Origin of the sequence: Leptothoe kymatousa TAU-MAC 1615 (genome assembly GCF_018739865.1) — a bacterium.
Lineage (GTDB): Bacteria > Cyanobacteriota > Cyanobacteriia > Phormidesmidales > Phormidesmidaceae > Leptothoe > Leptothoe kymatousa.
In genome coordinates this window covers 115,343-172,425 of record NZ_JADOER010000011.1, presented here as the reverse complement: position 1 = coordinate 172,425, position 57,083 = coordinate 115,343, and the positions used below count along the sequence as shown (strand labels likewise).

Below are 57,083 nucleotides of genomic sequence, written 5' to 3'. Positions count from 1 at the left end.
CAAATTTATCGGCGTATCGACGGACTTCGTCATGGACGATGGGCCGGGGACCCACGAGGCTCATTTCCCCTCGTAGTACGTTCCAGAGCTGGGGCAGTTCGTCTAAGCTGGTGCGCCGTAACCATCGCCCCAGCCGCGTGATGCGGGGGTCGTATTTCAGCTTGCGGTCTTGGTTCCAGTGGCTGCGGAGTTCCGGCTGACTTTGGAGATACTCTTTGAGCACCCGATCGGCGTCGGGGACCATGGTGCGAAATTTCCAAGCCTTAAAGGGGCGACCCCGGCGACCAATGCGGACCTGTGCATAAAAAACCGGGCCTGATGAATCCAGGCGAATGGCCAATGCGATGAGGGCGATTAGCGGTAAACAGACGATGCCAACCAACAGCGTTAAACATTGATCCAACAGATTTTTGGCGAGCTTAGGGCCAGGCAGGAGCAGCTGTTGTTGGGATTCTAGGCCCAAGACTCCCCCCAGGTCCCGGGCGGCTACCCAGAGGCTGGCCATGCCAAACAGGTCGGGAATGATGAGCAGGTGAGGGAAGGCCCGCCCATAGCGCTGGGCTACGTAGAGTAGGCGGTCTCGATTTACCCCCGGCATGGCCATGATGGCGTAGGGAATCTGGTCTCGGTTGGCGAGGATGGGGGCTTGGGCTAAATTGCCGATGACGGGGACGCCTTCGAGGCTGCCGTGTTTGCCGATGTCATCATCCAGGACGGCGACTGGCTTGAGCCCCAGGGCCGGTTGGCGTTGCAAGGTGCGAATGACTAATGCCCCGGTTTCTCCAGCCCCGAGCACGAGCACTGGATATCCCCACCATGAGCGTTTGGCCACTAGGGCTCGGAGGGCGTAGCGCCCCAGCAGAGGCAAGACTGTCGAGAGTCCCCAGGCCATTAAAAAAGCGGCACGGGAATAGAGTTCTAAATCTCGAAAGAGGAAAATGGCTGACCCTAGGGTGAGATACAGCAACGTTGTTGTGAGGGTCAGTCGTCGTAATTCTTCGACGGGGCCGATGCCATGGCCTGGATATAGACCGGCGAGGCCATATCCGAGTAAAAACAAACTTAGTAGGGGCCACAGGTCCCAATAAAGGGACGGTGCATATTGGCCGTTGAACCACAGACGAACATAGACGCTGGCGATACCGGCAAGGCTAAGACACAGGGCATCACTCATGACCAACGCGCTCACCATATAGCCGGGATGAGCGTTGACTTTTAGGGATGCGATCGCAGGTTTAGTCGGCTGAGAAAGCGTCATGATTAAATCTTGCCGAGGGCGATAACCTAACTACTCTACGGGATTACCTTGCAGAAAGCCTGTATACGTTTGTTCAATACAGGCACGAAATTGCTCATGAAAACGCTCGATCGAAAATTTTTCTGCCTGGCGTCTCGATTGTTCTGGGTTTAATTCATACATACCCATTTCAAATGCATTTACGGCCTGTTCCAGACTCTTAACTGTCTGTTCCGAAAAAAGAACACCTGTTTTACCGTGGACGACCGTTTCCGCCACCCCGCCTCGACCAAAGGCAATGACAGGGGCTCCAGCCGCTTGCGCTTCCACGGGCGTAATCCCAAAATCTTCCTCTGCCGGAAAAATAAATCCCTTGCAGCGTTGCATATAGTCGGTCACCACTGCGTTGGGCTGCTGGCCCAAAAGTTTCACATTGGCACCCGCCATGGCCTCAATGCGCGACCAGTCCGAGCCATCCCCAATCACCACCAACGGCAGACCTAAGCGATTAAACGCCGCCACGGTCAGATCCACCCGTTTGTACGGCACAAACCGAGACACGGTTAAATAAAACTCTTCCCGTGGTTGTTGCCAGTCAAATCGGGACACATCCACCGGGGGATAAAGCACGGTGGCGGGGCGGCGATAGGCGCGCCAGATCCGCCGGGCAATAAACTCAGAATTGGCCAGAAACCGATCCACCCGGTTGGCGCTGGCCGTGTCCCACAGGCGCAGGTAGTGCAAAATCACGCGGGTGATAGCGCCTTTGACTCCGCGTTCCAACCCCGCTTGCTGTAGATATTGGTGTTGCAAGTCCCAGGCATAGCGAATGGGGGTGTGCACATAGCTAATGTGCAGTTGATGGGGCGCTGTCAGCACACCCTTCGCCACGGCGTGGTTGCTGGAAATCACCACATCATAGGCAGACAAATCAAATTGCTCCACCGCCAAGGGCATCAGCGGCAGGTATTGACGGAAAATTCGTTGAGCAAAGGGTAATTGTTGGATAAAGGATGTGTTTACCGTGCGATGTCCAATAAACTGACGCTGTTCCGGGGATAGAAAATCCACCAGGCTAAACAAATCGGCCTCTGGATAGAGCTGCAGAATCTGCTCTACAACTTTCTCGGAACCCGCATGGCTAGCTAACCATTCATGGACAACGGCAACACGCATATCAAAATGACGACACAAATCGTCCTAAGATTCTAGAGCAGAGGCTTCCCCCCACCGACCATCTATTTAAGACCGTTAGGGTTATTGAACTACCGTGAGCCAGATCAACATTCCTATTCTCGATCTGAAGTCCCAGTACCAGGGGATTAAGGATGAAATACAAGCGGCTGTCAATCAGGTTTTGGAATCTGGCCAGTTTATTCTAGGCCCTGTGGTTCAGGCCTTTGAAACGGATGTGGCCAATTATTTGGGTGTCAAACATGCCATTGGGGTGAACTCTGGCACCGATGCCTTGGTGATTGGTCTGCGGGCCATGGGCATTTTGCCTGGGGATGAGGTGATCACGACGCCCTTTAGCTTTTTTGCCACGGCAGAATCCATCAGCCTGGTGGGGGCGAAGCCGGTGTTTGTGGATATTCGGCCCGATACGTTTAATATTGACCCCAATCTAATTGAGGCGGCGATTACGCCTAAAACGAAGGCGATTATGCCGGTGCATCTCTATGGCAACCCGGCGGCCATGGCTCAGATTCTTGCGATCGCAGCCAAGCATAAGCTTAAAGTCATTGAAGACTGCGCCCAGGCTTTTGGCGCCACCTACCATGGCGACTGTGTAGGCTGCTCCTGCGATCAGGCTGCCAAGGAATCGCTCACAGGCCGCTACGTTGGTTCCATGGGCCATGTGGGGGCGTTTTCATTTTTCCCGACTAAAAATCTTGGAGCCTATGGCGATGGGGGGCTGATCACCACCAACGATGACGAAATTGCCGATATGGCCCGCATGTTGCGGGTCCATGGAGCTAAGGAACGCTACAAAAATCTAATGCTGGGCTACAACTCTCGCCTGGATGCCATGCAGGCCGCAATTCTACAAGTGAAGCTGCGCCACATTGATGATTGGAATAGTAAGCGACGCTGGGTGGCTGAAAACTACAGTCGTCTACTGGCGGATGTGGAGGGGGTGATTGCGCCCGTGTCGTCCGCAGGCCACGTGTTTCATCAATATACGGTGCGGCTAGTGGGTTGCGATCGCGATCGCGTGAAACAGACATTGATGGATGCGGGCATTGGGGCCATGGTCTATTACCCCATTCCCCAGGACAAGCTACCCATTTATTTGGGGGAATATCCGGCTAATCCGGTGAGCGACCAATTAGGCCAAGAGGTTTTGAGTTTACCGATGTGGCCCGAACTCAGTCTCACTCAGATTCAACAGGTCGCGAGCTGTTTACAGAAGGTTCTGCAATAGAGCTTTTTCGGATGGATCACCATCTCACAGATTACGAACAGACAGGCAATAATGCCGATTTCGAAGAGATGGGCACTCTCTCTTGTAAATTAATACCAAAAGTTTGAGATATATCATTCGAGGGCTTTTTCTAGCATGGCCAATGGTTTGATAAATTAGTGCGGTATTGCAATTAACCAACATGAGTCTATGGCAGCTGTATTCAAATCGCTGAAAGCACGTATGCAGATGCTACGCAGTCTATTGTGGAAGCAACTCTTGCGGTTAAAGCCATTGCTTCCCTTGAGGGAAACCCAATGGGCAAAGCTTGAGTTGCTAAAAACTCTAGTCCAGAGAGATATGGAAGCACGCTATAAAGGGTCCATATTAGGTAATTTGTGGCCGCTATTAAACCAGTTAGCTCAGCTTTTGATATACACCTATGTCTTCTCAATTGTTCTGCGTGTCAAGCTTAGCTTGAAAGGAATGCCTGCTGATAATTCATTTGTATTTGGTTTGTGGTTATTTGCAGGGCTATTGCCATGGCTTGCCTTTAGTGGCGGTTTGATGCAGTCATCAGGCGCGGTTGTCAGTCAACCAAATTTAGTCAAGAAGGTTGTTTTTCCGCTGAGCTTATTACCACTTGTTCCGGTATTTTCTACTTTTCTCGAAAGTACTTTTGGATTAATGGCCTTGATAACATTTGTGGTGTTTGTAAGTAATGCACTACATCCAACATTGCTGTTATTGCCTTTAGTCTGGATTCCTCAACTTCTAATAACAGCAGGTCTAGGGTATTTGATGGCTAGCCTGACGGTTTTTATCCGTGATATTCCACAAACCTTAGGAGTGATTTTGAACCTTTGGTTTTATGCGACTCCTTTGATTTATCCACCAGAAATGATTCCAGAACCATTTCAGCAGTGGGTACTTTGGCTGAATCCATTAGCTGCTATTAGTGAAATGTATCGAGATATTATCTTGCTTGGAGAGATAACTCATTGGGGAGAGTGGGGTGTTGCAACTTGTCTCTCATTATTGATTTTTGGTCTGGGTTTTTGGTGTTACCAAAAGCTTCGCCCAGCATTTGCAGATGTCATTTAATGTCGATAACTTCATTTCTTAAGTTGATGGGTGGTTTGTGGCTCTGGGGACATAGCTGTATCTGTTGTATATAAATTTTAGGATGTCGGTTATACGCAACAATTATTTTTGGGTTTTTTATGGCTGACGATATTGCAATTTCTCTTACAGATGTCTCAAAAGTCTTTAAAAGGTATCGCCGTCCGGTGGATCGATTAAAAGAGCTATTGTTGCCAGGAAAGCAAAGGTCAGAAGATTTTTGGGCTCTTCAGGATATTAATCTTGAAATCCCTAAGGGCGAAACGATTGGCATCATTGGTCGAAATGGTTCTGGCAAGAGTACACTCTTACAAATTATTGCTGGAACACTACAACCGACCAAAGGACAGTTGAAAGTTCAAGGGAGGGTTTCAGCTCTACTAGAATTGGGTAGTGGCTTTAACCCAGAGTTTACTGGCATAGAAAATGTGTTCTTTTCCGGTCAAATAATGGGACTTTCGGAAGAGGAAATTCAGGGCAAATTAGATAGTATTGCTAGCTTTGCTGATATTGGAGATTTTATCCAGCAACCAGTGAAGACGTATTCTAGCGGTATGTATGTACGTTTAGCATTTGCATTAGCGGTAACAATTCAACCTGAAATATTAATAGTAGATGAGGCACTCTCAGTTGGTGATACTGCATTCCAGCTAAAGTCTTTTGAGCGCCTCAAACAACTTATTAGCCATGGAGCTACGGTCGTATTGGTATCACATGATATTGGTGCCATTCAGTCGGTTTGCCGGACTGCTTTGATGTTAGATAATGGAAAAATCGTACAAGTTGGTGATACAAGTACAGTAACTGAATATTACTTTCTACAGATTCGATCTGCCCAAGAACAGCAATCTTATGGAAAGAATGCTATCAAGAGCAAGCCATCTAATAGCTCACATAGTCAAATTGCGTTTGGAACAGATGAAGGTCGTATTGTGAGCACCCAGTTTGTGAATAAGGGGACTGGTGATAGTCAAGTTGCAACTGTAGGAGACAAAGTTACGCTAGAAGTCAACGTTTCTTACTTAACTTTATTAAGTAACCCAGCTGTCAGCCTATATATACAAAGTAAGCAGTCTTTAACGATTAGTGGGCAATCTGTTTTTTTGAATATACCAAACGATAAAAATATTCAAGAGAAGCAGTGTCGATATATTGTTTTTTCATTCAACGCTAATCTTGCACCAGGCGATTACTTTTTGACAATTGCGTTGGAAAACAGGCAGTCTCATTCAGTGTTTTACCCAGTTGATAAACAGCCAAGAGCCCTAGCTCTAAAAGTTTTACCTGGAAAAGTTAGAAGGTTTCTAGGATTAACTGATATGGCAATATCAGCACTAGAAAAGACAGATTCATTCAGTTTGTAGTGGTTCCATGTCTAATATTCTGGAATATCAAAAATGGAAGAGTGCATGCTTACTCCTTTAAATATGTTGTGACTTTTAGCGAAAATAGATGTGCATGAGGGAAACTCTGCGCCAGGAACAAGCCCCCAGAAAGGTACATGATAAAAACCTAAACTTAGAAGGTATTTATAACCTTCCATGTAATCGCTTCTATTTGAATTGTCAAAAATAATGAAACCATCTTTTTTTAGATATTCAGGCGCATAATATGCACATAATCTTCTTGCCATTCCGTCTATAATTATGCAATCGAAAAGAATCTGATGTCTGCTTATTTCCTCTACATATTCGATGAATTCTCTATCGTTTAAACCTCGTCTTGTAATTTTCTCTTCGTCATAGTCAAATGACTCTCTAGGATTTTGACTGAAATATATTTCGTGAATATTAGAATAAGCGGGCTTCTGAATTTGTGCTCTCCCTTTCTTTATCACTGTATGAGGGGATGCTAAGCGAGATGAAATCTTGTCAATCCATTGAGAATTGTGATCTACAGAGATAATACGTTGGACGTATTGTGAAGCCCATAACGTAGAGTTGCCGCAGCCATATTCAAATACAACATGCGTTTTGTTCAGGATATGGCTGATAAACTCTATGCTAGGATAAGTCCACCAAGGAAGAGGTTCAGCATTAGCCATGACTGGCTCCAGGAGGTCTAATGATTTTGTCCATCCTATGGGATCTAATGTTAGTCCTTTTAATCTATCCAAATTCATATTTTTGGTCAGCTCCCATTAACGTCTATTTCTCTATATTAAATTCATCAATGTGTGTTCGTTAATACTCAATAAGAGCATATCCATACTGTTCACATTGTTCATTTATTAAGCAAGCTAGACTTTTGGATAGTTCTTGCCAATGATAATTTCTGATCGTGGGTTTAGAGTATATTTTGCCTTGATAAGGCTTATTTTGATTGACTGATTTCTCAGGTAAATCTTTTGGAATAATACTTAGATCTATAATTGCGCTCTCCTGTAAGAACGAAAATAGTTTGCTTTCGGCATTTTCTATTTTTACAATCAAACTTGGTTTGTTTTTTTCGATAAGTTTATTCCAATAGATATAGCTTAAGACTGCGCGTTGGAAATTTGATGGTGCTTGATTGAGATCTATATTGAATTCCTGAAAAATATGTTTTCGTCGAAACTCATAAGATTTTGGTGCAAATGTATTGTCTCGCATAATACTAGGAACGGCAGTTCTGGGATCTCGGACGTGTTGAATAATCCATTGGAAAAACTTGTCATTATTTGAGCGTGAATATTCATCTTGGAAATATGGATATGAAGAGTCAGAAGCTGCAAACATCCAGGATGATATGCCATCTTTCCCCATACTTTCATGTCCGATATCTAGATCAAATGCGTTGAGGAGTTTACTCATGTAACCAGAGCCGCATCTAGGATGTCCGATGATCAGAAGCTTTCTGTATAAAATATGAGCGCGATGTTCTTGCAGTGCTTTTTTTGTTATTGAAATTAGCTCTAGTTCTTGAGGCTGCTCTTTTTCAAGATAAGAGATTCTCTTCTGTTTAGGATGTATTAATGAATCTAATTCTCCTGTACTCCATGAGAGTTCATAGCTGATTGGGGGATAAACTGTATAACTTGAAAGTATCGTTGGGGGGATAGACTGATGTTGGTATATATCCACCGTAGTTGCAATTATATGAAAGTTTTTTAGCAAAATTTTTGCTGCAGCTCCATTAATCGCATGGCATGGGTTAGACATTTGACAACTATTCTTTTTCAGGATTAAGTTGCCATTAAACTGATGGTCTTCACTTAATGCCCAGCCCAGACGTAATAGAACTGGATTGGCACCTTTAATATTTGTTTTGTCTATAAATTTATCTGAAATAAATTGGCGTGCTACTTGAGGAAAGTAATTGGTAAACTTAACGTCGTCCTCAGTAATTAAGACACATTGAAATCTGTTTTTAACTATATATTTCCACAAGCGAATATAACTGATGAAAGTAGCAACTTGTGGTCTGATTAATACATTATTACAATTGTCGTCTCCACATGTGTACATTCCACACCTGAAGCATGGGGGATATTCTTGTACAAGAGCCTTTGAGTAGAATTCATCAACAATGGGATCTGTACTACTAGTCGCATCAAAGAAAATATAGTTTTCAATTCCTCTTTCTTTGAAGTGCTTTTTTATATACGCTCTTCTGTCTAGACTCTTATTTAAGCTTATGCAAATCAGAACATCAAAATTTTTTATAAAACGCTTGATGAAATACTTATCGGTAGAACGTTTTATCCAACTTCGCATAATGTTGACTAATTTATGTAGGCCTAAGGTGATTTCTACAACTCATTCTAAGGGCTATTTAAGATTTTATTTTTTGCAAGACATACTTCTGAAAATATTGAAGTAAATTATGTTTTATGATTTTGATCTGCTAATTTTTGAGAGTATACTTAAGTTTAAGCTCATTTTTTCATGTATGTATGGATATGACTCTTGATAGCACTATATTTTTAGTTGTAAAAGTCTCTTCAAAATATTTTATAGCTTTATATTCACTTTGCTATAGGCCTCTTAGATTTTATGTGTAATCTATAATTACTAGTTCAGCTGTTTTAATAAAAGGCTTACTTTTATTTTCTATATATTAATAGAAATGGAAGATTGTATGGAGAAAATTCCTGTTTATTATGCTTTTGCTCGTTCTGGTGGAACCCTCTTAAACAGATGTTTAGGGGGAATTAGTGGGAATATAGTATTGTCTGAAATTAATCCGTATCTTTCTGTGCTAGATATTGATCGTCAAGCCATAGATTGGTTTGATTTAGTTTCTAAAGCAGACTATGAGTCTTTTTTGGGAAAGAACTATGTTGAAAAAATTCTATATTTAAATCACTGCGCGCAAGCTACACATAGGCGGTTAATTATTAGAGATTGGGTTTCAGTTAATTTTCTATCAAATGTTGCGATTGGTGCTTTTCCCAGTAAAGTATTGGAGCAAGATCTGTACTTGAAGCAGGGGGGGGTAAATCCTATTGGGATAGTATTTTCGAGACGTGCAGAAACTGTTTTAGCGTCTATTAAACGGACGTTTCAACAGTTTTCCGAGATTTCAACAGATGATTTTGCTTCAGCTTATCTTTCTTATGCTGCGGCTGTTTCTAAGTTCCCAATATTTCATTACGAAGATTTTTGTGAAAATCCTAGTAGCGTTTTACAACGGATATGCTCGAAACTAGATGCATTTTATGACCCTATCTTTGTTGATAAATTTCATACTTATCATCAATGTACGGGTGATAATAACCCAGGACAAGAGCCTAGCAAATATCATTTGGGTATGATTGCAGTCTCTGGTCAAGTGGAGAGTGAGTTGATCGAATATAGTAAGAACGAAAAAATTCAAGAAGCTAACTTACTGTTGGGATATGAGTAACTGCTGTGAAAAAGAAGATGGCACGAGTGAGCATCTATTGTGGAAGATAGTTCATAGTCGTGACCAAAGCGTTGAGGCACTAAATCATCTAAATGGTGAACTGACAGCCGAGTTATCTCAAAAAAATAGCCAATTAAGCGAGTTATTTGAGACTCTATATACCTCCCAACAAGAATTGCAGAGTACTCAGCAACAGTTACATATATCTCATCAAGACTTATCTCAATGTCAACAAATACTTCATCAGTGCCAGCTAATGCTTGAGACGACCCAGTGCGAATTACAGTATTCTCAGAAGGAATTGAAAGACTGCCAGGATACACTATTGAAAATTAAAGAAAGTGTTTTTGGGAAGCTATATACTTTCTTCTATGTGACATTTATAGGTGATAAATAGGTAGTTCAATCTATCCATCATACTGCAGCTTGCCAGGTCAGCATCTTAACTTTTCAGTGTTATAGTCCGCTTACTATTCTCTGCCCACATCAATTCATATGTACTGTAAAGAGTAGTGATTAGGCTCTATCTATAGTGCTCTGGGTCTATAAAAAATGCGAGAATTTAATGTAAAAGTCCTGTGAGCTTTTTATTTAGAATGCCTGTAAGTAGGTCAGCTATTCTGATTTCAAGACTCTTTTTTCTCCTGTCGAAGAAGACTTGTACATTAAGGTTCTTATTCTTGAGAAGACCTAAATCTAATCATTTAAAAACTTGCTTGTTTTCATCCAACGTAATTTATCCTCAGCTTGTTTAATCTGAATTTCTACACTTTTTGAAGTGTCTATTACAAAGTTTGGTTGTTCGCTTTTTATAATTACTTGTTTCAGGGTAATTAATTTATTTCGTAATCTCCAACGGCGGCTTGTTTCAAGCAAATTAATTTCTTCAATAACGTCTTCAAGACGCTGCTTAGTCTTTACGTCTAAGCTAGTAGAGCTTGTGGTAGTCGTCTTGCCTTCAGCCTTTATATCTGTGTTGAGAGAATTATTGGGTGAATATAAAAAATTAGCAACTCCTTCTGTCCCTTCAATCTGTTGTTGCATGCTGCGCAATTCATTCCATAGCCAAGACCTTTCGAAGAAGTTATCATTCTTGTTCTTAATGGCTCGTAAGATGGACGAGGAACTCATATCTGCCATTTGCTGCCAAGAAAACTTGGATGCTTGTATAAGTCCTTGGGATCCTGAAAATTCTCTAACTTCATCGAGTTGAATTTTCTCTAACGCACTAAGCATATTATCTATGTCTAGATTTTCTAGATAGATTGCTGCATCCCCTGCTACCTCAGGGATAGAAGAAGTTTTGCTAGTAATTACAGGACAGCCACAAGCCATGGCTTCAGCAATAGGCATCCCAAATCCTTCATATTTTGATGGGTATACAAGCGCTGCAGCGCTTGTATACGCACTTGCTAACTCAGAGTCACTTATTCTGAGTACACTAACATCTAATCCATTAACGATGCTGGCTAGTTCAGGCTCCAGCGCGTCTTTACCTCCGATACATACGATCATGTAATCAGATTTATTTTCTAGAAGCGCAAATGCCTTAAAGAACAGATCGACATTCTTATATCCATTAAACCCAAGCCTTTCCCCAACAGTGCAGAAAAAAGGTTTGTTGATATTGTATTTTTCTTTAAAATCTCTTACTTGTTTTTCATTTGCAGGTTTGAAGGTTTCTGATACGCCACAGTGGGCTACTGTTATTGGTTTATTTGAAAGAGACGGATAAAACGTCTGAAAATCACGAGCTGTATTTTCAGAAATAGCTAAATACTCGGATGCATGCATAAGAGCATTGACTTTTTCTTGCCAGTCCTTAATATCAGCGTTCATGACTTCGGGAATCATGTCATAAATCAACATGACGCTCGGCGTTGTAGTCGGAGTGGTGTAGAAGGTTGATAGAAACATAGCCGCATTTTCTTCGGCACAAACTGTTTGCAACATTAAGCTGTCGCGTCCAGGTGCTGAAGGTACGTATGCTGGAACTGCACGATAACGAATGCCTGGAACTTTGGGTGCAGTATTATTTCGATCCAGAACTAAAATATGTTGACCAAAGTCAGATTGACTCCATTCTTGTAAAAGCATGTGCCATACACGTCCAATTCCTGAATTTAAGAGTTGGAAGAAGACTCCATCAATAACGACTACAGGGGCGTGAGGAGTTGCTGTTAGTTTGATCTGTGAAGAGCTGTTTTGTGACTCATTAAAACTAGCGAAGTACCCTAATCTTTCAGACTGAGGATCAGGAATAAATATAGGCTGAATCCCTAAGGAACTTGCCTTTTCGGCAATTGTATTGTCATTGACCCAGTCAAAGTAATCTCTTAAGAAGACTGGAAATCTAGTTTGTGTAATGAGGCTTTTCCATAATGAGCCAGCATTGTTGTAGCCGTAATACTTTTCCTTAAAGGCCAGCTGATGTGATAAAACATACGCGAAATGCTGAAAAACTAGTCCTTTAGCTTCTGTCTGCTTATGAGAGAATGGAAACTCTCTCGCAATATTCTTCTTTGCCGTACCATCTTCTGTCTCCTCAACCAAAATTGGGGGTTCATGAGCAGCCCACCTCATACCTGGTTTGTATCGCCAAGTTCTGAGCCATTCTTGGTTTGGATTTTGGGAGTAGCAATTGCGGCTACTGACAACTAAATCGGGGCCGACAAAGTATTGACACCAATAAAATGCTGCCATTTTGTGGGGATATTCGATAAATAAATTACGCCCCTGTGTAATCTGTCTTGGCGTCCATAGCTCATCAACATCAATTTGCCATAGCAAACATTCTTCATTAATGTTTTGCAGTGGTGCATTCACCATTTCTTGTTTTCCATCCCAGAAAGCACCACCTTCTTTCCGATAGAGACTGATATTGTTTGGAAACTGTTGAATAATACTGTCTAAGTACTCGGTTGTCCCATCAGAACTTAATCCGTTTTTATGTATGCTACTGTCTATTGATCCGCCACCGTCTAAACTCCATGCTGTGTCGTGAGTTAAGTCTGCAACACCTTCTACAATGTGCCAATGCCAATTGAATGTTAGCTGCTTGAAAACATTTTCAAGATGGTAAGAGATAAATGGTTGTCCATTTAAAACAATAGTTAAAAAATGCACTGAAATATTATTATTTATATTTGGTGCATCACCAATTCTTTTGAAGATAGAAAATCCGTTGCGAGTCGATCTATCTTCTATAACTAATTCATAGTTTTTGTCCTCACATAGTCGGTTGTGATTTTCATGATTTTTATAGGTGTTGATATCATCGAGACAAATGTACCTAGCCCCGTAGACTTCATCTAATTCGGCTTCACCAGTAAATTCTGATCCATCTATTAAAACAAGATCGAAGAAAGCGATATTGTGCTCTTGCTTAATGTTCCGTATTCCGGTTTCAGGGACTGATTGCCTTTTAACATATTCAATATCTTGATCGAGCCATCGAAATACTTCATCAAGAGAATAGGCATTTAAACCCGTTGTGAATGCATTATAGAATTGAGCTAGCTCTCTACGAGTGGGAAAGTCAGAAATGGGTACAGATGAGCAGTTATAGCATTTGACGAACGACTCATCTTGATAAAATTTCTGAAGTGTTTCAAATCTCACTCTAGAAACTTCAATGCAAAATAGTTGTTTATTGGTGGAATGTATTGAGGCTTGAATTCCCGAGACAAAGGCTTTTGTACTGCCTTGGCCTGCCGAAGAACCGATTTCTAAAATAGTCTGCACTGACGATTCTTGACAAAGCTGCACTAAATACGCATAAAAAGCATCTTCGGCAATTTCAGGTGGGATAATCTTATCAAGTTCAGAACCGTTAGCTAGAAGACTTTTAGACATGCAGACTCCTAATTCTCAAGACAATTTCAAACCACTGAGGGATAAATCTAGAATTAAAAATACTCTTACATGATTGGGGTTGCTAGGCAATAGTTTATATATTTCTACTATTAATACCTTCAATATATAGTGAAAGGTGATTTGGTTAGTCTTTTTTAGTGGCAATAAAAGTATGGGTCAAAGCCAATAATTCAGTAGAGTCTAACCCTTTTTGCATAAGTTTATCTAATTTATCTTCACTTAAGTAATCCAGACATTCTTCTGGCTCGGAATCTAAATCATTCCTTATAATATCGACGTTCAAAAATTGATTGCAAATATCGATATATTCTTTTGCAAAAGAAAAGTTAAAGTTTTTAGCATCCATCATGTAGTCAATATTTGAATTGATGTTGGTCATATGTCTAGGGTACTCTATTGTGCCATTATGGCATCCCTGCTTAATCTCTTCTTTGTTCATTCTGAGGTGTAGCCAGGGATATTTTTGAATATCAAATACATGGGAATAATGATGGCCTTGGCGTGAATTCCATAAAGGCGATGCAACACAGTAAATAACTCCTCCTGGTTTAGTTACTCTGACCATCTCAGAGAAACCTCGTTGGATATTTGGAACATGTTCCATCGTTGCGAAGCAATATACTAGGTCAAATAAATTGTCCTGAAAGCTTAAACCCTCAACAGAAATTTTGTGGTATTCGACGTTTTCGTGTGCATACTCTGAGCCAATATCATCAATGACATCGACACCGCAAACTGTTTGAGCTCCAAAGTCTATGAAATAACGGACATCTTTTCCTCTATTGCAACCAACAACCAGAACTTCTTTCAAGGCGACATCAAGATAACTGTTAGCTATCTCTGCATGATATTTGTTGTAGTCCATAGTAAAAAATTAGGAGTAAGAGCAATGTCTAAACCTGACATTTAATGTTTTCATTCAGTCTTTGAAAAGTCTTACGTCTAGTCGACTATTCTGAAAATCAGAATATCATAGGTATTATGAATGTTTTGATTTTCAGAAAACCTGATGAGATTAAAATATGCTTCTCAGCTTGCGTTTTATTTTCTGAAAAAAGGATAATTTTGCCAGTCCTGGGATCTCGTTAGGTTCTTCTTTGATTCTAACGAGATCCCAGAATCCTTGGGGTTCCTTGATTATTTCCTGATATATACGAATTCGCTTACTTAACCAATGATTAGTTTGATAGATTGCTGCGTTATTTTGAGCTTCAAACATCTCTTGGAGTGCAAGCGTTAAGTTACTAGACTGGCCACCTACAAAATATGAGGCAATGACACGGTCATAATATGCTTTAGATAAGCTTTCTTCAGAGGCTACTCTAATCCACCATTCATAGTCTCCAGCAGATTTATATTTTTCCTTGAAGACACCAACTTCCTCAAAGACTCTCTGATGGGCAAACGTTGCTTGATGATGCATTGCGCCAGAGACTAAAGTCCTTAAAATTTGCGATGGTTCCGGTGACGCTAGAACTTGTCTATCATCATTTATATCTCTTATCTCCAGATTGCCATAGACAATATCGCTATTTGGATGACGGGTAATAAAATTAGCTACATCACTGATCACATGTTCATCGACTAGGAAGTCATCTGAGTTCAGAAAGTAGATATAATCACCCTCCGCATAGCGTATCCCTTTGTTCATAGCGGAATAAATTCCACTATCTTCCTCGCTGATGATTTTAGCAATTCGTTCAGAATACTTTTCTAAAATTGCGGGAGTTTCATCACTCGATTTTCCGTCGATCACTATATATTGTATGTGTTTATAGTTTTGGTATAGTACACTTTCAATCGCTTTCTCTAACGTCGATTGAGCATTCTTGCAGATAGTGATGATCGTAATGGAAAGTTCTTTCATCAATGAATAAAAATCTTATTACTGGAAGGTTATCATATTCCTTGAAAACTCAAACTCGCTGTGTGGATGATGTGATGAAAATATTTTCAGTAGGAAAAAGTAAGTATTGGAATTAGTACTTTTTATTGAACTATTTTGCTGTAAGGCTTCGAGATTAACGAGGTGCAGGGAAACCCAATATGAAAATACTGATTAACTGTGTCAATCTACTTACAAGTAAGCAGGGAGCCGGTGGTGCTGGCCAATATGTATACCATTTGCTCAAAGAACTTGCATCGTTGCAAGAAGTTCGTGTGCTTACTAACGTTAGGAATTTTTCAGACCTTTCAGTTATTCCTAACTTAAAGCTTGTGCCCTTGGTCTCTAATGAGATTTCGAATGTTCATCATTACTTTTCCTGGTGCGATATCTATCTATGTCCTTTAAATGAGTTAGTTCCAGAATTTGTTTCTTCTACAAAGCCAGTTGTTGCTACTATCCTTGATGTCCAGCATGAAGTGTTGCCACATTTTTTCAAGGGTGGTGTTTATGAGCAGCGGCATATTCACTACAGCTACGCTATTAATCGTTCGGACTCTATCATTACTATTTCTGAAGCAGAGCGCTCTCTTATTCAAAAACTCTATGATAAGAATTCCGTTTATGTGACATACCTTGCTGGGTATCTTTCTCGGTCTTTTAAGGATGAAGTAGGGACGTTACCTAATCCTTTGGAAAATTTTGAATACTTGCTGTATCCTGCTATCCCTTGGAGGCATAAAAATCACTGTCGTTTGATTGAAGCTTTTTGGATTCTAAAAACTCGAGAATCAAGGTTTAAGTCTTTCAAGTTAGTTCTTACGGGGGCTACCCATGAATTATCCTCAGGTGCGGTTTCTAGCTTAATTCGAGAGCTAAATCTCACTGACGACATTATGATCACAGGCCATGTGAGTAATGAAGAGCTAGTGGCCTTATTAAAAGGTGCCAGTGTGATGGTTTTTCCTTCCTTATATGAGGGGTTTGGCATACCTGTTGTTGATGCTATGGAATTTGGGGTTCCAGTTATAGCTAGCCCTTTACCTGCAATCTCTGAAATTTGCAGTAGCAATATCGCTTATTTTAAGAATCCATATGATTCGATTGCGATCTCAGAAGATATTCTTGAATTCTTTAGTGATGCCAATCAAAAAAATAATCAAACAAGAGTTCAACAAGCTATTGAGTTTTCCAAGCAATACTCTCCTAAACAAACAGCACTAAAGACTATCGAAGTATTAGAAAGGACTATTGAGGCTCATAATCGGAAGTTTGATATCCAACGTAAAAAGCTGGATTCACAAAATATATCTAGTACGTTTTTATCCAGCGATACGCAACTTACTCTAATTATTGATCTTAACCTATTATCTGAAAAACATTCTATTGATTGCTCACAAGTACTTGAATTATTCAGTGCGCAAATTAAACACCAAAGAGAGAATCTATATAAAGTAGTTTTCTTATTTCCCAGAGAATCATTTTTAGAAAATAGTAGCTTACTCAAAAAAAATGATTTCAATCAAACATACTATAAACGTGTTTTTTACAGAGTTAATAGTAGCTCTTCCTATTTTAGAGCTTATTCATATATGTTTGATTCGGTGGTTGATACACAGTTCTTTCTGATCGTATCTACACTGAACGATTTATCTCAAGTCATAGATTGTGCATTCAATGCTATGAGTACCTTAGAGTTTAGAGATGATCTATCGGCTATCAAGATACTTAGGGACAGTATAGATACCTCGTTAATTTTGCCTTTGACTGGAATTGATTTAATCAACACATACGAAGCGAATAAATTAAGCCGAGTATCATTTTTCTCGGATATGTTGCTAAGAGCGACTAGCCAAGGACTAGATTCTTATGTAGGTACTTATCAATATCTAAATAACTTTCTTGCAAATGCTAAATATATCAAAACATCTTTAAGTCTATAGCGATTATTGAAGAATGTCTTTCCACCTATCCAGTCAAAACTCAAAATCTCTAGTTGCAGCAGTTATTCCTTGTCGTAATCGTAGAGTAATAACTAAGCGGTTTCTAGAATTTTTTAATCAACAAACGTATCGTAACCTTCGGGTTGTGATAGTAGATGCTAATTCATCAGATGGTACGCAAGATATCTTATTATCGAGTTTTCCTAATGTAGATTTAGTATCTACTGACGATGATAGTTATTGGACGGCTTCGACAAATCGCGGGATAGAGTTTGCCCTTGCAGAAGGCTGTGACTACATTTTGACAATAAATGATGATTCTTATGTAAATCCTTCCTATGTTGAAAATCTTTTATCGTTAGCTCAAGATAATCACTTATGTATTCTTGCTAGTCGAATTGATTTCTTTAAAGCACCAGGTTTAATTTGGTCTCTAGGTTCTTACTCTGATTGGGGTACTCGTGATTTATTTGGTCTGAGTTATCATGCAACTTGGGAAGATTCAATACCATCTCACTTAATGTGCGAAGAGTTTTGGGAAATTACGGCTGCTCCTGGTAATGGTGTGTTGATTCATAAATCAGTATTTGAAACAATTGGTCTTTATGATGAAGTAAATACGCCACACTACCATGCAGATTCAGAGTTTGTAATGCGTGCCCAATTGTCAGGAATTAAAGCTTATGTATCTCCTAAAATAGTCGTTTATAATGACTGCCCACTTCCAGGGGAGTCTCTTTCTCCGTCGGAACCGCGCTTTCAGAATCGAGTTCAACAATTTTTCTATACTTTCTTCCATAAAAAATCTCATTTAACTTTATGGCCACGGATATTTGTAATTAGCAAATATTGTCCACCAAAACAAAAAATAAAAGCGTATATAAAAGGCGTTTTAATATTTGCTCTTGAACCAGTTATTTCAAAAATGAAGTTGAGAGTTAAAAAAGTATTGCCTTCTAAAAAATCGCTTAAAAGAATCTTCAGTCGGGTAACTAACAAATTTATTTTTGTGTTGTGGAGATGAACTTATTATCAAATCCTAAATTTTCAATCATTACAATTGTCAAAAATGATTCTGAAGGCTTACGTAGGACTGCAAACAGCGTCTTAAGTCAGACCTATGATGATTTTGAGTATATAGTTATTAATGGTGATTCAGATGAGGAAATCTTAAATGAGATAACATTTCTAGAGCAAAAAGCTATTTGTGTTAGTGAGCCTGACTTAGGTATAAGCGATGCTTTTAATAAAGGCTTGAAAATAGCTAGTGGTCAGTGGATCAATTTTTTAAATGCGGGGGATACTTTTGTTACAAATGGCATTTTGAAAGAAGTTAGCAACACTATTTTGGAACATAGTCATTGTAAAATAGTATCGGGTTACGCTAAATTTGGTAGAAATACTATACCCAAGAGAGCCTTTAAAAATCACGAACCGCTTCACGTAAAGGCAATGTTATCTCATCAAGCTTCCTTTATTACTAGGGATATTTTTGATGAAATTGGTAGTTTCGATTTAACATTCAAAATTCGTATGGATTATGATCTATGGTTACGGATTTTGAAAAGTCATAGTTTTTGTTTAATTGACAAGATATGGGTGAAATATGATCTTAATGGTTTGAGTAGCCTTGGATCCAATATTAAAAAATTTTTCGAAGAAGAGAAAAAGGCAAATCAAAAAAACGGTGTTAATAACTATAGAGTGATTAATGCTATTTTAGATTTTCGTTGTTTTAAGGCGAGGGTAAAATACTCTGTATTTAGATTTTTTATTTGAATGAAAAGTATGCTTTTTTTGTGTCATGAGTTCGTTTTTGGTTAATTAAATTTTCGTGTATAGAAAACTGCTTTTGGGATGGTTCTATGATAGTTCGGTCACTGCTAGTTAATGCTTCTGCTCTGACACCAAAACCTACTGGAATAAGTACTTATATTAATAATTTAATACCTAATTTATCTAAACTGCCATCTGTTTTTCTGACAGCTTATCCAGTGCAAGGATTAACTTGCCAGGTTATTCCTCAAGGTATGGCTCCTGAATTAGGATTGAAGGGGCATCTCAAGCGATTGTTTTGGATGCAGTTTAGACTGGTCAAGATTTTTAAGACTTTGAATTGTTCCCTTTTATTTTCTCCCCTCCTAGAGTCTCCAATTAATAATCGAGATTGCCGCTTTGTTGTCACTGCTCACGATATCATTCCACTCCGATTTCCAAGGAACTTTTCTCCGCTAACAAACTATTTTCGATACTATGTTCCATTGATATTAGATCAGTCAGAGCATATTATTTGTGATTCTGTATCCACTGCTAGAGATTTGACTGATTTCTATAGTATTTCATCTTCTAAGTTGACAGTTGTTCCTCTTGCTTACGATTCAAGTCACTTTCGTCCAAAAGTTACTTCCATGAGAACTGGTAATTATTTTCTTTATCTTGGACGTCAAGATCCTTATAAGAATCTTCAGAGACTTCTTCAGGCTTTTAGCTTGATTGCAAAAAATGAGGAGTATGAGCTTTGGCTGGCTGGTCCAGAAGATAAGAGATATACGCCAACTTTACGTGCATATGCTCAAGAATTAGGTTTGGGAGAGAGAGTTAAGTTTCTGAGCTATGTTACTTATAAGCAACTTCCAGAACTAATAAGTAATGCTATGGCATTTGTTTTTCCAACGCTGTGGGAAGGTTTTGGTTTGCCTCCTCTAGAGGCTATGGCTTGTGGCACTCCAGTCATTGTATCGAATATTTCTTCTTTGCCAGAGGTTGTCGGAGATGCAGCTATTGCAATTGATCCGTACAATGTTTGCGAATTGGCTGATGCTATGCGACTGTTGGCTAATGACTCGCAGTTGCAACAAAGATTAAGGCAATTAGGACTAGAGCGCGCTAAACAGTTTAGCTGGGAAAAAACTGGTCAAGCAACTGTGAATATTTTAGAGACATTTCTCTAGGCGAGTTTTAAAGAATGTTATCAAGATGGACTTAATGTTGAAATGTTTTAGCTGAGGTGAGCCTATTGATTAAAGAGAATGTTCTCATTACGGGGGGTGCTGGTTTTATTGGATCTAATTTTATTAGGTCTGCATGTGAATCCTTAGGAGTGATTCTTGTTCTTGATGCTCTTACTTATGCAGGTAGCGATGCTACTCTTTCATATTTAAAGAATAATGGGAAGGATTTTATCTTTTTTAAGGCTGATGTATGCGATTCAGAACTGGTATCTCAACTAATTGCTGAATACTCTATTGAAGTGATAATTCACTTTGCAGCTGAATCCCATGTTGATCGTTCCATTAATTCTCCTGCAGCTTTTGTTCAAACTAATTTAGTAGGTACTTTTACTCTATTAGAAGCTTTCCGTCACTATTGGATAGTCCAAGGGAAGCCGGATAATTACCGGTTTCTTCATGTTTCGACTGATGAAGTATTTGGTAGTCTGGGGCCGCATGCTCCACCGTTTTGTGAAAAGGCCCTCTATGCGCCCAATAGCCCATATTCTGCATCAAAAGCAGGGAGCGACCATTTGGTCAGAGCTTATTGCCACACATATGGATTACCGACGTTGATCACCCACTGTGCTAATAACTATGGGCCGTATCAGTTTCCTGAAAAGTTAATTCCGTTAATGTGTTTGAATATTTTGCTGGGTAAGCCGTTGCCGGTTTATGGCGATGGGTAAAATATTCGGGATTGGCTGCATGTGGAGGATCATTGTGATGCGATCGCAACCGTGCTCGAAAAAGCAAAGCCTGGCGAAACCTACAATATTGGCGGCAACAATCAAGTTAAAAATATCGACATTGTTGAGCAACTGTGCGGTCTCATGGATGAGTTGCAACGAGATTTGCCCATCACACCAGCGAGACAGCTAATTACCTTTGTCAAGGATCGCCCGGGCCATGACCGCCGATATGCCATGGATATTAGCAAAATTCAACGAGATTTAGGCTGGCAACCCAAGTACGATTTTGCCGCAGGACTGAAGCAAACGGTGCAATGGTATTTAGACCATCGAGACTGGTGGCAGCCATTGCTATCCAATGACTATCAGCAATACTATGCCGAACTCTACGGTGACCGATAATGTATGGGGCTGAAAAATGCTCTGGAGAGGGTAACCTAACAATGGTTATTATCGTAATTTTGCAGGAGATTGGGTGGCTAAATCAGCACTAATTACAGGTCTCACTGGGCAAGATGGTTCCTATCTTGCAGAGTTACTTCTCGATAAAGGGTACGACGTTTACGGTTTAGTCCGTCGTTCCAGTTCCAGTAGCTTTGGCCGTATTAATCATTTTGCCAATAAAATCCATGTGATTTCTGGCGATTTATTAGACCAGTTCTCCTTGATGGATGCCATTGACCAGGCCCAGCCGGATGAGATTTATAATCTGGCTTCCCAAAGCTACGTGCCCTTGTCCTGGACTCAGCCAGCGCTCACCGCTGAATATACCGCCATTGGCGTGTCGCGTTTGCTAGAGGCCATTCGCCGTTGCAAGCCAGACGCACGATTTTACCAAGCATCCAGTAGTGAGGTGTTTGGGCAACCCGACGAGTCACCCCAAACAGAGCGTACGGCGTTTCGACCACGGAACCCCTATGGTGTAGCCAAGGCCTATGCCCACTGGATGACCATTAACTATCGGCAAAAGTACGATCTCTATGCCTGCTGTGGCATTACCTACACCCACGAGTCTCCACGCCGTGGGGCAGAATTTGTGTTTCGTAAAATTACTCGCGGTGCCGTAAAAATTAAGTTAGGTCTGGCCAAAGAGCTCAAACTTGGTAATTTAGATGCCCTTCGGGACTGGTGCCACGCCGAAGATGTGGTGAATGCCATGTGGATGATGCTTCAGCAGAACAAGCCGGATGATTTTATCATTGCCAGTGGTGAAACCCATTCAGTAAAGGAATTGGTGGATTGTGCTTTTTCCTATGTGGGTCTGAATTGGCAGGATTATGTTTCAGTCGATCCTCAATTTTATCGACCGGATGAGCCGGTAACGTTGGCAGGATGTGTGGATAAGATTAAGGCCCGTATTCAGTGGCAGCCGAAGTACTCCTTTGCGGATTTGGTGGAATCGATGGTAGAGCACGAACTGAAGGATTTGACGGATGGTGGGGCATAGACGATGAGACCGTAATCGGTAGATATTACGGCCTTTGCTCCAACGCTAGGTCTGCGGCTAAAAAATCGATAAACTGACGAGCGCTTCTGCCGGAGCGGCCATTGTGACGCGTGGCCCATTGTTTGGCTCGGAACTCTAACTCGTTAGAGGGTAAGTCAATGTTGTTCTGTTGGGCTAGATGATGGATGATTTCTAAGTATGTAGTTTGATCAGTGGCTTCAAAGGTTAACGTGAGACCGAAGCGATCGCTAAAGGAAAGTTTCTCTTGCACGGTGTCCCAAGACTTGAGCTCGTCGGCGTCACTGGGCCGGGGCCGGTCTGCAAAAAACTCTCGAACTAAATGTCTTCGATTGGATGTAGCATAAACCACTACATTCTGAGGGCTGCGGGTAAGGCCCCCCTCTAAAACCACCTTCAGGGCTTTGAAGGCATCGTCATCTTCTTCAAAGGAGAGGTCGTCAACAAAAATAATAAATTTCTGCGGTTGGGGGCTGAGATATTCAATAATTTTAGGTAACTCATAGAGTTCGGCTTTGGTCACTTCGATGAGGCGTAGACCTTGGGGACCATATTTATTGAGTAATGCTTTGACCAGGGAAGATTTACCAGAGCCCCGGCTGCCATATAGCAAAACGTTGAGGGCATTAAAGCCTGCTAAGAGAAACTCGGTATTTTTAATTAAGCTCGTTTTAGGCCCTTCGTAACCTGCTAAATCTTCTAGGGTCACTGGATCTGGGTTAGAAATTCCATGTAATTGGCCTTGCTGCCAGCGAAATCCATAGAATTGTCCGAACTGCCCGGTGCCTTGCTGTTTATAGTGATCGACTAATGGCTGTAGGTTTTCTGACCAGTCTAGCGGTAGATCAATGGAGAACGTGCTAGAGCCGATGGACCAAATAACTGGAGCTTGGGAGAGTTGGCAGGCTGTTTGCACGCATTGGCTAATGTAGCTAGGGGACAGATCGTACAGTCCTTGCAGGATGGCTAAGTCGTGCTGTGCTGCCTCTAGTAACGGGGCAGGCAGTTCTGTGAGCGGCTGTGCCTGGACGGCTTGGGTAAAGGCATTATCATCTACCAGCAATCGCCCGAGTAGATGATCGCCCCAGCTTTTTCCAGTACTTGCTAAGGCTTGAAACCAGTGGCTGTAGGCGCTGAGGCATCGAGTTCGTTCATTGGTTGCGCCTTTGCTGGTGTTCAGGGCTTCTAGTAATGCTAAGAAGGTTTGCCCCACGCTATCTTCTAAAACAGCCTGATAAAGTAAAAGCGAGACTGCCTGCTGTCGGTATTGAGTGATGGTAGCTGTTGCTGATCCAAATTCTTTCATTCCCAATTACCTTATGTCGTTTGCCCCGATCTCACTATCCGGCTTCATCATCGCATTGATCTATGGCATCCTCGCCATTGTTGGTGGAATTACCGGCTATTTAAAGGCGCGCAGTAAACCTTCGTTGATTTCAGGTATTGTCAGTGGCCTGCTGATTATTATTGGTGCGCTGCAGGCGTTTAGGGGGATTAACAGTGGCCTGGTGTTGATGAAATTGGTCGCTTTGCTGCTGGTGATTGTGTTTATTATTCGCCTGGTGAAGACGCGTAAGTTTATGCCTGCTGGGCTGATGATTATGGGTGGAATTGTAACGTTGGCCGTTTTTTAGGTTATGCCACTGGGGCGATGCCTAAGCCGGGCTGCCCGTTAGGCATTAGGCGACCTAGTTCTAGCTGGGCCCCGGTGAAGGGATTATTTTTTAGGTTGAGGTGGCTATCGAGATCCAGGTGGTGGGCTAGGGGCGATAGCTGGGCTAAGGCCGTGTTCGCGAGGGTGCTGTCAGAATAGCAGCCAAACATGACCCCTAGACCGCAGGCACGGGCGGTGTGGATCATGCGACGGGCTTCGGTGAGTCCGCCGGATTTCATGAGCTTGATGTTGATGCCGTCGATGTGTTGTTTCAAGGGCAGTATGTCGCGACTTGTGAAGCAGCTTTCGTCGATGAAAATGGGTAGGGGCGAATGTTGCTTGAGTTCGCCTAGCTGGTGGTTGGCACTGACCGGTAGGGGTTGTTCGAGGTAGGTGACGTTGCGCTCGGCGAGCCAGGTGGCCATGGTTTTGGCCTCTGCTAAGGTCCAGCCTCCATTGGCATCAATGCTGATTTTGTCGTGGGGCCTAAACTCGGTTTGCAGGGCGGCAAACATGGCTTGATCGGCCGCAATGCCTTTAGGACTGCCCAGTTTGATTTTGATGGAGCGTAGATCGGGATAATCGCCATGCCAGCGACGGATGCGATCGCACGCCCCCTCCGGTGTATTAATGCCCACGGTGACGGCGGTGGGGCCAATGCGCTGGCGGTCTAGTCCCCAGAGTTGCCATAGGGGTAACCCCACCTTTTTGCCGAGCCAGTCCCACAGGGCTACGTCAATGGCTGCTCGAGCGGCGGAGCAGGGAGCAATTTGGTCGAGGCTTTCTTCGATGATCTGTCGTTCTAATGGATGGTAGACGGAAATGCCTTCGATAATTTGGTCGAGAGATTCGACGATGGTGTCCGGGGTTTGGGTGCGATCGCCAATGGAAAATGGTGTGGCTTCGCCATGGCCAATAATGTTGTCTGCCGCGATTTGCACGAACAGATTGTTCGATTGGGAACGGGTGCCGCGGCTGATGGTAAGGGGGACTGTTTTATGGAGGGTGATGGACTGGTAGGTGATTTCCATAGGGCGTAAGGGTTTAAATCTGGACAGGCAGATTTAACCGCCGTCTGACCTCATCTAACGGTGTGGGCCAAAAGTCTTCCAAGGGTTCAGCAATGATACAGACGGCGTTTCTCCCGAGCTGTTGCCCTTTCTCTTCATAGTGGCGTAAACGGCGCCATTGCCATGGTATCAACAACCGGGTAAACCATTTGCCTACCCACGCAGCCCGCTCAAACGCCCCACAGTATTTTTGAGCGGCAACAAAAGACCATACGCCCAGCTCTCCCGCCAGACTTGTGTCAAACCCCAATAGTACGTGGAAGGCATCGTGCAAAATGGGATAGCGCACCGCTAAAAGAGAGGCCCCATGGATGTCTGCCTGTGCCGCTGCCGACAGAGTCAAGGGCTGCAGGCCATAGCGGTCGAGAAAATTGGCCAGGGCATGGCCAAAACTGCCAGGGGGCTGGGCCCTTAAATCCATCAGATCAAGGTGTGGCAACGGATTGGCTAAGGTGGCCAGCCGTTGATTTAGAGTTCCGCAGGCCTGGGTCCCTAGGGCAGCCGCTTTATAGGCGGCAGTATCTCCAGCACGACCGGCCAGACCGGCTTGCATTGCTTTTAGAAGATAGTGCCATTGCATAGACCGTTATTGGAGAATTGTTTTGGAGGCAATGCGAGTTTTCTTTTTCGCTTGTTCCGATAGCTCTTTTCCAGTTTGTAACTGGGTTACGTTTTCTTGAAGTACCGTGGCTGCATTTTTATCGCCCATTTGGATGGCCGTTTGGGTGGCGGTTTGGAGCATGGTGATGGCGCCGGTGCGATCTCCCGCCTGCAGTTTAGTCTCCGCAATTTGGGTTTGGCGATATTTGGCCAGGGTCAAAATATGTTGCTGCACCTGGGGATCGGGCTGGGCTTGATAGCTAGTCTGGGCTGTGACCTCGATAATAGCGGCATCGGTGGAGAGGGAACTGCCCAGGGCCGGATCGTCGTATTGGACCTGGGCGTGGGCAATGGTGTGGGTGCCGACCGGCAGCTGGGCTACATATAGGTTGGCTAGGATAATTCGTGGCGTATTGGTCATTAGATCGCCCAAACGCACAATGGCTTGTTCCCCTTCCCGCCGTACGTCCAGTTCGATGGTTTCGGGCAGCACCTGGGCCATGGGCTTGAGCTCAGCCAGCCGCACCTGGGGTTGCAGGGTCAATATTAAGTAAGCGTTGGTCAGGCTGACCGATTGCACCCGACTAAACAGACGGCTAAATTCTTGGATGGCAGCTTCTGGATGCTGGATGTAGGCCAAACTACCATTGCCAGCATCGGCTAGCTGTTCTAGCACGTCCTGGTTCCAGTGGTTGCCAAAGCCTAGGGTGCTAACGGTAAAACTGTAGCTAACGGCGAGTTTGGCCAGCTTTAAGCAGCGATCATTGCTGCCGTGTTCGTTTTCGCCGTCGGTGAGTAGGAAAAGTTGGGAAACGGTACCTTTTTTGCCCTTGGCCACTTCTTCGATGCCCAGCTTTAAGCCCGCATCAATGGACGTGCCACCACCGGCTCGAATGCCATCGATGGCCTGTTTGATCGTATCGGTGGCGGTGACGGATTGATTGGGGACGACGACTCGGGCTTCGTGGTCAAAGGAAATGATGGAAATGCGGTCGTCTGGGGCCAGGCTATCGATAATTTGTTTAGCGGCGGCGCGTACGGTTTTGATCGGGTGGCCACCCATGGAACCGCTTTGGTCTAAAACCAAGCACAGATTGAGGGGGGGCCGCTCCCCCGTGGTGGTCGCTTGGACGGAAATGGATAGGTGCCGCTGACTATTGGTTTGAGCCGTGTCTAGGTTGCGATCGCTAATAGACCACTGCACGTTAGCTTTCATACTGTTACTTTCCCTACCAATCACCTATTAGATATCGTTCTCGATTTTTGCCTAAGATGCAGTAATCCAATTTGCGGAAAAACCCCCGCCGAACGTGCAGAACTTTGCAGCATGGTTTAGCCACGCGCTCCCATACTGCTTCAATAATTAGGCTGCAAATAAGAGCTACAGCGCTTTAAACAGAATTCCTTAAATAATGTGAACAGTACTGTTAAATTTCCAGCGGCTTATGTCTGCGCCAAAACCATGCCCAGTAGCGTTCATAGCCTAGCAGATGGGCTTAGTTAGCACACAGCGTTAGCCAACTAGCTTGCCCAGGTCAAAGCCATGGCGATCACCATGGGCGGATATCCCCCAAAGGCCTAGCCTGCCAGCTTGTTCAGACCGAGTTACACTATTTAGACGTCTATGCCCGCTCACGTATGGGCTAGGGACAAAAACAGGCAAATAGCGACACCGCAGAGGGCTAACTGGGTCTATGAGTTCGAATATTAAAGCCGTACAGGCTCCTTACTATGGCGGTGATGCCGCTTTCCGTACCCCACCCCCCGATTTACAATCCCTCCTCCTCAAAGAGCGGATTGTTTATTTGGGGACACCCTTAGTATCGTCCGATGACTATAAGCGGCAAATGGGTATGGATGTTACCCGGTTGATTATTGCTCAGCTGCTGTACTTAGAATTTGACGATCCTGACAAGCCCATATACTTCTATATCAACTCTACGGGGACGTCTTGGTATACGGGGGATGCCCTTGGGTTTGAGACCGAGGCTTTTGCCATCTGTGACACCATGCGCTATATTCGGCCCCCCGTGCATACCATCTGCATTGGTCAGGCCATGGGTACCGCTTCCATGATTTTGGCGGCGGGTACTAAAGGGTTCCGGGCTAGTTTGCCCAATGCAACCATTGTCCTCAATCAGCCCCGCACCGGCGCTCGCGGACAGGCAACCGATATTCAGATTCGGGCCAAAGAAGTGCTGGCCAATCGCGAAGCCACATTAGATATTTTGTCGCACTGCACCGGTCAGGCCCCCGAGAAACTCCAGAAAGACACGGACCGGATGTTTTACCTGACGCCGGAAGAGGCCAAGGAATACGGCCTCATCGATCGCGTTTTGGAAAGCACGAAGGAATTACCCACTCAAATCCCGGCAGGTATCGGCTAATTATGTCTGTAGAACGTCCAATGCGAGTGCCCTACAACATGCCTGGTAGTCGACGCTGGGCTTGGGTCAATATTTACACTCGCATGAGCCAAGAACGTATTTTGTTCTTGAATCAACCCCTAACCGATGGTGTTGCCAATTCCTTGGTTTCCGCCCTGCTTTACCTGGATTCTGAAGATGCGGGTAAACCCATATACCTATATATCAACTCCATGGGCGATCCGGTGATGGCCGGTATGGCCGATGGTAGTGCTGGCATGATGTCGATCACCGCTGGTCTAGCCGTTTACGACACCATGCGCCATATCAAATCGGAAGTGATCACCATTTGTATGGGCCAGGCCGTGGGCATGGCGGCGGTGTTGCTTTCTTGCGGTGCTAAGGGCAAACGCTCTAGCTTGCCCAATGCGTCCCTGGCCTTGTTGCATCCCTACAGTGGTACCCGTGGCCAGGCCACAGATATTGAGCTAAATGCAGATGAGGTGCTGGGTAAAACGGCCTTAGTTACCAAGCTGCTGGGCGAAAATACCGGTCAAACCGAAGAAAAAATTCGCAAGGATATGGAGCGCATGTTCTATTTGACGCCCCAGGAAGCCATTGATTACGGCTTGATCGATCGAGTTATTGAAAAACCTGCGTAGGCTGAATTTTGCCAAACCCAACACAGTCAAGCTGTTGGGGGTACATTTCGACCCGATTTTTACGCACGGTTGGGTTATGTGTTCAACCAAACCTACAAGTCCTTTTACCCCATAATCCCTATGCCTATTGGTATTCCCAGTGTTCCATACCGCCTTCCCGGCAGCACCTACGAGCAGTGGATCAGCATTTATGAACGCCTGTTCCGTGAGCGCATTATCTTTCTGACTGAAGAAGTGACGGACGGCATTGCCAACGCCATTGTGGCTTACATGCTGTACCTGGATTCTGACGATCCGAGCAAGCCCATCTATTTGTATATCAACTCCCCCGGTGGCTCAGTCACCGCAGGCATGGCGATCTACGATACGATGCGCTACATCAAATCCGAGGTGGTCACCATTTGTGTGGGTTTAGCGGCATCCATGGGCTCCTTTTTGCTCTGTGCAGGCACCCCCGGTAAGCGGTTGGCTCTCCCCCATTCTCGAATTATGATCCACCAGCCTTTGGGCGGTGTGGGGCGTCGGCAGGCGACGGATATTGAAATTGAAGCCAATCACATTGTGCAGATTAAGCGTCGCTTGAATGGGTTGATGGCTGAGCATACGGGGCAAACCTTGGACAAAATTGAGAAAGATACGGACCGCGATAACTTTATGTCTGCGGCGGAAGCCAAGGAGTATGGCCTGATTGACAGGGTGATCGAAGAACGAATCTAAGCGTTGCTGTGGCGGGCCAATGATTGGCCGTGTCTGCCATTAAGTGAGCAACTTCAATGAGCAACTTCAATGGGTAAACTCTGGTGAAAGTTCTGGCTTGGAGCTTTCGTCAGGGTTTATTTTTTGAATAGGGTGCTACGGGGCGCACCGTTATTCGGGGAGCCCCATCGTTAGCCAAAATTTTTGGCGTGGCGTAATATTCGACCTGTTCTGCGTTTTAATGGCAGAATCTGCAACAGTTCTTGGGGCTATGGGGTTAGCTGATTATTACCGTACATTGGGTTTGAGGACTGGGGCTTCGTTTGAGGAGGTGAAGGCCGCTTACCGTAAATTGGCGCGGAAGTATCATCCGGACGTGAACCCGGACGATCAGCGATCGCACGATCGGTTTATTAAGGTCACTAAGGCCTATGAGGCATTGCTCGAAGTCATGCAGCCGGAAGAGCCGGAGGAAGAAGAGTTAGATAGCGTTGAGGACGTCGAAGATGAGGACGATGGCACCACCCTGGTGCAGACCAATCCGGGGTTGTCGGACCATGAGCAAAAGCTAAAGCAAGAGAGCTATTTGCAACTCCAGGCATTGTTAAAGCAGCAGAAATATCCCCGGGCGATCGCATTGGTGGAAGGCTTAGCCAATCGTATTACCCACGATCCAGAAGTTCGCCAGTGGCAGGCCATTACCTACCAACGATGGGGCCGAGAATTGATTAGACAAAGGCTATTCAGTAAAGCCCGCATTTACTTAGATAAAGCCCTCAAGACCGACCCCCTGAATAAGTCCCTTTGGGTGGAAATCAATCGCGATTTTCAATCCATGGAGCGCAAGCCAATATAAAGTGAGCCGTGTCAATTAATTACCATTCCTATGGGTTCTTCAACGGTTGCGTTTATTCCGTCAGATTTTGAAGTGCCAGCTGTTTTGGAAACGGCTGAATATCGCCTGCGCATGTTAACGGTCAACGATGTGGTGAAAGACTTTGAGGCGGTGGTCACCAGTGCCGACCACCTCAAAGGTATTTTTCCACCACCGAGCCATTGGCCCGATGGCCTCACCCTAGAGCAGGATCTGATTGATTTGGGCTGGCATCAAAAAGAATTTCAGCGGCGCACATCCTTTGCCTACACCATGATGAGCTTGGATGAAAGTCGCTGTCTTGGGTGCGTGTATTTTTATCCGTCGGATCGCCCAGACTATGACGCTTATGCCTTGCTGTGGGTGCGGCAAAGTGAGTTGGCCAGCGGACTGGAAGAACGATTGCTGGCCGATGTGAAACGCTGGCTAGCGGAGGCTTGGCCCTTTGAATCCGTTGGGTTTCCTGGCCGCGATATCACCTGGGATGCATGGTTGGCATGACCTGTAGCCAAACTATCAAGATAGCTCGTCGCTTTTCTGTAAAATTACGGAAGCATTAGGCTTTCTAGTGCGTTAAGCATCTATTTTGGAAGGTAATTTTATATGGATAGGCGGGCGGTCTTAAAGTATTCACTGCTGGGTTTAACTGCAAGTTCGCTAGGTATGGGAAGTTTGCAATCCATCGTAAAAGCGGCTGAAGGTAATGGTAAAAAGCCTTCCTGGGGGTATACCGGAGCAGCGGGACCTGAATCATGGGGCGAGCTATCGGATGAATTTGCCATTTGTTCGACGGGCACTAGTCAATCACCGATTAACTTAACCAGTGCGGTTGATGCTGATTTAACCTCCTTAAGTTTCGATTACCAAGATACATTCCTTGCCATTGTCAATAATGGTCATACGATTCAAGCAAACTATGAGCCGGGGAGTACTCTCCAGCTGGACGGTCAGAGCTTTGAACTTAAGCAGTTCCATTTCCATGCCCCCAGTGAGCACATTGAAAATGGTGTGCCGACGGCCATGGAGGTTCACTTCGTTCATCAAAACCCAGACACTGGAGCCCTGGCGGTAATTGGAGTTTTCCTTAAAGAAGGTAGGCTCAATCAGGCATTACAACCCATTTGGTCTCGTATGCCCAAAACCACTGGTGGGCAAAAGACACTAGATACCGGCTTTAATGCCTCCTCTCTTTTGCCCGGTGATGCTAGCCAGTTTTATCGCTACTATGGCTCCCTCACGACTCCCCCTTGCTCAGAGGTGGTGAATTGGATTGTGATGAAAGAGCCCATTAGTGTTTCTCGTATTCAAGTGGCTCGTTTTATTCAAGCAATTGGGGAGCGCAATGCCCGACCTGTGCAGTCCCTAAACCGTCGTTTCTTATTGGATTAGACATCCCTTGGCCTTAATTAGAGATCACCCCTGGGGATAGATAATTTTGGTGCCTTGGAAAGTCAGAATGTAGGGTTAGGCCAACGTCTAGCACCTACATTTTGACGGCTATGCCTGTCCATTAATTATCAGACTGTTCTAGTTTCAGGCTGAGCTGATAAATGTCTCGTTTGGAAAGACCGGTGTCTTGGGCCAGTTTACGGCTAGCTTTGGAAGGGGAAAGCCCCTCGGATATCAGGGCTTCTAGCTGTCGTATCAATTCATCGTCGGTCATGGTTTTGGGCTGCGCGATGTGGCCTGCGATCGCAACCGTAAACTCTCCCCTGGGTTCGGTGGTGGTAAAGTGTGAGATCGCCGCACCGATACTACCTCGCCAAAATTCCTCATACCGTTTGGTCAACTCTCGGGCGATGGTGACCTGGCGATCGTCTCCCAGGTGAGTTTGCAAGTCGCCCAACGTTTTAAGTAACCGATGGGGGCTTTCGTAAAGCACCATGGTGCGCGGTTCTGTCGCCAACTGCGATAGCCGTTCAGTACGGGTCTTCCCTTTCACGGGCAAAAATCCCTCAAAGGTAAATCGATCTGACCGTAGGGCCGATGCGGCCACCGCACTCACCACAGCCGCCGCACCCGGTATGGGGCTTACCCCAATCCCTGCGTCGGCGCAAGCACACACGAGTTCATACCCTGGATCCGAAATCCCCGGCATCCCGGCATCGCTCACGAGGGCAATGGTGAGCCCGGCTTGGAGCTTTTCTATTAGCTGGGGGATGCGGCTGTGGGCATTGTGTTCGTGGTAGCTAATTTGTGGCGTTTCCACTTGAAAATGATGCAGCAGCTTACCCGTGTGGCGTGTGTCTTCTGCGGCAATCAAATCGGCTTCTTTAAGGATGCGAATAGCCCGAAATGTAATATCCTCCAGATTCCCAATGGGGGTGGCAACCAGGTACAACATTCCGGTGGTGGCAGGGGCAGTCAAAACTCGATGGGGGTAAGAATAATCGTTCGTTAGCCAGCGCTAACCCATCCCTAATATCCCACTACTTTCGAGATAGCGTTAAATCTAAGTGGAATCTGTTTTCTTTTTAGAGTGTTCTATGCGTGGGCTGTTTGTTGGTCTCATGACCCTAGACTGTATTTATCAGGCCCAAAGGCCGCCCCAGGCCAATGAAAAACTGGTGGCCCAGGAGGTAATGATGGCGGCTGGAGGTCCAGCCACTAATGCGGCGGTGGCATTTGCGGCATTGGGTGGGCAAGCGACGGTTGTGGCCGCCGTTGGCCAACATCCGATGACCGCACTCTTGCGCGACGATATGGCCCAAGTCGGAGTTCAGGTCCAAGATTTAACCCCCCAGCGGCAAGCCTCGCCACCGATTTCCTCCATTGTGGTGTCCGCTGCCACGGGCGATCGGGCGGTGATTTCGCGAAATGCAGCGGAGTTACAGGTGCCGCCCCAGGCCATTGACCTCACGGATATTGATGTGGTGCTAATGGACGGTCACCAGATGGAGCTGAGTGTGTGTGTGGCCAAGGCCGCCCAGCGGCAAGGCATTCCGGTGGTGGTGGATGCGGGCAGTTGGAAAGCTGGGTTTGACCAGGTTTTACCCCTCGCCACCGTGGTGATTGCCTCGGCGAATTTCCATCCGCCCCATGGGGCGGCGTTGGCGTATTTGCAGGGGCTAGGTATTCCCTACGTGGCGATTACCCATGGGGAGCGGCCCATTATCTTGAGCGATGGCGGCACCCCGGGTGAGTTAGCCGTTCCCCCCACGGCTGTCGTGGATACCTTGGGGGCTGGGGATATTTTCCATGGTGCTTTTTGCTACGCCTGGGCAGGTGTTTTTGCGGAAGCTTTAGCCAGTGCTAGCCAGGTAGCTAGTCTAAGCTGTCAATATTTTGGTACCCGTGCCTGGATCCCCCACTGTATTTCACAAACTTCTTAGTTATCGATAAATTCGTGGTTTTTCTACTGAGCACCTGGGGATGGTTCGGTAGACTATACAGGAATCGTCTTATTAGTGCTAATTCTTAATTGTTATTAACTATGGCTTACGAAAAGGAAAAGGAAATTGCGATCGCTGCCGTGCAAGCAGCGGCCACCATCTGCGAGAAAGTGCGCGCTGAGATGGTGCCTGAAGCCATTGAGAAATCCGATAAAAGTCCTGTTACTGTGGCTGACTTTGGGGCCCAGGCCATTGTGTGCAAAATGCTGAAAGACGCATTTCCTAACGATCCCATTGTGGGCGAGGAAGATGCGGACGATCTCAGAACGCCCGAAATGGCGTCTCGTCTGGCCCAGGTAACTGGCTACGTTAAAGCCGTCATTCCTGAAGCCACCGATGAGCAGATTCCTGGTTGGATCGATCAGGGCAATGGTGATGTCGCTCCCCGCTATTGGACCCTAGACCCCATCGATGGCACCAAGGGATTTTTGCGTGGCGATCAGTATGCCGTAGCCCTCGCCATGGTAGAAGATGGCGATTTGAAAGTGGGCGTTTTGGGCTGCCCTGCCCTGCACCTGAACGGTCGGTCTGGCATCTTGTTTGTGGCCGTGCGCGGCGAAGGTGCCATGATGATGAACATGGATGGCAGCAACCCCGAAAAAATTTCTGTTACCTCTTCCTCCGATACGGAAAAATTCCGCTTTGTGGAAAGCGTGGCCCACAGCGACCAGGAACTGCACTCTCGCATTGCCCAGGCTGCTGGCATCACCACCGAAGCCATTCGCATGGATAGCCAGGCTAAGTATGGCACCGTTGCCTCTGGTAATGCGGTGCTGTATTTGCGCTTACCGTCTCCCAAGTATCCCGGCTACCGCGAGAAGATCTGGGATCATGCGGCGGGGGTGCTGGTGATTGAAGAAGCCGGTGGTAAGGTGACCGATATGCACGGTAAAGCCCTGGACTTTTCTAAGGAACCCCGCTTTGTGGATACCCAAGGTGTGGTGGTTAGCAACGGCGAAATCCACGAGAAAGTGCTCTCGGTTCTGGCTAGCTAGACCCTGACCGGCAAAGCTGGATTCAAGGCTGATTAAAAAAGGGCTGGGGCAAAACTGCCCCAGCCCTTTTTCATTCTATTGAGGTGGTTAACCGCCTACACAGACTGTGCGATCGCCAAACCTTCCAAAATCGATAGACCCACAGCTTGCACATTCGGAGTAAATCCGATCCACTGACCAGACACCTCAGCAAACTGGGCCGGGTCGCCGCTCACATAAAAATCAATTTGCCGTTTGGCTGGGCTGTTGTTGCTCAAACCCAACACATCAAGCTCCTTCGCCATGGCCGATACGAGGGAACTCGCGGGATTAATCACCCGAATCGACGATGGCAAAATCTTTTGCATAATCGGGTTTAAGTGGGGGTAATGGGTACATCCATACACCAGCGTATCGATGTTAGCCGCCATCAGGGGCTTCAAATAGTCCGTTGCCACCGCGAGGGTATAGGGATCATCGATGCGACCCTTCTCAATTAACGGCACAAAGTCAGGACATCCTACCTGCCATACCTTAGCGGCGGGGGAGGCTTCTTGAATGGCTTGCTTATAGGCATTGCTTTGGGCCGTAGCCACAGTGGAAATCACACCGATGCGCTTGCCGGTTTTTGCCGCTGCCCGTGCCCCTGGCAAAATGATCCCAAGTATGGGGAAATCAAACTCTGCCCGCACGGTTTCCAATGCCAGGGCAGAACTCGTATTACAGGCCATCACCACCATCTTGACGCCCTGACCCTGCATCCAGGTAATAATTTCTCGAACAAACCGTAACAGCTCAGCCTGGCTACGGTTGCCGTAGGGTACACGGGCCGTATCACCAAAATAAAGGAGAGATTCAGATGGCAAGTGGGCCATAATCTCCCGTAATACCGTCAATCCTCCGACGCCGCTATCAAAAACGCCAATTTTGCCGGACTGGATGGGCATTTTCAGGAATTTTGCCATAAGGAAAGACGCTTACTAACAGTAGTTATTTTACGTTGCTTAGAGTTTAGTGGGAGTTTCGCTAAATTTTAGTTTCATACAAAACTTTTAAGCAAAAATACGTAACTTCGTAAGGTATGCAACGATTCCAGCTGATTTCTCCCACTTAATCGCACCCGAAATATAACTGATAAATTTACCTAGACCAATTGATTAATGGCTTAAATACGTCATTCAATAGTCCGTGTCCATGACGCCCATTGCTGCCACCTAATATTGCTGCCATCTAGCATTGGCAGGCTGCCGTTAAAGCTATGCTGGCTGTGCCGAGCTGCCGTCGAACGGGTTGCTAACTAAAGGCCTTAGTCGCCTACTGCATACTGCAGTTTTTAGCGGCTAAGGCCCACCGTGGGCACAAAGCTACAATTTCAAGTTGCCCAATCTATATCACAGTTGAGCCACATTGCTAAGCCTCAGTGCTATGGATTTTTATTAGCTTCGGTACTGGGTGATTTAGCGTAACGCCAATAAACGTAGTAGCCAGCATCCTTTTGGCTATCCCCAAGATGCTGACTACTACGGATTGTTTATGAGCTACGGTCCTTGCTTCAGTCGGTTGAAGCCTGGGCCATGGCTTGTGATGGTTCTGCATTGGCTCCAGAATCAGAATCGTCGTCCTGATTGAAGACTACGCGCAGCAGCGGTGGAGCTACAAACGTGGTGAAAATTACCATGACAATAATTGCGGCATCCAAGGATTCGGATAGGACGCCGCTGGCCGCGCCTACACCGGCAAAAACTAAGCCTACTTCTCCGCGAGGAATCATGCCTACGCCGATGGCCAGGCGATTGATATCCTCTTGGCCAAAGACGGTGAATCCGGTGATGACCTTGCCGATGATGGCGACGATGACCAGAAAGGAGGCGATGATCAGCCCCTCTCGATTATCTGGATTTAAAGGGTTGAGCACACTGATGTCTGTGTGGGCACCCACCGTGACAAAAAAGACCGGCACCAGCATGTCTGCGATGGGGCTAATTTGCTCTTCTAGTTCTTTGCGTTTTGTCGTTTCTGCCAAAATTAACCCGGCTGCGAAGGCCCCTAAGATTGCCTCGAGCTGGATGGCAGCGGCAATATAGGACAGTACAAACGCAAAAATCAGGGAACTAATCAGCACCTGACCTCGGGTTTGCATCTGGTCTACAACCATGACAAAGAATGGACTCAGCAACCGGCCAATGAGGATGGACCCCACGAGGAAAACGGCTGCGCCAATAATTAGAAAAATAACGTTTGTGATTTCAATTTCACCGGTTTTGGCAAGACTCGCAACGACTGCCAACACAATAATGCCGAGGACGTCATCTAGTACAGCCGCACCAATGATGATTTGGCCCTCCCTAGAGCTGAGGGTTTGCAGTTCTGCGAGCACTTTGGCGGTAATACCGATGCTCGTGGCGGTTAGGGCCGCTCCCGCAAATATCGCTGGAATCGTCGCCACATTAAAAAACGCTATCAGACCTACGGTTCCGGCTACAAAGGGCACAACCACACCAACGATGGCGACCACTGCGGCCTGGGGGCCTACGCGAATCAGTTCTTTTAAATCTGACTCTAGACCAATTTCAAATAGCAATATGACAACGCCAATTTCGGCCAGGACAGAAATAACCTCGCTCTGGCTTTTGAAAATTGCGAGTAGGGCGTCTGGTTCTAGGTGGGCGGTCAGCTGTAGAAAGTCCATTAAGGCCGAATGCACCGGTTCAGCCCCCTCTGGAAAAACAACCAGATTTAGGGCCGAGACCCCAACAATGACACCGCCCACAAGTTCACCTAACACGGATGGCAAGTTTACTCGGGCACAAAGCTCGCCACCGAGCTTTGCCGCTAAATAAATGACGATTAGGCTAAGCAAGACGCTGGCTAGAACAAATGGACCTAGCTCAGCTTCATTGACTTCTGCTAGCAATGGCATCGCATTGCCCGGTAGCAGAGTGCCGCTAAAGAGATTGATCATGCGAACCGAAGAAACTTACTCATCCTGTTTACTCTACATGAGTTAGCTCGTCGCTATTAGCGTATTCGGTAACTGTTTCTAGCTTTCTTTAAGGAAAATTAACTGTGGCCATCACCGCCGCGTTTTCAGGCAAAGACTCGGTGTTTGAGGGATGGCATTTGTTGCCGCACTTGCCCTAGTCGGGAGGGGGTGATTTCGGCAATGGCCATCCCGACATCCTGGCCCGCATCGGCTAGCACAATGCCCCAGGGGTCAACAATCATGGCATGGCCATGGGACTGACGGATGCTGTTGTGAAAACCGGTTTGGGCGGGGGCAATGATATAGCAGGTGTTTTCAATGGCCCGTGCCTGTAGCAGTACTTGCCAGTGGTCTTTGCCGGTGTAGGCGGTAAAGGCTGCAGGGACTGTGATCACCTCTGCTCCCAGGTTGGATAGGTGGCGATACAGCTCTGGGAAGCGTACGTCGTAACAGACGGAAATGCCCAGTGTCCCTAGATTGGGGGTGGCGCAAATTGAGGGTAATGCTTCCCCTGAGGTGACGGTGGCCGATTCTTCGTAGGTGTTGCCGTCGGGCAGGTTGACGTCAAATAAGTGGACTTTGGCGTAGCGCAGCAAGACATCGCCATGGCTATCTACCAATAGGGCTGTGTTGTAGATTCTGCCGTCGTTGGTGGGGACCGGATAGCCGCCGCCTAGAATGGTGACCTGATAGCGCTGGGCCATGGTCTTGAGAAATTGTTCACTGGCGGTGCAAATTTCAGCTGCTTGGGCCAGTTTGCCAGCTTCATCCCCTAAAAAGGAGAAGTTTTCCGGCAGGGTAATGTACTCGGCTCCACGACGAACGGCGAGATCAATCAGCTCCTCTGCCTGGGTGAGGTTTTTTGCCAGATCAGGAACGCTGGTCATCTGCAACGCTGCAGCCAGATAGGATTTCATTAGGGCGCTTGCTAGTGAATGTGACCTTGGCCCTTTATTCTACGGGGCGGATTGGTCAGTTGGAAAGCGTCTTTTTTGCGTTATCTGGCTGAGTATATACTTGGCCATTGCCGATTGCGGGCTGAATCAATTTATACGTTTGGTGATGGGTCGCTACTTAGGTCTGAAAATCAGCCTGGGCATCAGCCGTGGCTAAACTTGCAAGAGTGCCAACTGCCAGACTTGGTACCCGAGGCGATTTAGGTGTAGCCCATCGGTGGTGAGTTCTTCGCGCAGATTGCCCCGAGCATTACTAAAGCTGGGGTGTAGATCGAGATAGTCGATCTGGTGATAGTCGGTAAGTTGGGCGATGCGACTGTTGAGATCGCGGACCCGAGCGCTGGGGATATTTTCCCAACGGGTTGGCAAAATGGAGTGAACGACGACTCGGGCATGGGGATGTTGCTGTCTGAGGCGCGCCATGATCTGATGCAAGTTGGTCAAGATTTCTTGATCGCTGGCTCCGTTTTTGAGGTCGTTAACGCCAGCCATGAGATGGATGGTGTCGGGATTTGTATTGGCAAACGCGGATAAGCGCTTGAGGATGCCTCCGGTGGTATCGCCAGAAATGCCTTGGTTTAACCAGAAACGATCGCGGGGGAGCATTTCTGGCGGTAGCCACATGCTTAGGGAGTCGCCGACGACGACGGTCAGGCGATTGCTGCCCTGGCCAGATGCGATCGCATCGGCTTCCCGTTTGAGTAGTCCGCGCCATTCCTCATAGTTGGGCTGGTATTTGGCTTGGGCCCACTGTCCATGGAAGCTATCGGGCGTGATCCGCGTATATAAAGATCCCGCTTGTAGCGCTGCCCAGCGTTGTTCAAATAGCTGAGGGCCGCTGGCGGGCTTGGGACCAAGGTTAATGGAGACTTGGCGGCGCGCTACTTCTAAGGCACGGGGTGTGGTGGTGTATGCCTGTGGCCGCTGTGGAATCGTTTGCTGAAGGCGCAATAGTTTTTGGCGTCGCGCTGCCGCTTCCCGAGAAAATTCAGGTGCCAGGGCCATATCGCCCTGAACCGTGGGCGCTGGGATTGCCTGTTCAATTTGACTCGCCGCATCAACCGCTGCTTTGGCCATCGGAGCAATGTCAACGTCCGGATTCGGACCGGTTAGCGGTTCTGGTGCAGTAAGTTGCGCCATTAACATTAGCAAATCTGCCATATGCCCAAAATTTCCTATCTCATGGAAAACACGACTTAAGTACTTAAATCGGCCATGGGCGGATAAATCAGGACGAAATCAATCGGTGCAGGTATATATCAAAAACTGTAACGAGGATCAGGAATCCTAAAGGGGCCACCGAGGGATGGATTATGGGAAATTCCCCTTGACAGTCTGGACACAAATTAACGATTATTAGATTCTGTGCAAAAAACTGCTCGGATCAGGTTTGAAGCAAATTTGCTACCTGTACGGCAAAGGGAGACTAAATGGCATACGCAATTATTGAAGCGAGTGGTACCCAACTCCGTGTGGAGCCCGGTCGCTTTTACGACATCAATCGTCTAGCTTTAGATGAAGACGCTAGCATCACTATCGATAAGGTTTTGCTGGTCAACGACGGTACTGAAACTAGCATTGGCCAGCCCTTGGTAGATGGGGCCAGCGTTAGTGGAACAGTGGTTCGTCATATGCGTGGTAAGAAGGTGATCGTCTATAAGATGAAGCCTAAGAAGAAGACTCGCAAAAAGCGTGGCCACCGCCAGGAACTTACCCGTTTGATGATTGATTCCATCAGCGTCGGTGGTAAAACCATTACGGCTGACGATGCTGCTAGCGAAGCAGAATAAAACGTCGCTAGGTTATCGCGTTACACTGAGTGAATCTTGGAGAAGTAAATCATGGCTCATAAGAAAGGTACGGGTAGTACGCGCAACGGTCGCGACTCTAATTCAAAACGCTTAGGCGTTAAAAAGTATGGCGGTGAAGTGGTAACCGCTGGCAATATTATTATTCGTCAGCGTGGTACAAAGGTTCACCCTGGTGAGAATGTCGGCCGCGGTAGTGACGATACTCTGTTCTCGCTCATTGATGGTGTTGTAACCTTTGAGCGTAAGGGCAAGAGCCGTAAAAAGGTTAGTGTTTATCCTGCAACGGCTTAATTGTGGGCTAGGTCGTTTTTGATATAAGCGCCTTCAGCCCATCTATCACTTTCCATAAAAATAAAGGCGTTGGGGCTATCGGGCCGCAGCGCTTTTATTTTTGTGGGTGCCTAATTTTCGAAATAATTTTAGTTTGCCAGACGTGCCGGGCAGGCGCATGGCACGTCTGGCAAACTTAGTCAGTCCGATTACAAACTGGGCAATCCTGTAGGGGCGCTCCCTTGTGGATGTTCTAGGATATCGGTTGCGAACAGTCAGAATTTTGGATCGGCATCGAAGGGCATCCTACCTAGGATTGTATGCCAACGGATTAAACCTTGTGTGCCTTGATGTGTAGTATTTGTTGCCTGTTCCCCCTAGGGCGAAAACTGTTGATGGATATTGTTTTGTCCTTGTTTTAGTGTGCAAAGGTACTTTGTTTATGGTTTGGTAGGGGTGGATGTTGTTGATGGATCGCTCCCTGGGGCGCTAAGGCCTGCTATGGCAGGGGTGAAAGGCCTGTATTGTCTTCTTTTAGAGGCCAATAGTACCCTTGGGGGTAATAGTAAAAAAATCCGGTGATAGGCACTATTGAAGGTATCTAACGGAGATCTGTAACCGTTCCTGACGTTAGGATAATTGCGATCGCATTCGTTTGACATCGTGAATAGATAATGTGGCAGAGAGTTGATGGGACACAATACCATGCCTCTTATGAACTCGAATTTTATGGTGTGCAGTTGAGGAAATCTCAGCTGTATTGTCGTGAATAGCCACTCTATCTAGTTTCCAGGAGAAGCCATTAGCCATCAGCCCCATCCATGCTTATGAAATCGCCTGCTATTAAAACCAATTTTCAGAACCTGCAAAAACTCTCTTCCATATCCGGTGACTTTGGTCAGAAAGAGTGTGATGAAAATAACCAAACAACCCAGTTCTTAGCAGAACTACATCAAGAATTTTTGGATGGCATATTAGTTTTTTCAGAACAGGGCGATCTAATTTATGCCAATGAAAATGCCGATTCTATTCTCTATCGCCTTTGTCGTGAGCAGGCTGAACTCTTATCCATTCCTGCCGAAATTTCCCACATCTGTCATTCCTTGACACGTAGCCGCAGTCAGTTTCCCCATCAAAATTGGTTGGTTGAGTTAGATATTGTTACCCAAGAAGGGGCAATTTTACATATTCGTGCCCGCTGGCTAACAACAAATTTAATTAACTGTCCCTGTCTCTTGCTGCTGCTAGAAGATCGTCAGCAGGCCCTGGCCAATATTGTGATGGAAGAAGCGCAGCAATATGGCCTGACGTCACGGGAAAAAGAAGTCTGGATGTTGCATCGTAACGATTTAACCTATAAACAGATAGCGGTGGAATTGGGGATTACGGCCCATACGGTCAAAAAGCATATGAAAAATATCCACTCTAAGAAAAAATACTCTGCGCTAGATATGCCAGAGTTTTCTCCCAGCTATGCGTTTTAAGCGGGCGTTTGCTTGTTCTGGGGTGAACCTTCGCGTTTAGCCGGTGGGAGCACTTTTGGCTAATGCCAGCAGCCCCAAGGATGGGCGGTATTTCTGTAACTGTTCGCCTTCATAGCTCGTCCCGCACCTAGATGCGGGGCGAGCTGTTTATTTGCAGGTGGTCTCTTGGCCGCAGCTTATTTCTTAGTTTTCGAGGCGCGTTTTTTAGCCGCTTTTATAGAGGTGTTATCGGTCTGGACCGATGCCCTGGGCGTATAAATCTGCAGGGGGTGCTCTGCTTCGAGTACGCCACATAGCAAAGCGGGGTGTGCTGGGGCGCCCACCCGCACCACGGCTCCCAAGTGGTAGACCTTATCAGTGGTGAGGTTGAGTTCTGCTGGTGGGGTTAGAGCCAGCTGTAGGGTGTAGAGGCTTTGTTGGCTGTCGGCGATGAGGGTGCTGGTCCCCAAATCGATGGTTGCGCCTGCCTGTAGCGGCTTCATGTAAAAATCTACTTGAATGGTGGGGGCAAGGGCCAGTAGAGCAATGGCGTTGGTTGCTTCGAACGCCAGGGTGATTTGCACTGAAAAAGGAGCGTCATAGGGCACAATTGCCTGGGCTGCTGGGCTGTCCGCAGGTGTTGCCCCTACACTCAGTCCATACACTTTACAGGTAATTGGAAGACTGGGGATATTAACGCTACTCATTGTTCAAGATTTTTGGAATAAGCTGCCTTCGCCATTGCTACTACAAAGCATAGAGTAATAGGTGCAACACCTTCGGAGTCGTATATTCCAGAGGCCGCTGCGGCCTTCAGTAACGCCGGTTTGTTTACGGAATGTGAATCAGAACTTTTGGGAAAATCAGGTCAATTTTATCGCTAAAAGTACCCTGGGGAGGTACCTGGGTCGCTGTAGTAAAAGTATCACTACGTATAAACCCTTAAGCGGATACATAGCAAGCGTTGGGGATGGCTTACGGTTTCCTGCTTTTCGATTTGAAGTCCATGGGATATGCCCCTCAATAGGTTGATCCTGGATGGGCATGTCTGTTCGGGATATGGAGCTGAATAGTCGTTATTTCACTATATTTATTGGTCATACTCCAAAAATGTAGCAACGCTATTTCTGTCTGGGAGTCATGGTCTTGGGGTATCCCTTGAGGGGAATTCTCAAATCAAAAATGCTCAGCCATTATGGAGGCGTAGCAAGCGAGAGAACAGAATCTTAAGGATAGCGCCGTTGTCAGATGTGTTATTGAGATTCTCTTCCCTATTGCTATTAACTAACTAAATCAAGAGGAAAACGTTATGTCTGTTACAATCCCTGGTGGTGCTCCCATTGGTTCTTCTCCGGTAGCTGCTAGACCTCAGTCTGAGCAATTGAAGCACGAGTATACGGCGACTGAAACATATTCTAGAAATATTCTAGGCCCTGTTGAGTTTGAACTTTATGATTTGCAGGTTGCGGCTTCTGTCGCATCTCCCACCCTGCCTGGTCAGGTTTCCCCTGCTAATAAGGCGCAAATCGTTGAAGATGGCGAAGTCTTTAAGCTAAAGACTAAAATTCGTTTCAACAATACTCCGCTGACTCGCTTGCTGCTTTGCCTCGGCATTGATGTAAAGATTAACTTCTGCATCGAAGGCTGTGGTGGTAATGCCACTGAAGTTGATGTTTCCAGCTCTATCACTACTCAGAAAGGTGAATTCGAGTACGAAATCGAGTGGGCCGGTACACCTAAAGTCGCTGGTATGACTCCTGGTTTCTATGCGATCGCAGCTGTTGCCAACATCGAAATGTCCGATCATCCTTGTGCACCTTGCCTCCTTGGTGCAGGGTATGTAGCAGGTGTTTTGATGCAGGTTTACGACGCCTAAGATACGACTCGCTAGCTGTGTAGATTTGGACCACTTTCAGATTTACTCAGCTAGAAGCGTTATCTACTAGGTTAGAGCCACCAGTATGTATTGATAAGCCTAAAAATAAGCTGTGATGACTTGTAATCCAAGGATTCCAGCTTATTTTTGGTCATGGTTGTCATCGGGGTGTAATTTTTTGTTGACCTCAGACATCATCTTTCTAAGGATCAGCAACGCCTCAATTAACTATCTCCTCAATTAGCAATCGTAAAACAACAGTCTGAATGGAACGGGTGTCCATCACTAGTTATATCCCTATGCCCTGGTCTGAATGGAACGGGTGTCCATCACTGGTTATATCCCTATGCCCTGTTGGGGGTTGATGTCGTTCTGCGGTTAAGGGAGTGGCTCCTAAGCCTTCGATAACGTGCTTTCAACCACTATTTAAACCTTCGGAAGGAAATGGGTCATGACAGATTCATCGCATCGAAAACATCAAGCTAAAACCAATGGTCTAGATTTAGACGATTTAACCTTAGTCGAAGGCATTGGCAAGGTTAAACACCTTTGGCTTCAGGGCATTGGCATTCATACACTACAGGAACTGGCGGCGGCCATAGCCCAGGACTTGCAACGCCAATTAGATACCCAGGGGCATGTTGCCCAGCTGAGTGAAGTGGAGCGCTGGATCGCCCAGGCCCAGGTTTTGCTGACCTCAGCGGGTATGGCCACAACATCTGGACAAAAGGATGCTGCTGACTTGAACGAACATGATGAATTAGTAGCGCCGTTGAACCAGTCTCCAGAACTTTGGCAAACTGTTGCCGCGTTTACGGTGGAATTTCAGGCCCGCATTGATGATAACGAACATGTCCAGTACCGTACGCTGGTCCGTCATGTTGCTACCGATGAAGAGGAAAGCTGGGCTGGGTTAGGTTCTGCTGACTTGCAGGCATGGTTGCGCACCCAAGTGTCCGAGCATATTCCTCCTGCTTCCATCGGGGGCAATCATCCGCCAATGAATGCGGATGTGATCGATCCAGAAAATATTGATCATCTCGTGATTCCCATTATTGAAGAACTATATCTTCTACAGCCTGCGGCGACCGGAGCTGCCATGGGCTTACACAAGCCTAATAAGTTGTTTCCCGCGCCGTTGGAAGGCAATCGACCTTTTTCGGTCGCACTACAGTTTGGTATTCAGCCGCAAGATGCGTTAGATCAGCTAACGCAAGTCCTGTCCTATAACGTAGAATGCTACGCTCGCAGCATTAAAAGTGGAGACATTATTCCCCTAGGAGAGACTCCAAAAACAAGATTATATCCCCAAGATTCCTCCTATACGGCGTATTTACCGACTACCCGCTTAAAGAAAGGGCTGTATCGCCTACAAGTTTTTCTCAATTTGGAAGGTGCCCAAGCCTTGCCAACATTTTTAGAAGTTCCCATTCTACAGGTTGTCTAACCTACACCGAATATCATGAGTTCATTTAATTGGTTAGGTTTTTTGACTCGTTGGAGTCAAGACATCCTGCGAAGTAAACACATTCAGCCGCAGGATAGTCAACAACCACAGGCTTGGTTGGGGTATCCTGGCGCTACCGAAGAGCAACTACAAGCTGCTGAGGCTCGGCTCGGTCAAAAATTACCCCCTTCCTATCGGGCCTTTTTGAAAGTGAGTAACGGTTGGCAAGAAACTACACCCTTTATTCAGGACCTGGGGTCGTCTGTAGATATCACTTGGTTTGCTACACAATATCCAGACTGGCTGAATCGTTGGATCCAACGATATCGTAGCAACTCTTTCTGGGGAACCCATGGGGCTACTACGATAGGTTATGTTTCTGACCAAGACTATTTTACCTATGGTGCTCCCCAGGATTGTCGCCATCTCAGAATGGAGTATCTCCAGAAAACCTTAGCTATCAGCGCCGTTAACGATGCCGCTATTTATCTACTTAACCCTGAAGTGGTTACCGAAGACGGTGAGTGGGAGGCTTGGTTTTTAGCGGATTGGTTACCCGGTGCTGACCGATATCCCTCATTTCAAGCCCTGATGGAAGCAGAATGTAGAAATTCCCAAGAACTTCGTCAGGAATTTACTCCACCAGACACCTCCATAGAATTATCCGTAGTATCAAATACCGATGTGCAGCCGCGATGGCAGGTTAGCTGCCATCTATGGCCAGGGATAGAAATTGAAAGACTTTGTCAATGGATTATAGAACGGGTAGAGCAGGTAGTGTACTCCTGCTGAGATCTGGACTGTCGATATTGAAACATATTTAACAAACCTTCGAAGATGAATATTATTACTCGCCTAAGAATGTTTGAGTGGCAGATGTTTCTTGAAAAATGGAGCCGAGAATTCATTGAGTCTGCCAGTAATATTGATCAGATACCCCATGATGTTCTGGAGTCTGGGTGGTTGGGATACCCTGGTGCGACTGAAGAACAAATTAGGCAAGCGGAGTCTCGATTACGTATACGCTTACCCCCTTCCTATCGAGATTTTTTAAAGGTCAGCAATGGCTGGCGTCAAATGACCCCATTTATCTATCGAGTGTGGTCGGTGGAACAAATTGATTGGTTTTTTTCAAGACATCAAACATGGATTGAAGCCTTTATTAACAAACAACTAAAATCAATCAATCGATTACATTACAATTTTGATAGATGTCATCCTACGCCTATTGATGACGCAGACTATTTGTTGTACGGAGAAGCTCAAGATTGTCGTAAAGTGCGCTATGAATATCTAAAAACAGCCTTAGAAATTAGTGATAAAGGTGAATCAACGATTTATCTGCTCAATCCTCAGGTTCGCAACGATGAAGGTGAATGGGAGGCTTGGTTCTTTGGCGATTGGTTGCCAGGTGCAGATCGCTATCCTTCCTTTCGCGAGATGATGGAAGCAGAATATGTCAATTTTCTAGAGATGAGAGAGATTCTTTGAGCTGATTGCTGACTTGTAGGTGTACCCCTTAATTCTACAGGTTGGAACCTTTATATAAGGTGCTTTAAGCAGAATTTTTTCGAAGTATTTATAGGAAAACACTTACAAGGGGGCAGTAATGATGACGGTTTCTTCTAATAGTTCAAATTTTCAGCACACAGATCGAAACGGTAAACAAAAAAACTCTTGTCAAATGCTTTTGTCTGAGGAACAAAATGCTATTAATTTAGATTGGATTAGAGAATGTCTGAATGGTATTTTAGTATTCACTACTCAACAAAATCTGGTTTATGCTAGCGATGATGCCTATGATATCCTTAGCTGTTTCCATTCCCAGGGTATAAACAACTATGGAGATATTCCAGAAGAAATTTTACATATTTGTCAGTCGTTGATCCAGAGCCGATTGTTATTTCCCCATCAAAATTGGTTGATGGAATTTGATATTGTTACCCAAAATGCAGCCATTATCCATATTCGCTCTCGCTGGTTAAAAGGCGATACCTTAGAAGAGCCATATTTAATTCTTTTGCTTGAAGATCGTCAACAGGCGGTAACCCATATTTTACTGGAAGAAGCAAAAAAATATGGGTTTACTCCCCGTGAGAAACAGGTGTGGATGTTGCACCGTAATTCGCTGACCTATAAGCAAATTGCTAAAAAGTTAGATATTACCCCCAATACGGTTAAGAAGCATATGCGTAGCATTCACGCGAAACGCAAACAGGCATCTCCTTCCTTATAATATTTGGTTTCGCTAGCGAGGGTGTTGATTTAATGCGAGTGAGAGAGTAAGCGTCCCTGGAACAGAGTTGAAAGAGGGTGTCGGCTGAGTGGTAGCTTTGACTCTGCTTAGCTAGCGAGGGCTATGGGACAGTTACGTGAAGATGTCAATCTTTTGGTAAGGTTTGCAACTAATGAGATATTTGAGGTGGCCATGTCCATCCATATAACCTAGAAGGGTATAATCACTAGATAGTGATAAATGATCCCATCGATTACTTGCTGGCAGAAGCGGGAATTCTAACTAAAGAAGTTTAGAAAAGAAAAAAATAGAGACGTATACTGCACTACATTCATTGCGTCTTGATGTTTTCTGAAGGTTAGTTTATGGATTCCCTCTGTCCTTTTTATCCCTTGCGTAGTGTTATTCGCTGCATTGCCAAGACTAATTTAACGGTTACTCCCGAAGCCTGTAGCTCAGGCTTAATTTGGGATGAGGCACTGTTTACTGAATTGGCTGCAACCTATTTGAAACCTTCGTTGCAGCCTGCTTTAGCCACAGGATATCGCTCGCGTGATGAAGCGTCTGCCGTTGAGTCAGAACTGGCCGATGTTCTAGTCAAAACCTATCAACACATTTTAGAGCAGCGAGAGAACGAACAAGTGCAGCTGCTCAATAGCCTTTTATAGGAAAAAACTGCGGCAATTTGCTAGTTTTATCGGCGGTCTTAGGTACTGCTGCTGAACTGTTTTTGTGGAGCAGCACAGTGTATCAGGGAAGTTTGGCATAATCACGTAGATTGGGGCCTAGATGTGATGGGCAATCTAACAAAGATGCTTTTGGGGCATCGCAGTTAGGCGTTTTGCTGTTGCTGAATTCGGGAATCAGACTGTCGGATATAGGGACTGTTTGTCTGTAGTTCGCGGTTAAGGTTATACCGACAATTGGCAACACTGGACATTTACATTCTTCGAGATTTATAAACTTGCCCATGGCCTCCCAGTGTCTGTTTTATCCATTGCGGGGTGTGATTCGTTGCTTGGCGAAATCATACCTAACGATGACGTCTGAAGCTGGGGTGTATCTAGTTTGGGATAAGCAGCTGTTCGCGAGGTTAAGCGCTGCACTATTGAACCCTACCCTACAGCCCTTGTTGATATTGCCATGCGAGTCTCGTGATGAGGCGGCGCTGGTCGAAGAATATTTAGCAAGGTTATTGGCTAACACATATCAGCGTATGTTGCGTCAGCGCCATGAGGAAACAGTGCAACAGCTGAATGAGCTGTTGCAAAAATAGCGATTACTCTTTCTAGGCTTTATTTAATAACGACCTAATCTACAGATTTACTGCTTCTGTAAGGAACCTGCATATTTCTCATAACGGCGCGTATAGAAGTGCAACAGCACATGATGACTACGTGTCTAGGGGGAAATTATGGTTCGTCATGAATTTCGCAAAAATGGTAAGCGTTTCCTACGTATGTGGAATCGTAAAACCGGTTTAGTTCAGATTTTTTCGCGGGTTGGCAATCAGTGGTTGTTGTCTGAACAATACTATGCGTAAGCGGCATGTGTTTACGTGCTAAAACGTCTTGCCTCAATGTATTGAGACTGACGTTGGCAGGGGTCGATCAAAGGTTAAGCTTGCTATGAAAATTCAATGGACAAAGCTAATTTTCAAAACTGTTATTTGGTTCGCTACGGAACTGACATTGACTTGTTTAGGTTTAGATGATTTAGCAGATTACACTGAGTTTGTGTTTCAAAATCGTGGCGACCTAACAATAGCTGTTTCTTCTAGCGATATTACAACGCTAGTGTGACGAAATTAGTTGTGCTCAGTCTGATCTGTGCTTTAGCCTTGACGCACTAAAGTGCGGCAAATTAACGATGGCTTAAGTGATCATACGGTGTTGGAATCATTTCAAGTTTTTTTATAATGAATCAACTCAATAATTTTGAGTCCGCTTGTCGTCAAGTGTCCTTGTAGAAGTGGCATCTATTCGCTGGCATGCTTTGCACAGGGAAATTATGGTTCCTAGCCTGCTAGGCAGCATCAGATGTCTTTAAATTCAAAGCCGATCATCTACCGTATGCTGGCGTCAATAGTCTTACCTCGAAAATGGGTGAATCGTTACATCCTCACGTTTATCCTTGTCCGTCACTGTTAGCCGAACACTGTGGGCAAGCGTGTGCGAAAAATATTCTTTTAATTGCGGATAACCTGGGCGATGCCATCTCAATTCGAGAGATGCTTGGTGCTTGCGAGGGCATGTCTGTATTCAATTTGGTTCATGCTGAGTCTTTGGCGATGGGCTTACAGTGTCTGCAGCAAAACGGCTTTGATGTTGTGTTGTTAGATTTGGAGCTGCCAGATAGTCAAGGCATTGAAACGTTGGTACGGATGCAGCAATCGTTTGCAAATATTCCAACGGTGGTGTTGACTGAGTTTGCCGATGAGAAGTTTGCTGTGCAGTTGATACGGCAGGGTGCCCAAGCTTTTTTGGTGAAAGGTAATATTAATTCGAGCTGGTTGAAGAGTGCTTTGACTGTCTCTGTGACTAAATTTGAGTGTGTCGCGCAACAACAGCAGCAACAACAGCGATTAGAGCAGTCCAATCAGGATTTACATCGTCAGATGACGGTTTGTGTGGATGAATTGCATCGATTACGGCAAGAGTTGAAGACCCTTTCCACACTTGCTGCTACGGATAGTCTGACGGGCATTGCGAATCGTTATGGGTTTGAGCAATGTCTAGAACGAGAGTGGGACCATGCCTATCGTTCTCAAAGATCTCTAGCGTTAATCATGCTAGATCTGGACTATTTTAAGCAGTTTAATGATGGTTATGGCCATATTCAGGGGGATTCCTGTTTACGGCAAGTGGCGCAAACGCTGCAGTCTCACTTGGAGAATTTTCAGGGGATGGTGGCGCGTTATGGCGGAGAGGAGTTTGTTGCGATTTTGCCTGACACGTCGGTGCAGTCGGCTGTTCAGGTGGCAGAAACTTTGAGGATAAGTATTCAGGCGTTGGCTATTCGCCATCCGAACTCTGCTATTAGTCGTTGGGTGACGGCTAGTTTAGGTGTGGCTGCAGCGGTACCCACCGCCAAGGATGTGGCTGCCGATTTGGTTCATGAGGCCGATCAGGCACTATATTGCTCTAAAAAACAAGGACGCGATCGCATCGTCTATTTTCAATCCCCTAAAGTTTTCCATGAACCATTATTTCTTAAGCAATAGTGGAACGTCAGCATAGACGGCTGCAACCCTCTAATTGCATCGCTTCATCGTTAATTGGCCGTTCATTAACATGGGTAAGAGCCAGTCGCAGAGCTGTGTAAGCTGTTGATTGTCTTTTTTACGAGATGTAGATCTTACGATGGATTCAAACTCTTGAATCAACATTATCAGCGGCAAACAAATTATTGTGTTTAAGGCAATATCCCTGGCCTCACTTGTCCGTTTGAGAAAAATATTCGCAGTATACCCAACCAAATCTGCTAAATTTTCTGATTTTGTCTAGATATTAGCCATCCGAAGGTGGGAAATTGTCAAAATCAACAATGGACTTAAGTCGCTGAGGAATTGTTGTCTGTGTAAACCATCAAATCTCCAGGCTGACACTTGAGCGCTTTGCACAGAGCATCTAGTGTTTGTGCATCAATCCGACTTACCTGACGACGAACTTTCAATCGTGAAATTGAACGCTCACTAATACCCGTAAGTGTCGCTAAATCTTTATTGCGGATATTTTTTTCGGCCATGATAATGGCCAGTCGCCAATGGATCACGTTGAGTGATGAATCAGAACTATGTGCCAAGCAGATGCTAACACCAACTCATTAATGTGGTCGAAAAATGCGTCTAGAATCTATTTATGGATGCTAGCGGTTGTTTTTTGGCCTTTAGAAGGCTATCTTTTTTAAAGCAAAACTGCCTCCGAAATATCTCGAAGGCAGTTTGGTAGATGATGTTTTAGGGATTTGAACGGGACTAGCGCGATTCGTAGGCTTTGCCTTCTCGGAGAGTACGCGTGACCTACCGCGTCAAACTGTTTTGGACGGGACTAGCGCGATTCGAACGCGCGACCTACCGCTTCAGATTTGTGTGAGTTTCCCCACTCTCTGGACTATACCTTCACCTTGTGCTTTTGCCTTTAGGTGGTAGCCGTCTAGTCTCTACACCTTCTCCATCATAGATGCCTTGATAACAGCCTTAAGCTGCTAAACATCACATTTGACTGAGCTTGGCTCGGTATTGCCATGAAGTGTTGCCATTGCGGTCAACTAACAACCAATCCAATGTTTTGCAATCGCTCTTGTGCCGCATCGTTTAACAACAAAAAAGTGCCGAAAAAGCGCAAACAACAAAAGTACTGTAAACATTGTGACGTTCCAGTTTTTGGCAGGCGAACTACCTGTAATAACTGCAACCCATCATATGTAGATTGGACAAAAGTTACCCTTGGAGACGTTAAACAAAAAGCATCTTTCCAATACTCTGCACGAGTCAGGCAGCTTGCTCGAAAGCTTTATCTGCGATCTAACAAACTGCAAGAATGTCTAATTTGTGGCTATGACAAGCATTTTGAAGTTTGCCATAAGCGTGCCATTAATGATTTCACAGATGATACGTTCATCGCTGAAGTCAATGACTTAGACAATCTAGTTGCTCTTTGCCCCAATCACCATTGGGAATATGACCACCATCACCTCACTTTTTAGGTTTCACCGACTTTGACTACATTCACATGCCGGGTTTCCCCATGCAGTGCCCGATATTCAGGAGGCGGTTGCTCTATCCAGCTGAGCTACAGCCCCAAAACCATCTTGTAAAGAGTACAACGTATACCCTGTCCATAGGACAATTTGTCTGTAAAATCCGCCATAGTGCGCAGATATTATCAGCTCTCTACCCAACGAGGCACATATTTCCAGCCATTCTTCAATATTTTGCGGTATGGCTCAAAACCTGGCATTTTTTCCGAGACTAGCTGCCAAAATGATTGAGAATGGTTCATATGCACTGTATGGCAGAGTTCATGTACCAACACATACTGAACCACTTCCTTGGGCAAAAAAAGCAATTTGTAGTTAAGGCTGATATTTTTGCTGCTAGAGCAGCTGGCCCACCGAGTTTTTTGCCCCCGCACCGAAGGTCGCTTGAAGGGTAGGTCCAGGTCAAAGCTAAGCTGTCGTATCCAGGGCACCAGTTCTTTATGGGCTTTGTGGCCTAACCATTCGCAAAGTACCTGATTGCAAATGGCAAAACTCTCAACCTGGCCGCGTATTTTGAGTTGATTGCCAGGCATTGGTATACACAGGGTGGGGCCTGGGGATGCTTCGTAGCTAATGTGCCAAACTTCGTGGGCGTCTGTTTGCTCTAGGTCTGCTAGCCAGCGTAGCTCCAGTTTTTCTGGCTGGCGCATCTGCCAGTCGGTTACCGTATCCTGACGTTCCTTAGAGAGCCGTTCTCGATTTTTTAGGATCCAACCTCGCCGTTTTTTGATCAAGGTCGGAATTTTATTGCAGTTATATGTGGGCGGAACAACTACTTCCACATTGCCATCTACAGTAATTTTAATGGAAACATGTTTGGCCCGTTTGCTTTTGCGGACAGTGTAGTCAATGTGCTCGGATGACGGTGGTTCTGAGGGGGGAAATAGCTCTAGCTGCGCCATGGTCAAGGGGCAAACTCCATGTGCTTTTTAGTCTAGCTGACGAAGCTTGATAGGACATGGCGTCTTTAAGCTTTTTCCAGGGAGGGCAACTATGCATCTAGGGCATAAAATACTATGTGAACAAAGAAAAATGCTGTTTTATCTTCGGATTTTTACCAATGGCCCACTTAAAAACGCGACTATGGTTATCGATGGCGGCACTATTTCTGCTGAGCGCCTGCGGTGGTGATGATGGGGACGTCAATAGTGTGGCAGATAAAACGGTCACTATTTTGGGTGTGGTGGTTGGCGAACAGCAAGAGAAGTTAGAAGCGGCGCTGCAGCCCTTTGAAGACGAGACGGGGATTGACGTCATTTACGAAGGTACGGATTCCTTTGCGACGTTGCTGCCGGTACGGGTGGAGTCGGGTGATGCCCCCGACATTGCCATGTTTCCCCAGCCGGGACTCATGGCTAGTTTTGCTAGCGCTGGGCAAATGGTGCCGGTAACGGAGTTTATGGATGAAGCGACGCTGTCGGCGGCATTTCCTGAAACATGGTTATCGTTAGCCACCGTCGATGATAGCCTTTACGGGATTTGGTATCGGGCCTCGATCAAAAGCTTGGTGTGGTACAACCCCAGTGCCTTTGCTGCCCAAGGGTTTACGGTGCCAAACACCTGGGATGAGATGTTGGCCCTGAGCGATGAGTTGGTGGCACTGGGGGTGAATCCCTGGTGTGTGGGCTTAGAAAGTGGTGAAGCCACTGGCTGGCCAGGGACCGACTGGGTGGAAGATATTATGCTGCGGACGGCGGGGCCGGAGGTTTATGATCAGTGGATTGCCCACGAGATTCCGTTTAATGATGGGGCGGTGCAGGAGGCCTTTGAGGAATTTGGCAATATTGTCCTCAATGAAAGTTATGTAGTGGGTGGTGCTGTGGGGGCGATTAGTACGCCCTTTGGCGATGCGCCCCAAGGGCTATTGGGGGAGACGCCCACCTGCTATTTGCACCGTCAGGCTAATTTTATTGCTAGCTTTTTGCCTGAAGGTGTTAACCCATCCGAGGCGCTGGATATCTTTTTGCTGCCGGGGATTGACCCGGCCTATGGCACCCCCGTTTTGGTGGCTGGGGATGTGTTCGGCATGTTTAATAACACCCCGGAAGCCCAGGCGTTGATGGCGTATTTGGCCACCCCGACCCCCCATGAAATTTGGGCGGAGTTGGGCGGCTTTTTATCGCCCCACAAGCAGGTGGGTTTAGAGGTGTATCCAGATGCCCTTAGCAAAAAGCAAGCTGAGTTTTTGAGTACTGCGGAGACGATTCGATTTGATGGTTCGGATATGATGCCAGGAGCTGTGGGCACGGGGACATTTTGGTCCGGTGTGGTGGACTATGTGTCTGGGGAGCCGGTGGAAGATGTGTTGGATGCGATTGAGGCAAGCTGGTCAGAATAACCGTTCAGGGTGGGCATTGCCCGTCCATGCTTGATGTGAGGGTAAATCATGTCCGATAACGTATTGCGGATTTTGACGGCAATAGTGGCGATCGCAACCGGCTCCGTCGGTACCTTCGCTATTTTTTACGGCCTCAATCTCTTGGTAGAGCGCCTGCCCCGTCTGTGGAAAGACCGGCTGTTGCCCTGGGTTTACATGGGGCCTGCCATGGTGATGCTGACGGCGTATCTGGTGTTGCCCACCCTGCGCACCCTGTACCTAAGTTTTTTAGACAGCCGCTCGGTCAAGTTTGTCGGCCTCAAAAACTATGCCTTTGCCCTCACCAACCCCGATATGGTGATTGCCTTTCGCAACAACCTGCTGTGGCTATTGTTGGTGTCTGGCATCAGCGTTGGCCTGGGGCTGATTATTGCCGTCCTGGTGGACCGGGTGAAGTACGAGTCGGCGGCTAAATCGCTGATCTTTTTACCCATGGCCATTTCCTTTGTGGGGGCCAGCGTTATTTGGCGATTTATCTATGCCTTTAAACCGGCGGGCACCGATCAAATTGGCTTGCTCAATGCCCTGCGCCAGACATTTGGGCTCAAGCCCTTGGGCTGGTTGATTCAGCGCGACGGGGTGTTAGAGCCGGTGTGGGCTGGGCTGGGGCTGGACAATCTCAGCCCGTTACCCACGCTGCTGCCGCTCAATACCCTGGCCCTAATTATCATTATGATTTGGCTCCAGACCGGGTTTTGCATGGTGTTGCTATCGGCTGCGGTGAAGGGGATTCCCAAGGATGTTCTCGAAGCGGCCCGGATTGATGGCGCCAATGAGTTTCAAATCTTTCGGCGCATTATTATTCCGATGATTATGCCGACGATTACCGTGGTGGCCACCACGGTGGTGGTGGCGGTGCTCAAGGTCTTCGATATTGTGTACGTAATGACCGGCGGCAACCTAGATACGGATGTCATTGCCAGCCGCATGATCAAGGAAATGTTTAACTTTAGAAACTTTGGTCGGGGTAGCGCCATCGCGACGATGCTCTTGCTGGCGGTCATTCCCGTCATGGTCACCAACATTCGACGCTTTACCCAGCAGGAGGCGAACCGATGAAAATAGCCAAGTCTGCTAAGACCGCATGGTTTCAACGGTTGCCCCTGCATCTGGCGGTGGTGACGATTTCCTTGCTTTGGACGCTACCGACGGCGGGGCTATTTATCAGCTCTTTTCGGCGTCAGGATGCACTACTCCAAAACGGCTGGTGGACGGTGTTTCAACATCCGTTTGATGTCACCCAGTTCCACATTGGCAACTACATTGATGTGCTCGCAAGCCAGGGCATGGGCCAGGCCTTTATCAATAGCTTGGTGATTGCGATTCCGGCGACGGTTATTCCCATTTCGATTGCCACGTTTGCGGCCTATGCCCTGGCCTGGATGCAGTTTCCCGGTAGGCAGACCCTATTTGTGGTGATTGTGGGTTTGCTGGTGGTGCCGTTGCAAATGACCCTGATTCCGGTGTTGCGGGCCTATAACGAGTTGGGGTTAGCCGGTAGCTTTTTGGCGGTGTGGCTGGCCCATACGGGGTATGGTTTGCCGCTGGGCATTTACCTGTTGCGCAACTACATCGGTTCTTTGCCACGGGATTTGATCGAAGCCGCCGCGGTGGATGGGGCCTCCCATTTGAAAATCTTTACGCGGCTGATTGTGCCCCTATCGATGCCTGCGATCGCATCCTTTGCCGTATTTCAATTTCTCTGGGTGTGGAACGATTTACTCGTCGCCCTCGTGTATTTAGGGGGCAACCAAAACGTTGCCCCGGTCACCCTGGTGTTGCGAAACTTGGTGGGTGACCGGGGCCAAGACTGGCACCTGCTGACGGCTGGAGCCTTTATCTCTATGGTGGTGCCCCTAGCGGTATTTTTTGCCCTGCAGCGCTACTTTGTTCGCGGATTGTTGGCGGGGTCTGTCAAAGGCTAAACGGGTCGATTTTAAAGCTAAATAATTAGTGTGATGCCTAGCAATCACCTTCGCATTAGTTGCGGGCATGGACTGACGACAGCTGGGGCAGTACCAGTAAAGAGTGCTATTGCTAATTTGTCGAAGTAATGAGCTATCGCAGCAGAGACAGTTACTCATAATTATTGAACGTGTTTTATCACGGATTAATTAAAAAAGTTAGTCAGTCAGATTAAGGAAACACCTATACGGTATCGATTAAGTGTGAGG

Annotated in this window: 54 protein-coding genes and 1 pseudogene (1 of these 55 cut by a window edge); 36 read left to right on the top strand and 19 right to left on the bottom strand. The window is 45.9% G+C overall.

Features of this window, described 5'->3' with window-relative positions:
• Window positions 1-1,258: the 5' portion of an undecaprenyl-phosphate galactose phosphotransferase WbaP gene (gene wbaP / locus IXB28_RS12370; protein ID WP_215618905.1), read on the bottom strand. It extends 185 nt beyond the left edge of the window; the window shows 1,258 of its 1,443 coding nt (coding positions 1-1,258); it begins with the start codon at window positions 1,256-1,258; its stop codon lies off the left edge, out of view.
• Window positions 1,259-1,288: 30 nt separating this feature from the next.
• A complete protein-coding gene (locus IXB28_RS12365; protein WP_215618904.1) occupies window positions 1,289-2,413 on the bottom strand; it encodes a glycosyltransferase family 4 protein in 1,125 nt (374 codons plus the stop codon).
• 94 nt (window positions 2,414-2,507) lie between these two features.
• Here IXB28_RS12365 and IXB28_RS12360 point away from each other — a divergent pair, with 94 nt between their 5' ends.
• From IXB28_RS12360 to IXB28_RS12350, 3 genes are all read left to right on the top strand, one after another.
• Window positions 2,508-3,662: a DegT/DnrJ/EryC1/StrS family aminotransferase gene (locus IXB28_RS12360; RefSeq protein WP_326521030.1), complete on the top strand. Its 1,155-nt coding sequence runs from the start codon at window positions 2,508-2,510 to the stop codon at window positions 3,660-3,662.
• A 228-nt stretch (window positions 3,663-3,890) separates the two neighbouring features.
• Entirely contained in the window at window positions 3,891-4,745 is an 855-nt protein-coding gene (locus IXB28_RS12355; protein ID WP_215619080.1) for an ABC transporter permease, read from the top strand.
• A 119-nt stretch (window positions 4,746-4,864) separates the two neighbouring features.
• Entirely contained in the window at window positions 4,865-6,127 is a 1,263-nt protein-coding gene (locus IXB28_RS12350; protein ID WP_215618903.1) for an ABC transporter ATP-binding protein, read from the top strand.
• An 11-nt stretch (window positions 6,128-6,138) separates the two neighbouring features.
• Here the strand turns inward: IXB28_RS12350 and IXB28_RS12345 are convergent, their stop codons facing one another.
• Both IXB28_RS12345 and IXB28_RS12340 read right to left on the bottom strand, forming a co-directional pair.
• Window positions 6,139-6,807 (bottom strand): hypothetical protein, encoded by a 669-nt coding sequence (locus IXB28_RS12345; protein WP_215618902.1) that lies wholly within the window; start codon window positions 6,805-6,807, stop codon window positions 6,139-6,141.
• A 139-nt stretch (window positions 6,808-6,946) separates the two neighbouring features.
• Window positions 6,947-8,458 carry a glycosyltransferase family 25 protein gene (locus IXB28_RS12340; RefSeq protein WP_215618901.1) on the bottom strand — a complete coding sequence of 504 codons (1,512 nt, stop codon included), beginning with the start codon at window positions 8,456-8,458 and terminating at the stop codon, window positions 6,947-6,949.
• 364 nt (window positions 8,459-8,822) lie between these two features.
• On the opposite strand from IXB28_RS12340, the gene IXB28_RS12335 reads away from it, so the two are divergent.
• Both IXB28_RS12335 and IXB28_RS12330 read left to right on the top strand, forming a co-directional pair.
• A complete protein-coding gene (locus IXB28_RS12335; RefSeq protein WP_215618900.1) occupies window positions 8,823-9,590 on the top strand; it encodes a hypothetical protein in 768 nt (255 codons plus the stop codon).
• Complete coding sequence (locus tag IXB28_RS12330) at window positions 9,583-9,987, top strand: hypothetical protein (RefSeq protein ID WP_215618899.1); 405 nt, start codon at window positions 9,583-9,585, stop codon at window positions 9,985-9,987. The genes IXB28_RS12335 and IXB28_RS12330 overlap by 8 nt, the downstream gene beginning before the upstream one ends.
• Before the next feature lie 299 nt (window positions 9,988-10,286).
• On the opposite strand, the gene IXB28_RS12325 is transcribed toward IXB28_RS12330, so the two are convergent.
• The 3 genes from IXB28_RS12325 to IXB28_RS12315 all read right to left on the bottom strand — a co-directional run bounded on the left by IXB28_RS12325 (window position 10,287) and on the right by IXB28_RS12315 (window position 15,333).
• Entirely contained in the window at window positions 10,287-13,445 is a 3,159-nt protein-coding gene (locus IXB28_RS12325) for a glycosyltransferase family 4 protein (protein ID WP_215618898.1), read from the bottom strand.
• 145 nt (window positions 13,446-13,590) lie between these two features.
• Window positions 13,591-14,331: a class I SAM-dependent methyltransferase gene (locus IXB28_RS12320; RefSeq protein ID WP_215618897.1), complete on the bottom strand. Its 741-nt coding sequence runs from the start codon at window positions 14,329-14,331 to the stop codon at window positions 13,591-13,593.
• A 150-nt stretch (window positions 14,332-14,481) separates the two neighbouring features.
• A complete protein-coding gene (locus IXB28_RS12315) occupies window positions 14,482-15,333 on the bottom strand; it encodes a glycosyltransferase family 2 protein (protein WP_215618896.1) in 852 nt (283 codons plus the stop codon).
• 179 nt (window positions 15,334-15,512) lie between these two features.
• On the opposite strand from IXB28_RS12315, the gene IXB28_RS12310 reads away from it, so the two are divergent.
• From IXB28_RS12310 to IXB28_RS12285, 6 genes and pseudogenes are all read left to right on the top strand, one after another.
• Window positions 15,513-17,294: a glycosyltransferase family 4 protein gene (locus tag IXB28_RS12310; RefSeq protein WP_215618895.1), complete on the top strand. Its 1,782-nt coding sequence runs from the start codon at window positions 15,513-15,515 to the stop codon at window positions 17,292-17,294.
• Between the two features lie 13 nt (window positions 17,295-17,307).
• Entirely contained in the window at window positions 17,308-18,318 is a 1,011-nt protein-coding gene (locus tag IXB28_RS12305) for a glycosyltransferase family 2 protein (protein WP_215618894.1), read from the top strand.
• Complete coding sequence (locus IXB28_RS12300; protein WP_215618893.1) at window positions 18,315-19,073, top strand: glycosyltransferase family 2 protein; 759 nt, start codon at window positions 18,315-18,317, stop codon at window positions 19,071-19,073. Before IXB28_RS12305 ends, IXB28_RS12300 begins: the two co-directional genes overlap by 4 nt.
• 86 nt (window positions 19,074-19,159) lie before the next feature.
• Complete coding sequence (locus IXB28_RS12295; protein ID WP_215618892.1) at window positions 19,160-20,245, top strand: glycosyltransferase family 4 protein; 1,086 nt, start codon at window positions 19,160-19,162, stop codon at window positions 20,243-20,245.
• A gap of 65 nt (window positions 20,246-20,310) precedes the next feature.
• A pseudogene (gene rfbB, locus IXB28_RS12290) lies at window positions 20,311-21,378 on the top strand (dTDP-glucose 4,6-dehydratase).
• A gap of 73 nt (window positions 21,379-21,451) precedes the next feature.
• A complete protein-coding gene (locus IXB28_RS12285; RefSeq protein WP_215618891.1) occupies window positions 21,452-22,423 on the top strand; it encodes a GDP-mannose 4,6-dehydratase in 972 nt (323 codons plus the stop codon).
• Window positions 22,424-22,448: 25 nt separating this feature from the next.
• On the opposite strand, the gene IXB28_RS12280 is transcribed toward IXB28_RS12285, so the two are convergent.
• A complete protein-coding gene (locus tag IXB28_RS12280; protein ID WP_215618890.1) occupies window positions 22,449-23,747 on the bottom strand; it encodes an ATP-binding protein in 1,299 nt (432 codons plus the stop codon).
• Between IXB28_RS12280 and IXB28_RS12275 the strand changes: the two genes are divergently transcribed.
• Window positions 23,716-24,075, top strand: coding sequence for a TMEM14 family protein (locus tag IXB28_RS12275; protein WP_246559762.1), 360 nt, complete (start codon window positions 23,716-23,718; stop codon window positions 24,073-24,075). The two genes, IXB28_RS12280 and IXB28_RS12275, sit on opposite strands and share 32 nt — an antisense overlap.
• Before the next feature lies 1 nt (window position 24,076).
• On the opposite strand, the gene IXB28_RS12270 is transcribed toward IXB28_RS12275, so the two are convergent.
• From IXB28_RS12270 to IXB28_RS12260, 3 genes are read right to left on the bottom strand one after another with little or no spacing between them, the layout of a single operon-like run.
• Window positions 24,077-25,126: a dipeptide epimerase gene (locus IXB28_RS12270; protein ID WP_215618889.1), complete on the bottom strand. Its 1,050-nt coding sequence runs from the start codon at window positions 25,124-25,126 to the stop codon at window positions 24,077-24,079.
• A gap of 13 nt (window positions 25,127-25,139) precedes the next feature.
• The gene (locus IXB28_RS12265; RefSeq protein ID WP_215618888.1) at window positions 25,140-25,745 is read right to left on the bottom strand and encodes a Coq4 family protein; all 606 of its coding nucleotides are present in this window, start codon (window positions 25,743-25,745) and stop codon (window positions 25,140-25,142) included.
• A 6-nt stretch (window positions 25,746-25,751) separates the two neighbouring features.
• Window positions 25,752-26,981, bottom strand: a complete 1,230-nt coding sequence (locus IXB28_RS12260; protein WP_215618887.1) for a vWA domain-containing protein — start codon at window positions 26,979-26,981, stop codon at window positions 25,752-25,754.
• 478 nt (window positions 26,982-27,459) lie between these two features.
• Here IXB28_RS12260 and IXB28_RS12255 point away from each other — a divergent pair, with 478 nt between their 5' ends.
• The 6 genes from IXB28_RS12255 (at window position 27,460) to IXB28_RS12230 (ending at window position 31,752) form a co-directional block, all read left to right on the top strand.
• Window positions 27,460-28,152: an ATP-dependent Clp protease proteolytic subunit gene (locus IXB28_RS12255; RefSeq protein ID WP_215618886.1), complete on the top strand. Its 693-nt coding sequence runs from the start codon at window positions 27,460-27,462 to the stop codon at window positions 28,150-28,152.
• Window positions 28,153-28,154: 2 nt separating this feature from the next.
• Window positions 28,155-28,793 carry an ATP-dependent Clp protease proteolytic subunit gene (locus tag IXB28_RS12250; RefSeq protein ID WP_215618885.1) on the top strand — a complete coding sequence of 213 codons (639 nt, stop codon included), beginning with the start codon at window positions 28,155-28,157 and terminating at the stop codon, window positions 28,791-28,793.
• Window positions 28,794-28,913: 120 nt separating this feature from the next.
• A complete protein-coding gene (locus IXB28_RS12245; protein WP_215618884.1) occupies window positions 28,914-29,510 on the top strand; it encodes an ATP-dependent Clp protease proteolytic subunit in 597 nt (198 codons plus the stop codon).
• 250 nt (window positions 29,511-29,760) lie between these two features.
• Window positions 29,761-30,345: a J domain-containing protein gene (locus tag IXB28_RS12240; protein ID WP_215619078.1), complete on the top strand. Its 585-nt coding sequence runs from the start codon at window positions 29,761-29,763 to the stop codon at window positions 30,343-30,345.
• Between the two features lie 30 nt (window positions 30,346-30,375).
• Complete coding sequence (locus tag IXB28_RS12235) at window positions 30,376-30,864, top strand: GNAT family N-acetyltransferase (RefSeq protein WP_215618883.1); 489 nt, start codon at window positions 30,376-30,378, stop codon at window positions 30,862-30,864.
• 162 nt (window positions 30,865-31,026) lie between these two features.
• Window positions 31,027-31,752, top strand: coding sequence for a carbonic anhydrase (locus IXB28_RS12230; RefSeq protein ID WP_215618882.1), 726 nt, complete (start codon window positions 31,027-31,029; stop codon window positions 31,750-31,752).
• A gap of 121 nt (window positions 31,753-31,873) precedes the next feature.
• On the opposite strand, the gene rsmI is transcribed toward IXB28_RS12230, so the two are convergent.
• Window positions 31,874-32,707: a 16S rRNA (cytidine(1402)-2'-O)-methyltransferase gene (gene rsmI, locus IXB28_RS12225; RefSeq protein ID WP_215619077.1), complete on the bottom strand. Its 834-nt coding sequence runs from the start codon at window positions 32,705-32,707 to the stop codon at window positions 31,874-31,876.
• Window positions 32,708-32,849: 142 nt separating this feature from the next.
• Here rsmI and IXB28_RS12220 point away from each other — a divergent pair, with 142 nt between their 5' ends.
• The gene (locus IXB28_RS12220) at window positions 32,850-33,695 is read left to right on the top strand and encodes a PfkB family carbohydrate kinase (protein WP_215618881.1); all 846 of its coding nucleotides are present in this window, start codon (window positions 32,850-32,852) and stop codon (window positions 33,693-33,695) included.
• Between the two features lie 101 nt (window positions 33,696-33,796).
• Window positions 33,797-34,750: a 3'(2'),5'-bisphosphate nucleotidase gene (locus tag IXB28_RS12215; protein ID WP_215618880.1), complete on the top strand. Its 954-nt coding sequence runs from the start codon at window positions 33,797-33,799 to the stop codon at window positions 34,748-34,750.
• A 95-nt stretch (window positions 34,751-34,845) separates the two neighbouring features.
• Here the strand turns inward: IXB28_RS12215 and murI are convergent, their stop codons facing one another.
• The 4 genes from murI to IXB28_RS12195 form a co-directional block, all read right to left on the bottom strand.
• Window positions 34,846-35,694 (bottom strand): glutamate racemase, encoded by an 849-nt coding sequence (gene murI / locus IXB28_RS12210; protein WP_246559760.1) that lies wholly within the window; start codon window positions 35,692-35,694, stop codon window positions 34,846-34,848.
• 587 nt (window positions 35,695-36,281) lie between these two features.
• Window positions 36,282-37,691 carry a cation:proton antiporter gene (locus tag IXB28_RS12205; RefSeq protein ID WP_215618879.1) on the bottom strand — a complete coding sequence of 470 codons (1,410 nt, stop codon included), beginning with the start codon at window positions 37,689-37,691 and terminating at the stop codon, window positions 36,282-36,284.
• 125 nt (window positions 37,692-37,816) lie between these two features.
• Complete coding sequence (locus tag IXB28_RS12200) at window positions 37,817-38,629, bottom strand: carbon-nitrogen hydrolase family protein (protein ID WP_215618878.1); 813 nt, start codon at window positions 38,627-38,629, stop codon at window positions 37,817-37,819.
• Between the two features lie 192 nt (window positions 38,630-38,821).
• Window positions 38,822-39,829 (bottom strand): GDSL-type esterase/lipase family protein, encoded by a 1,008-nt coding sequence (locus tag IXB28_RS12195; RefSeq protein ID WP_215618877.1) that lies wholly within the window; start codon window positions 39,827-39,829, stop codon window positions 38,822-38,824.
• A 269-nt stretch (window positions 39,830-40,098) separates the two neighbouring features.
• Here IXB28_RS12195 and rplU point away from each other — a divergent pair, with 269 nt between their 5' ends.
• The 3 genes from rplU (at window position 40,099) to IXB28_RS12180 (ending at window position 42,233) form a co-directional block, all read left to right on the top strand.
• On the top strand, window positions 40,099-40,458 hold the full coding sequence (gene rplU / locus IXB28_RS12190; protein WP_215618876.1) for a 50S ribosomal protein L21: 360 nt from the start codon (window positions 40,099-40,101) through the stop codon (window positions 40,456-40,458).
• A gap of 51 nt (window positions 40,459-40,509) precedes the next feature.
• Complete coding sequence (gene rpmA / locus IXB28_RS12185; RefSeq protein WP_215618875.1) at window positions 40,510-40,770, top strand: 50S ribosomal protein L27; 261 nt, start codon at window positions 40,510-40,512, stop codon at window positions 40,768-40,770.
• Between the two features lie 806 nt (window positions 40,771-41,576).
• Window positions 41,577-42,233 (top strand): helix-turn-helix transcriptional regulator, encoded by a 657-nt coding sequence (locus IXB28_RS12180; protein WP_215618874.1) that lies wholly within the window; start codon window positions 41,577-41,579, stop codon window positions 42,231-42,233.
• A gap of 176 nt (window positions 42,234-42,409) precedes the next feature.
• Here IXB28_RS12180 and IXB28_RS12175 read toward each other — a convergent pair whose 3' ends face one another.
• Window positions 42,410-42,877: a hypothetical protein gene (locus tag IXB28_RS12175; protein ID WP_215618873.1), complete on the bottom strand. Its 468-nt coding sequence runs from the start codon at window positions 42,875-42,877 to the stop codon at window positions 42,410-42,412.
• A 644-nt stretch (window positions 42,878-43,521) separates the two neighbouring features.
• Here IXB28_RS12175 and IXB28_RS12170 point away from each other — a divergent pair.
• The 9 genes from IXB28_RS12170 to IXB28_RS12135 all read left to right on the top strand — a co-directional run bounded on the left by IXB28_RS12170 (window position 43,522) and on the right by IXB28_RS12135 (window position 50,994).
• Window positions 43,522-44,088, top strand: a complete 567-nt coding sequence (locus IXB28_RS12170; protein ID WP_215618872.1) for a hypothetical protein — start codon at window positions 43,522-43,524, stop codon at window positions 44,086-44,088.
• A 451-nt stretch (window positions 44,089-44,539) separates the two neighbouring features.
• Window positions 44,540-45,535, top strand: coding sequence for a hypothetical protein (locus IXB28_RS12165; RefSeq protein WP_215618871.1), 996 nt, complete (start codon window positions 44,540-44,542; stop codon window positions 45,533-45,535).
• A 15-nt stretch (window positions 45,536-45,550) separates the two neighbouring features.
• The gene (locus IXB28_RS12160) at window positions 45,551-46,327 is read left to right on the top strand and encodes an SMI1/KNR4 family protein (RefSeq protein WP_215618870.1); all 777 of its coding nucleotides are present in this window, start codon (window positions 45,551-45,553) and stop codon (window positions 46,325-46,327) included.
• A gap of 45 nt (window positions 46,328-46,372) precedes the next feature.
• Window positions 46,373-47,026: an SMI1/KNR4 family protein gene (locus IXB28_RS12155; protein ID WP_215618869.1), complete on the top strand. Its 654-nt coding sequence runs from the start codon at window positions 46,373-46,375 to the stop codon at window positions 47,024-47,026.
• A gap of 118 nt (window positions 47,027-47,144) precedes the next feature.
• Window positions 47,145-47,771, top strand: coding sequence for a helix-turn-helix transcriptional regulator (locus IXB28_RS12150; protein WP_215618868.1), 627 nt, complete (start codon window positions 47,145-47,147; stop codon window positions 47,769-47,771).
• Window positions 47,772-48,136: 365 nt separating this feature from the next.
• Complete coding sequence (locus tag IXB28_RS12145; protein WP_215618867.1) at window positions 48,137-48,439, top strand: hypothetical protein; 303 nt, start codon at window positions 48,137-48,139, stop codon at window positions 48,437-48,439.
• A 302-nt stretch (window positions 48,440-48,741) separates the two neighbouring features.
• The gene (locus tag IXB28_RS12140) at window positions 48,742-49,047 is read left to right on the top strand and encodes a hypothetical protein (protein ID WP_215618866.1); all 306 of its coding nucleotides are present in this window, start codon (window positions 48,742-48,744) and stop codon (window positions 49,045-49,047) included.
• Between the two features lie 138 nt (window positions 49,048-49,185).
• Window positions 49,186-49,314: a hypothetical protein gene (locus IXB28_RS16835; protein WP_274609695.1), complete on the top strand. Its 129-nt coding sequence runs from the start codon at window positions 49,186-49,188 to the stop codon at window positions 49,312-49,314.
• Window positions 49,315-49,872: 558 nt separating this feature from the next.
• Complete coding sequence (locus tag IXB28_RS12135; protein ID WP_215618865.1) at window positions 49,873-50,994, top strand: GGDEF domain-containing response regulator; 1,122 nt, start codon at window positions 49,873-49,875, stop codon at window positions 50,992-50,994.
• A 329-nt stretch (window positions 50,995-51,323) separates the two neighbouring features.
• On the opposite strand, the gene IXB28_RS12130 is transcribed toward IXB28_RS12135, so the two are convergent.
• Window positions 51,324-51,575: a helix-turn-helix domain-containing protein gene (locus IXB28_RS12130; protein ID WP_215618864.1), complete on the bottom strand. Its 252-nt coding sequence runs from the start codon at window positions 51,573-51,575 to the stop codon at window positions 51,324-51,326.
• Between the two features lie 441 nt (window positions 51,576-52,016).
• Between IXB28_RS12130 and IXB28_RS17080 the strand changes: the two genes are divergently transcribed.
• Complete coding sequence (locus IXB28_RS17080) at window positions 52,017-52,478, top strand: HNH endonuclease signature motif containing protein (protein ID WP_407659197.1); 462 nt, start codon at window positions 52,017-52,019, stop codon at window positions 52,476-52,478.
• 179 nt (window positions 52,479-52,657) lie between these two features.
• Here the strand turns inward: IXB28_RS17080 and IXB28_RS12120 are convergent, their stop codons facing one another.
• Window positions 52,658-53,434 carry a M48 family metallopeptidase gene (locus IXB28_RS12120; RefSeq protein ID WP_215618862.1) on the bottom strand — a complete coding sequence of 259 codons (777 nt, stop codon included), beginning with the start codon at window positions 53,432-53,434 and terminating at the stop codon, window positions 52,658-52,660.
• Between the two features lie 191 nt (window positions 53,435-53,625).
• Here IXB28_RS12120 and IXB28_RS12115 point away from each other — a divergent pair, with 191 nt between their 5' ends.
• From IXB28_RS12115 to IXB28_RS12105, 3 genes are read left to right on the top strand one after another with little or no spacing between them, the layout of a single operon-like run.
• Window positions 53,626-54,870 (top strand): ABC transporter substrate-binding protein, encoded by a 1,245-nt coding sequence (locus tag IXB28_RS12115; RefSeq protein WP_246559758.1) that lies wholly within the window; start codon window positions 53,626-53,628, stop codon window positions 54,868-54,870.
• Window positions 54,871-54,918: 48 nt separating this feature from the next.
• Complete coding sequence (locus IXB28_RS12110; protein WP_215618860.1) at window positions 54,919-55,968, top strand: carbohydrate ABC transporter permease; 1,050 nt, start codon at window positions 54,919-54,921, stop codon at window positions 55,966-55,968.
• The gene (locus IXB28_RS12105; RefSeq protein ID WP_215618859.1) at window positions 55,965-56,834 is read left to right on the top strand and encodes a carbohydrate ABC transporter permease; all 870 of its coding nucleotides are present in this window, start codon (window positions 55,965-55,967) and stop codon (window positions 56,832-56,834) included. The genes IXB28_RS12110 and IXB28_RS12105 overlap by 4 nt, the downstream gene beginning before the upstream one ends.
• Window positions 56,835-57,083 lie beyond the last annotated feature (249 nt).

Bases quoted from the DNA above. Each gene is read 5' to 3' on its own strand.
- IXB28_RS12365 (WP_215618904.1), bottom strand. From the start codon at position 2,413: ATGCGTGTTGCCGTTGTCCATGAATGGTTAGCTAGCCATGCGGGTTCC.
- IXB28_RS12355 (WP_215619080.1), top strand. From the start codon at position 3,891: ATGCTACGCAGTCTATTGTGGAAGCAACTCTTGCGGTTAAAGCCATTG.
- IXB28_RS12350 (WP_215618903.1), top strand. From the start codon at position 4,865: ATGGCTGACGATATTGCAATTTCTCTTACAGATGTCTCAAAAGTCTTT.
- IXB28_RS12345 (WP_215618902.1), bottom strand. From the start codon at position 6,807: ATGGCTAATGCTGAACCTCTTCCTTGGTGGACTTATCCTAGCATAGAG.
- IXB28_RS12340 (WP_215618901.1), bottom strand. From the start codon at position 8,458: ATGCGAAGTTGGATAAAACGTTCTACCGATAAGTATTTCATCAAGCGT.
- IXB28_RS12335 (WP_215618900.1), top strand. From the start codon at position 8,823: ATGGAGAAAATTCCTGTTTATTATGCTTTTGCTCGTTCTGGTGGAACC.
- IXB28_RS12330 (WP_215618899.1), top strand. From the start codon at position 9,583: ATGAGTAACTGCTGTGAAAAAGAAGATGGCACGAGTGAGCATCTATTG.
- IXB28_RS12325 (WP_215618898.1), bottom strand. From the start codon at position 13,445: ATGTCTAAAAGTCTTCTAGCTAACGGTTCTGAACTTGATAAGATTATC.
- IXB28_RS12320 (WP_215618897.1), bottom strand. From the start codon at position 14,331: ATGGACTACAACAAATATCATGCAGAGATAGCTAACAGTTATCTTGAT.
- IXB28_RS12315 (WP_215618896.1), bottom strand. From the start codon at position 15,333: ATGAAAGAACTTTCCATTACGATCATCACTATCTGCAAGAATGCTCAA.
- IXB28_RS12310 (WP_215618895.1), top strand. From the start codon at position 15,513: ATGAAAATACTGATTAACTGTGTCAATCTACTTACAAGTAAGCAGGGA.
- IXB28_RS12305 (WP_215618894.1), top strand. From the start codon at position 17,308: ATGTCTTTCCACCTATCCAGTCAAAACTCAAAATCTCTAGTTGCAGCA.
- IXB28_RS12300 (WP_215618893.1), top strand. From the start codon at position 18,315: ATGAACTTATTATCAAATCCTAAATTTTCAATCATTACAATTGTCAAA.
- IXB28_RS12295 (WP_215618892.1), top strand. From the start codon at position 19,160: ATGATAGTTCGGTCACTGCTAGTTAATGCTTCTGCTCTGACACCAAAA.
- IXB28_RS12275 (WP_246559762.1), top strand. From the start codon at position 23,716: ATGGTAGCTGTTGCTGATCCAAATTCTTTCATTCCCAATTACCTTATG.
- IXB28_RS12280 (WP_215618890.1), bottom strand. From the start codon at position 23,747: ATGAAAGAATTTGGATCAGCAACAGCTACCATCACTCAATACCGACAG.
- IXB28_RS12270 (WP_215618889.1), bottom strand. From the start codon at position 25,126: ATGGAAATCACCTACCAGTCCATCACCCTCCATAAAACAGTCCCCCTT.
- IXB28_RS12265 (WP_215618888.1), bottom strand. From the start codon at position 25,745: ATGCAATGGCACTATCTTCTAAAAGCAATGCAAGCCGGTCTGGCCGGT.
- IXB28_RS12260 (WP_215618887.1), bottom strand. From the start codon at position 26,981: ATGAAAGCTAACGTGCAGTGGTCTATTAGCGATCGCAACCTAGACACG.
- IXB28_RS12255 (WP_215618886.1), top strand. From the start codon at position 27,460: ATGAGTTCGAATATTAAAGCCGTACAGGCTCCTTACTATGGCGGTGAT.
- IXB28_RS12250 (WP_215618885.1), top strand. From the start codon at position 28,155: ATGTCTGTAGAACGTCCAATGCGAGTGCCCTACAACATGCCTGGTAGT.
- IXB28_RS12245 (WP_215618884.1), top strand. From the start codon at position 28,914: ATGCCTATTGGTATTCCCAGTGTTCCATACCGCCTTCCCGGCAGCACC.
- IXB28_RS12240 (WP_215619078.1), top strand. From the start codon at position 29,761: ATGGGGTTAGCTGATTATTACCGTACATTGGGTTTGAGGACTGGGGCT.
- IXB28_RS12235 (WP_215618883.1), top strand. From the start codon at position 30,376: ATGGGTTCTTCAACGGTTGCGTTTATTCCGTCAGATTTTGAAGTGCCA.
- IXB28_RS12230 (WP_215618882.1), top strand. From the start codon at position 31,027: ATGGGAAGTTTGCAATCCATCGTAAAAGCGGCTGAAGGTAATGGTAAA.
- rsmI (WP_215619077.1), bottom strand. From the start codon at position 32,707: ATGTTGTACCTGGTTGCCACCCCCATTGGGAATCTGGAGGATATTACA.
- IXB28_RS12220 (WP_215618881.1), top strand. From the start codon at position 32,850: ATGCGTGGGCTGTTTGTTGGTCTCATGACCCTAGACTGTATTTATCAG.
- IXB28_RS12215 (WP_215618880.1), top strand. From the start codon at position 33,797: ATGGCTTACGAAAAGGAAAAGGAAATTGCGATCGCTGCCGTGCAAGCA.
- murI (WP_246559760.1), bottom strand. From the start codon at position 35,694: ATGGCAAAATTCCTGAAAATGCCCATCCAGTCCGGCAAAATTGGCGTT.
- IXB28_RS12205 (WP_215618879.1), bottom strand. From the start codon at position 37,691: ATGATCAATCTCTTTAGCGGCACTCTGCTACCGGGCAATGCGATGCCA.
- IXB28_RS12200 (WP_215618878.1), bottom strand. From the start codon at position 38,629: ATGAAATCCTATCTGGCTGCAGCGTTGCAGATGACCAGCGTTCCTGAT.
- IXB28_RS12195 (WP_215618877.1), bottom strand. From the start codon at position 39,829: ATGGCAGATTTGCTAATGTTAATGGCGCAACTTACTGCACCAGAACCG.
- rplU (WP_215618876.1), top strand. From the start codon at position 40,099: ATGGCATACGCAATTATTGAAGCGAGTGGTACCCAACTCCGTGTGGAG.
- rpmA (WP_215618875.1), top strand. From the start codon at position 40,510: ATGGCTCATAAGAAAGGTACGGGTAGTACGCGCAACGGTCGCGACTCT.
- IXB28_RS12180 (WP_215618874.1), top strand. From the start codon at position 41,577: ATGAAATCGCCTGCTATTAAAACCAATTTTCAGAACCTGCAAAAACTC.
- IXB28_RS12170 (WP_215618872.1), top strand. From the start codon at position 43,522: ATGTCTGTTACAATCCCTGGTGGTGCTCCCATTGGTTCTTCTCCGGTA.
- IXB28_RS12165 (WP_215618871.1), top strand. From the start codon at position 44,540: ATGACAGATTCATCGCATCGAAAACATCAAGCTAAAACCAATGGTCTA.
- IXB28_RS12160 (WP_215618870.1), top strand. From the start codon at position 45,551: ATGAGTTCATTTAATTGGTTAGGTTTTTTGACTCGTTGGAGTCAAGAC.
- IXB28_RS12155 (WP_215618869.1), top strand. From the start codon at position 46,373: ATGAATATTATTACTCGCCTAAGAATGTTTGAGTGGCAGATGTTTCTT.
- IXB28_RS12150 (WP_215618868.1), top strand. From the start codon at position 47,145: ATGATGACGGTTTCTTCTAATAGTTCAAATTTTCAGCACACAGATCGA.
- IXB28_RS12145 (WP_215618867.1), top strand. From the start codon at position 48,137: ATGGATTCCCTCTGTCCTTTTTATCCCTTGCGTAGTGTTATTCGCTGC.
- IXB28_RS12140 (WP_215618866.1), top strand. From the start codon at position 48,742: ATGGCCTCCCAGTGTCTGTTTTATCCATTGCGGGGTGTGATTCGTTGC.
- IXB28_RS16835 (WP_274609695.1), top strand. From the start codon at position 49,186: ATGGTTCGTCATGAATTTCGCAAAAATGGTAAGCGTTTCCTACGTATG.
- IXB28_RS12135 (WP_215618865.1), top strand. From the start codon at position 49,873: ATGGGTGAATCGTTACATCCTCACGTTTATCCTTGTCCGTCACTGTTA.
- IXB28_RS17080 (WP_407659197.1), top strand. From the start codon at position 52,017: ATGAAGTGTTGCCATTGCGGTCAACTAACAACCAATCCAATGTTTTGC.
- IXB28_RS12120 (WP_215618862.1), bottom strand. From the start codon at position 53,434: ATGGCGCAGCTAGAGCTATTTCCCCCCTCAGAACCACCGTCATCCGAG.
- IXB28_RS12115 (WP_246559758.1), top strand. From the start codon at position 53,626: ATGGCGGCACTATTTCTGCTGAGCGCCTGCGGTGGTGATGATGGGGAC.
- IXB28_RS12110 (WP_215618860.1), top strand. From the start codon at position 54,919: ATGTCCGATAACGTATTGCGGATTTTGACGGCAATAGTGGCGATCGCA.
- IXB28_RS12105 (WP_215618859.1), top strand. From the start codon at position 55,965: ATGAAAATAGCCAAGTCTGCTAAGACCGCATGGTTTCAACGGTTGCCC.